This is a genomic window from Cellulosimicrobium sp. XJ-DQ-B-000, from assembly GCF_031119065.1.
Lineage (GTDB): Bacteria > Actinomycetota > Actinomycetes > Actinomycetales > Cellulomonadaceae > Cellulosimicrobium > Cellulosimicrobium funkei.
In genome coordinates, this window is the sequence record NZ_JAVHYN010000004.1 from 1 (window position 1) to 56,518 (window position 56,518).

The 56,518-nt window shown below is 75.0% G+C and carries 49 protein-coding genes (1 of these 49 cut by a window edge); 23 read left to right on the forward strand and 26 right to left on the reverse strand.

Annotated elements, in window-relative coordinates; genetic code table 11:
• The first annotated feature begins 133 nt into the window (after window positions 1-133).
• Complete coding sequence (gene hrpA / locus RDI86_RS07810) at window positions 134-4,978, forward strand: ATP-dependent RNA helicase HrpA (RefSeq protein WP_374990525.1); 4,845 nt, start codon at window positions 134-136, stop codon at window positions 4,976-4,978.
• Between the two features lie 58 nt (window positions 4,979-5,036).
• Here hrpA and RDI86_RS07815 read toward each other — a convergent pair whose 3' ends face one another.
• Window positions 5,037-5,942, reverse strand: coding sequence for an endo alpha-1,4 polygalactosaminidase (locus RDI86_RS07815; protein WP_308821085.1), 906 nt, complete (start codon window positions 5,940-5,942; stop codon window positions 5,037-5,039).
• Between the two features lie 225 nt (window positions 5,943-6,167).
• Between RDI86_RS07815 and RDI86_RS07820 the strand changes: the two genes are divergently transcribed.
• From RDI86_RS07820 to RDI86_RS07830, 3 genes are all read left to right on the forward strand, one after another.
• Window positions 6,168-7,373 (forward strand): beta-ketoacyl synthase, encoded by a 1,206-nt coding sequence (locus tag RDI86_RS07820; protein WP_076404278.1) that lies wholly within the window; start codon window positions 6,168-6,170, stop codon window positions 7,371-7,373.
• Between the two features lie 101 nt (window positions 7,374-7,474).
• The gene (locus RDI86_RS07825; RefSeq protein ID WP_308821086.1) at window positions 7,475-8,053 is read left to right on the forward strand and encodes an O-acetyl-ADP-ribose deacetylase; all 579 of its coding nucleotides are present in this window, start codon (window positions 7,475-7,477) and stop codon (window positions 8,051-8,053) included.
• A 94-nt stretch (window positions 8,054-8,147) separates the two neighbouring features.
• Complete coding sequence (locus RDI86_RS07830) at window positions 8,148-8,366, forward strand: PspC domain-containing protein (RefSeq protein WP_308821087.1); 219 nt, start codon at window positions 8,148-8,150, stop codon at window positions 8,364-8,366.
• A 75-nt stretch (window positions 8,367-8,441) separates the two neighbouring features.
• On the opposite strand, the gene RDI86_RS07835 is transcribed toward RDI86_RS07830, so the two are convergent.
• A complete protein-coding gene (locus RDI86_RS07835) occupies window positions 8,442-9,422 on the reverse strand; it encodes a hypothetical protein (RefSeq protein ID WP_308821088.1) in 981 nt (326 codons plus the stop codon).
• A 581-nt stretch (window positions 9,423-10,003) separates the two neighbouring features.
• On the opposite strand from RDI86_RS07835, the gene RDI86_RS07840 reads away from it, so the two are divergent.
• Complete coding sequence (locus tag RDI86_RS07840) at window positions 10,004-12,028, forward strand: hypothetical protein (RefSeq protein WP_308821089.1); 2,025 nt, start codon at window positions 10,004-10,006, stop codon at window positions 12,026-12,028.
• 134 nt (window positions 12,029-12,162) lie between these two features.
• On the opposite strand, the gene RDI86_RS07845 is transcribed toward RDI86_RS07840, so the two are convergent.
• From RDI86_RS07845 to RDI86_RS07855, 3 genes are all read right to left on the reverse strand, one after another.
• Window positions 12,163-12,843: a hypothetical protein gene (locus tag RDI86_RS07845; RefSeq protein ID WP_168946244.1), complete on the reverse strand. Its 681-nt coding sequence runs from the start codon at window positions 12,841-12,843 to the stop codon at window positions 12,163-12,165.
• 70 nt (window positions 12,844-12,913) lie between these two features.
• Window positions 12,914-14,611 carry a tetratricopeptide repeat protein gene (locus tag RDI86_RS07850; protein WP_308821090.1) on the reverse strand — a complete coding sequence of 566 codons (1,698 nt, stop codon included), beginning with the start codon at window positions 14,609-14,611 and terminating at the stop codon, window positions 12,914-12,916.
• Between the two features lie 19 nt (window positions 14,612-14,630).
• Complete coding sequence (locus tag RDI86_RS07855) at window positions 14,631-16,103, reverse strand: AAA family ATPase (protein WP_308821091.1); 1,473 nt, start codon at window positions 16,101-16,103, stop codon at window positions 14,631-14,633.
• A 160-nt stretch (window positions 16,104-16,263) separates the two neighbouring features.
• On the opposite strand from RDI86_RS07855, the gene RDI86_RS07860 reads away from it, so the two are divergent.
• The 4 genes from RDI86_RS07860 (at window position 16,264) to RDI86_RS07875 (ending at window position 19,294) form a co-directional block, all read left to right on the forward strand.
• Entirely contained in the window at window positions 16,264-16,716 is a 453-nt protein-coding gene (locus tag RDI86_RS07860; protein WP_061269373.1) for a hypothetical protein, read from the forward strand.
• Window positions 16,713-17,069, forward strand: a complete 357-nt coding sequence (locus RDI86_RS07865) for a transcriptional regulator (protein ID WP_061269378.1) — start codon at window positions 16,713-16,715, stop codon at window positions 17,067-17,069. The genes RDI86_RS07860 and RDI86_RS07865 overlap by 4 nt, the downstream gene beginning before the upstream one ends.
• Window positions 17,070-17,155: 86 nt before the next feature.
• Window positions 17,156-17,794, forward strand: a complete 639-nt coding sequence (locus tag RDI86_RS07870; protein WP_308821092.1) for a DNA-3-methyladenine glycosylase I — start codon at window positions 17,156-17,158, stop codon at window positions 17,792-17,794.
• A 57-nt stretch (window positions 17,795-17,851) separates the two neighbouring features.
• The gene (locus RDI86_RS07875; protein WP_308821093.1) at window positions 17,852-19,294 is read left to right on the forward strand and encodes an L-serine ammonia-lyase; all 1,443 of its coding nucleotides are present in this window, start codon (window positions 17,852-17,854) and stop codon (window positions 19,292-19,294) included.
• 126 nt (window positions 19,295-19,420) lie between these two features.
• Here the strand turns inward: RDI86_RS07875 and RDI86_RS07880 are convergent, their stop codons facing one another.
• Both RDI86_RS07880 and RDI86_RS07885 read right to left on the reverse strand, forming a co-directional pair.
• The gene (locus RDI86_RS07880) at window positions 19,421-19,903 is read right to left on the reverse strand and encodes a DapH/DapD/GlmU-related protein (protein ID WP_308821094.1); all 483 of its coding nucleotides are present in this window, start codon (window positions 19,901-19,903) and stop codon (window positions 19,421-19,423) included.
• Between the two features lie 79 nt (window positions 19,904-19,982).
• Window positions 19,983-21,287 (reverse strand): glycosyltransferase, encoded by a 1,305-nt coding sequence (locus tag RDI86_RS07885; protein ID WP_308821095.1) that lies wholly within the window; start codon window positions 21,285-21,287, stop codon window positions 19,983-19,985.
• Window positions 21,288-21,439: 152 nt separating this feature from the next.
• On the opposite strand from RDI86_RS07885, the gene RDI86_RS07890 reads away from it, so the two are divergent.
• From RDI86_RS07890 to RDI86_RS07900, 3 genes are read left to right on the forward strand one after another with little or no spacing between them, the layout of a single operon-like run.
• Window positions 21,440-22,126 carry a TetR/AcrR family transcriptional regulator gene (locus RDI86_RS07890; RefSeq protein ID WP_244550393.1) on the forward strand — a complete coding sequence of 229 codons (687 nt, stop codon included), beginning with the start codon at window positions 21,440-21,442 and terminating at the stop codon, window positions 22,124-22,126.
• Between the two features lie 3 nt (window positions 22,127-22,129).
• Window positions 22,130-22,729: a sulfite oxidase-like oxidoreductase gene (locus tag RDI86_RS07895; protein WP_163185129.1), complete on the forward strand. Its 600-nt coding sequence runs from the start codon at window positions 22,130-22,132 to the stop codon at window positions 22,727-22,729.
• Entirely contained in the window at window positions 22,722-23,582 is an 861-nt protein-coding gene (locus RDI86_RS07900) for a ferredoxin reductase (RefSeq protein ID WP_308821096.1), read from the forward strand. Before RDI86_RS07895 ends, RDI86_RS07900 begins: the two co-directional genes overlap by 8 nt.
• Before the next feature lie 15 nt (window positions 23,583-23,597).
• Here RDI86_RS07900 and RDI86_RS07905 read toward each other — a convergent pair whose 3' ends face one another.
• Complete coding sequence (locus RDI86_RS07905) at window positions 23,598-23,765, reverse strand: hypothetical protein (RefSeq protein ID WP_163185135.1); 168 nt, start codon at window positions 23,763-23,765, stop codon at window positions 23,598-23,600.
• 650 nt (window positions 23,766-24,415) lie between these two features.
• Here RDI86_RS07905 and RDI86_RS07910 point away from each other — a divergent pair.
• A complete protein-coding gene (locus tag RDI86_RS07910) occupies window positions 24,416-27,793 on the forward strand; it encodes a discoidin domain-containing protein (RefSeq protein WP_308821097.1) in 3,378 nt (1,125 codons plus the stop codon).
• 24 nt (window positions 27,794-27,817) lie between these two features.
• Here the strand turns inward: RDI86_RS07910 and RDI86_RS07915 are convergent, their stop codons facing one another.
• Both RDI86_RS07915 and RDI86_RS07920 read right to left on the reverse strand, forming a co-directional pair.
• Complete coding sequence (locus tag RDI86_RS07915; protein WP_076404265.1) at window positions 27,818-28,417, reverse strand: pyridoxamine 5'-phosphate oxidase family protein; 600 nt, start codon at window positions 28,415-28,417, stop codon at window positions 27,818-27,820.
• Between the two features lie 94 nt (window positions 28,418-28,511).
• A complete protein-coding gene (locus tag RDI86_RS07920) occupies window positions 28,512-28,970 on the reverse strand; it encodes a hypothetical protein (protein WP_076404264.1) in 459 nt (152 codons plus the stop codon).
• A 158-nt stretch (window positions 28,971-29,128) separates the two neighbouring features.
• On the opposite strand from RDI86_RS07920, the gene RDI86_RS07925 reads away from it, so the two are divergent.
• Window positions 29,129-30,199: an App1 family protein gene (locus tag RDI86_RS07925; RefSeq protein WP_163185144.1), complete on the forward strand. Its 1,071-nt coding sequence runs from the start codon at window positions 29,129-29,131 to the stop codon at window positions 30,197-30,199.
• An 88-nt stretch (window positions 30,200-30,287) separates the two neighbouring features.
• Here RDI86_RS07925 and RDI86_RS07930 read toward each other — a convergent pair whose 3' ends face one another.
• Together RDI86_RS07930 and RDI86_RS07935 are read right to left on the reverse strand one after the other, a co-directional pair.
• Window positions 30,288-31,493 carry a putative sulfate exporter family transporter gene (locus RDI86_RS07930; protein WP_308821098.1) on the reverse strand — a complete coding sequence of 402 codons (1,206 nt, stop codon included), beginning with the start codon at window positions 31,491-31,493 and terminating at the stop codon, window positions 30,288-30,290.
• On the reverse strand, window positions 31,493-31,657 hold the full coding sequence (locus RDI86_RS07935) for a hypothetical protein (protein ID WP_021483057.1): 165 nt from the start codon (window positions 31,655-31,657) through the stop codon (window positions 31,493-31,495). The genes RDI86_RS07930 and RDI86_RS07935 overlap by 1 nt, the downstream gene beginning before the upstream one ends.
• A gap of 293 nt (window positions 31,658-31,950) precedes the next feature.
• Between RDI86_RS07935 and RDI86_RS07940 the strand changes: the two genes are divergently transcribed.
• Window positions 31,951-32,808 (forward strand): hypothetical protein, encoded by an 858-nt coding sequence (locus RDI86_RS07940; protein WP_308821099.1) that lies wholly within the window; start codon window positions 31,951-31,953, stop codon window positions 32,806-32,808.
• A 13-nt stretch (window positions 32,809-32,821) separates the two neighbouring features.
• Here RDI86_RS07940 and RDI86_RS07945 read toward each other — a convergent pair whose 3' ends face one another.
• From RDI86_RS07945 to RDI86_RS07970, 6 genes are all read right to left on the reverse strand, one after another.
• A complete protein-coding gene (locus RDI86_RS07945; RefSeq protein ID WP_076404262.1) occupies window positions 32,822-33,766 on the reverse strand; it encodes an aldo/keto reductase in 945 nt (314 codons plus the stop codon).
• A 33-nt stretch (window positions 33,767-33,799) separates the two neighbouring features.
• A complete protein-coding gene (locus RDI86_RS07950) occupies window positions 33,800-34,216 on the reverse strand; it encodes a MerR family transcriptional regulator (protein ID WP_168944948.1) in 417 nt (138 codons plus the stop codon).
• A 79-nt stretch (window positions 34,217-34,295) separates the two neighbouring features.
• Window positions 34,296-35,465 (reverse strand): hypothetical protein, encoded by a 1,170-nt coding sequence (locus RDI86_RS07955; protein WP_308821100.1) that lies wholly within the window; start codon window positions 35,463-35,465, stop codon window positions 34,296-34,298.
• Between the two features lie 123 nt (window positions 35,466-35,588).
• Window positions 35,589-36,035, reverse strand: coding sequence for a MauE/DoxX family redox-associated membrane protein (locus RDI86_RS07960; RefSeq protein WP_009864071.1), 447 nt, complete (start codon window positions 36,033-36,035; stop codon window positions 35,589-35,591).
• 36 nt (window positions 36,036-36,071) lie between these two features.
• Window positions 36,072-36,719, reverse strand: a complete 648-nt coding sequence (locus RDI86_RS07965; protein ID WP_240696558.1) for a response regulator transcription factor — start codon at window positions 36,717-36,719, stop codon at window positions 36,072-36,074.
• 26 nt (window positions 36,720-36,745) lie between these two features.
• Window positions 36,746-38,041 (reverse strand): sensor histidine kinase, encoded by a 1,296-nt coding sequence (locus RDI86_RS07970; protein ID WP_168944949.1) that lies wholly within the window; start codon window positions 38,039-38,041, stop codon window positions 36,746-36,748.
• Window positions 38,042-38,147: 106 nt separating this feature from the next.
• Here RDI86_RS07970 and RDI86_RS07975 point away from each other — a divergent pair, with 106 nt between their 5' ends.
• On the forward strand, window positions 38,148-38,897 hold the full coding sequence (locus RDI86_RS07975; protein WP_034654794.1) for a ZIP family metal transporter: 750 nt from the start codon (window positions 38,148-38,150) through the stop codon (window positions 38,895-38,897).
• A gap of 6 nt (window positions 38,898-38,903) precedes the next feature.
• On the opposite strand, the gene RDI86_RS07980 is transcribed toward RDI86_RS07975, so the two are convergent.
• The 3 genes from RDI86_RS07980 to RDI86_RS07990 all read right to left on the reverse strand — a co-directional run bounded on the left by RDI86_RS07980 (window position 38,904) and on the right by RDI86_RS07990 (window position 42,901).
• A complete protein-coding gene (locus RDI86_RS07980; protein ID WP_061268954.1) occupies window positions 38,904-39,548 on the reverse strand; it encodes a 1-acyl-sn-glycerol-3-phosphate acyltransferase in 645 nt (214 codons plus the stop codon).
• Window positions 39,549-39,602: 54 nt separating this feature from the next.
• Window positions 39,603-41,123 carry an amino acid permease gene (locus RDI86_RS07985; RefSeq protein ID WP_308821102.1) on the reverse strand — a complete coding sequence of 507 codons (1,521 nt, stop codon included), beginning with the start codon at window positions 41,121-41,123 and terminating at the stop codon, window positions 39,603-39,605.
• Between the two features lie 143 nt (window positions 41,124-41,266).
• Entirely contained in the window at window positions 41,267-42,901 is a 1,635-nt protein-coding gene (locus RDI86_RS07990) for a nucleobase:cation symporter-2 family protein (RefSeq protein ID WP_308821103.1), read from the reverse strand.
• Window positions 42,902-43,123: 222 nt separating this feature from the next.
• On the opposite strand from RDI86_RS07990, the gene RDI86_RS07995 reads away from it, so the two are divergent.
• Window positions 43,124-43,618: a GNAT family N-acetyltransferase gene (locus tag RDI86_RS07995; RefSeq protein WP_308821104.1), complete on the forward strand. Its 495-nt coding sequence runs from the start codon at window positions 43,124-43,126 to the stop codon at window positions 43,616-43,618.
• Between the two features lie 51 nt (window positions 43,619-43,669).
• Here the strand turns inward: RDI86_RS07995 and RDI86_RS08000 are convergent, their stop codons facing one another.
• The gene (locus tag RDI86_RS08000) at window positions 43,670-45,046 is read right to left on the reverse strand and encodes an 8-oxoguanine deaminase (protein ID WP_171468567.1); all 1,377 of its coding nucleotides are present in this window, start codon (window positions 45,044-45,046) and stop codon (window positions 43,670-43,672) included.
• A 141-nt stretch (window positions 45,047-45,187) separates the two neighbouring features.
• Here RDI86_RS08000 and RDI86_RS08005 point away from each other — a divergent pair, with 141 nt between their 5' ends.
• Entirely contained in the window at window positions 45,188-46,510 is a 1,323-nt protein-coding gene (locus RDI86_RS08005; RefSeq protein WP_308821105.1) for a cation:proton antiporter, read from the forward strand.
• A 60-nt stretch (window positions 46,511-46,570) separates the two neighbouring features.
• Here RDI86_RS08005 and RDI86_RS08010 read toward each other — a convergent pair whose 3' ends face one another.
• Both RDI86_RS08010 and RDI86_RS08015 read right to left on the reverse strand, forming a co-directional pair.
• Window positions 46,571-47,878, reverse strand: coding sequence for a glycoside hydrolase family 16 protein (locus tag RDI86_RS08010; protein WP_163185182.1), 1,308 nt, complete (start codon window positions 47,876-47,878; stop codon window positions 46,571-46,573).
• A gap of 237 nt (window positions 47,879-48,115) precedes the next feature.
• Window positions 48,116-48,685: a TetR/AcrR family transcriptional regulator gene (locus RDI86_RS08015; protein ID WP_076404254.1), complete on the reverse strand. Its 570-nt coding sequence runs from the start codon at window positions 48,683-48,685 to the stop codon at window positions 48,116-48,118.
• Between the two features lie 110 nt (window positions 48,686-48,795).
• Here RDI86_RS08015 and RDI86_RS08020 point away from each other — a divergent pair, with 110 nt between their 5' ends.
• The gene (locus RDI86_RS08020; protein WP_308821106.1) at window positions 48,796-49,638 is read left to right on the forward strand and encodes an alpha/beta hydrolase; all 843 of its coding nucleotides are present in this window, start codon (window positions 48,796-48,798) and stop codon (window positions 49,636-49,638) included.
• A 97-nt stretch (window positions 49,639-49,735) separates the two neighbouring features.
• On the opposite strand, the gene RDI86_RS08025 is transcribed toward RDI86_RS08020, so the two are convergent.
• Window positions 49,736-51,007, reverse strand: a complete 1,272-nt coding sequence (locus RDI86_RS08025) for an NYN domain-containing protein (protein ID WP_137281288.1) — start codon at window positions 51,005-51,007, stop codon at window positions 49,736-49,738.
• Window positions 51,008-51,089: 82 nt separating this feature from the next.
• Here RDI86_RS08025 and RDI86_RS08030 point away from each other — a divergent pair, with 82 nt between their 5' ends.
• From RDI86_RS08030 to RDI86_RS08040, 3 genes are read left to right on the forward strand one after another with little or no spacing between them, the layout of a single operon-like run.
• Window positions 51,090-52,400, forward strand: a complete 1,311-nt coding sequence (locus RDI86_RS08030; protein WP_308821107.1) for an MFS transporter — start codon at window positions 51,090-51,092, stop codon at window positions 52,398-52,400.
• Window positions 52,397-52,984 carry a sugar O-acetyltransferase gene (locus tag RDI86_RS08035; RefSeq protein WP_308821108.1) on the forward strand — a complete coding sequence of 196 codons (588 nt, stop codon included), beginning with the start codon at window positions 52,397-52,399 and terminating at the stop codon, window positions 52,982-52,984. The genes RDI86_RS08030 and RDI86_RS08035 overlap by 4 nt, the downstream gene beginning before the upstream one ends.
• A gap of 3 nt (window positions 52,985-52,987) precedes the next feature.
• Window positions 52,988-53,590: a TetR/AcrR family transcriptional regulator gene (locus RDI86_RS08040; RefSeq protein ID WP_085387039.1), complete on the forward strand. Its 603-nt coding sequence runs from the start codon at window positions 52,988-52,990 to the stop codon at window positions 53,588-53,590.
• Here the strand turns inward: RDI86_RS08040 and RDI86_RS08045 are convergent.
• On the reverse strand, window positions 53,550-54,131 hold the full coding sequence (locus RDI86_RS08045; RefSeq protein ID WP_009863291.1) for a GNAT family N-acetyltransferase: 582 nt from the start codon (window positions 54,129-54,131) through the stop codon (window positions 53,550-53,552). The genes RDI86_RS08040 and RDI86_RS08045 overlap by 41 nt on opposite strands.
• Window positions 54,132-54,300: 169 nt before the next feature.
• Here RDI86_RS08045 and RDI86_RS08050 point away from each other — a divergent pair, with 169 nt between their 5' ends.
• On the forward strand, window positions 54,301-56,518 hold the 5' portion of the coding sequence (locus RDI86_RS08050) for a carbon starvation CstA family protein (RefSeq protein ID WP_308821109.1). The gene runs 80 nt beyond the window's last position; only the first 2,218 of its 2,298 coding nucleotides appear in the window; the start codon lies at window positions 54,301-54,303; its stop codon lies off the right edge, out of view.

Here is a 56,518-nt window from a genome sequence, read left to right on the forward strand (position 1 = left end):
CGGCATCGAACACGGGGTTGGAGACCTGTTCTCGACGAGAACGGTCGCTGATCCCGTGCTCGGCGCCAGTGGGCACCGTTCGGTCAGCACCCCGGAGCAATGAAGTTGCGACGGGTTGAGAGAATGGACCGTCGTGAGTACCGAGCCCGCAGCGAACCAGCCTGACGCGCGCCCTCCCCAGCGGGACGGCGCCGCCGAGGGCACCCCGCGCGAGGGCCGCCGACGCCGCGGGAACCGCCGCGGGCGCGGTCGGGGCGAGCGGGCGGCGTCGGGCACCTCGACGACCACGGAGCCGACGCGGCGCGGTCGGGGCGAGCGGACGACGTCGGGCCCGCGGCAGGTGAGCCGGGCGCAGCTCGACCGGGCCGCGCAGGCGCGCGAGAACGTGACGGTCCCGCCCATCACGTACCCCGAGCAGCTCCCGGTCAGCGCCCGACGCGCGGACATCGCCGCCGCGATCCGCGACCATCAGGTCGTCATCGTGGCGGGCGAGACGGGCTCCGGGAAGACGACGCAGCTCCCCAAGATCGCGCTCGAGCTCGGCCGAGGCCGCTCGGGTCAGGTCGGGCACACGCAGCCCCGCCGCATCGCCGCGCGCACGGTCGCCGAGCGCATCGCGGAGGAGCTCGGTACGGAGCTGGGCGGCGTCGTCGGGTACCAGGTGCGGTTCACCGACACCTCCAGCGAGGACACGCTCGTCAAGGTCATGACGGACGGCATCCTGCTCGCGCAGATCCAGCGCGACCCGGAGCTGCTCGCCTACGACACGATCATCGTCGACGAGGCGCACGAGCGGTCGCTCAACATCGACTTCCTGCTCGGCTACCTCGCACGGCTCCTGCCGCGCCGCCCCGACCTCAAGCTGATCATCACGTCGGCGACGATCGACTCCGAGCGCTTCGCGCAGCACTTCTCCCCCGCGCACCTCGCCCAGCTCGGCGGCGCGCCGGACTACGTGGTCGACGCCCTGCCCGACGCCGCGCCCGTCGTCGAGGTGTCCGGCCGCACCTACCCGGTCGAGATCCGGTACCGGCCGCTGTCCCCCGACGTCGACCCCGGCGCCTCCACCGGCAGCGGCACGAAGGCGAAGGGACGCGCGGGCGCCGAGGAGAAGGACCTCGTGACCGGCATCGTCGACGCGTGCGACGAGCTCATGCGCGAGGGACCGGGCGACATCCTCGTGTTCCTCTCCGGCGAGCGCGAGATCCACGACGCCGCCGACGCGCTCACCGGCCACCTCAAGGACCGCGTCACCGACCCGAAGCACCCGCAGCGCGTCGAGATCCTGCCGCTGTACGCGCGGCTGTCGTCGGCCGAGCAGCACCGCGTGTTCCAGGCGCACTCCTCGCGGCGCATCGTGCTCGCGACGAACGTCGCCGAGACGTCGCTCACCGTGCCCGGGATCCACTACGTCGTCGACCCCGGCACGGCCCGCATCTCGCGCTACTCCAAGGCGACCAAGGTCCAGCGCCTGCCCATCGAGCCCGTCTCGCAGGCGAGCGCGAACCAGCGCTCCGGCCGCTCCGGGCGCGTCGCCGACGGCATCGCGGTGCGCCTCTACTCCGAGGACGACTTCCTCTCCCGGCCCGAGTTCACCGAGCCGGAGATCCTGCGCACCTCCCTCGCGTCGGTGCTGCTCCAGATGATCTCCGTCGGCGTCGTCGAGACCCCCGACGAGGTCGCGCGCTTCCCGTTCGTCGAGCCCCCGGACACGCGCGCCGTGCGCGACGGCGTCCAGCTCCTCACCGAGCTCGGCGCCCTCGCCACGTCCGACGGCGTCACGCGCCTCACCGAGGTCGGGCGCGTCCTCGCGCAGCTCCCCATGGACCCGCGCCTCGCCCGCATGATCTGGGAGGGCTCGAGGCTCGGCGTCGCGCGCGAGGTCGCGATCATCGCCGCCGTCATGTCGATCCAGGACCCGCGCGAGCGCCCCGCCGAGGTCCGCGCCCAGGCCGACCAGGCGCACGCGCGCTTCACCGACCCGCACTCCGACTTCCTCACCTACCTCAACGTCTGGGAGTACGTCCGCGAGCAGCAGCACGAGCTCTCGTCGTCGGCCTTCCGCCGCCTGTGCAAGGCCGAGTACCTCAACTTCCTGCGCATCCGCGAGTGGCAGGACGTCGTCGCCCAGCTCCGCGAGATGTCCAAGCCCCTGGGCATCGACATGTCGTACCGCCCCCGCGCGCGTCACGGGTCGGGCGCCGCGGGGGACGCGGCGTCGACGCCCGGGCGACGTGCAGGACGAGCGGTGGGGGCGGCGTCGGATGCGAGAGAGCGTCAAGCCGCGCTCGTGAACTCCCGGCCGGACGACCAGGGCGACGGCGCGGCAGCTCCGAGCACCGACGCCGCCCCCACCGCGGACGCCACCCCCGAAAACCAGACCTACAAGCGCGCCTGGGACGGCGACACGATCCACAAGGCGCTCCTGTCCGGCCTGCTGTCGCAGATCGGGATGCAGGACACGGGCGAGGTGAAGGCGTCGTCGGTCGCGCACCTCAAGGGCGAGGCTCGCGCCAAGGCGCTGCGGCGCGCGCAGAAGCAGGCCCGCAACGAGTACACCGGCGCGCGCGGCGCGCGGTTCGCGATCTTCCCCGGCTCGCCGCTGAGCAAGAAACCGCCGGCGTGGATCATGGCGGGCGAGCTCGTCGAGACGTCGCGGCTGTGGGCGCGCGACGTCGCCCGGATCCAGCCCGAGTGGGCCGAGGACCTCGCGGGCGACCTCGCGCGGCGCACGTACTCCGAGCCGCACTGGTCGACCAAGCGCGGCGCGGCGATCGCGACCGAGAAGGTGCTGCTGTACGGCGTGCCGATCGTCGCGGACCGCAAGGTCCTCTACGCGAAGGTCGACCCCGAGGCCGCGCGCGAGATGTTCGTGCGGCACGCGCTCGTGCAGGGCGAGTGGACGACGCACCACCGGTTCTTCCACGACAACCGCGAGCTCCTGGCCGAGGCAGAGGAGCTCGAGGCGCGCTCGCGCCAGCGCGGGCTCGTCGTCGACGACGACGTGCTGTTCGACTTCTACGACGAGCGCGTGCCCGACGACGTCGTGTCCGCCGCGCACTTCGACCGCTGGTGGAAGACGGCGCAGCGCCGCGACCCCGACCTGCTCACCTTCACGCTCGAACAGCTCGTGCCCGACGCCGAGCAGGTCGACACGTCGCAGTTCCCCGAGACCTGGCCGCAGGGCGAGCTCACGCTCCCGCTCACGTACCAGTTCCAGCCCGGGACCGAGGCCGACGGCGTGACCGTGCACGTCCCGATCTCCGTGCTCAACCGCGTCGTCCCCGACGGGTTCGACTGGATGGTGCCGGGCCTGCTCGACGAGCTCGCCACGGCGACGATCCGCTCGCTGCCCAAGCCGGTCCGCGTCCAGCTCGTGCCGGCACCGGACGTCGCCCGCGACGTCGTCGCCTGGCTCCGCGAGCACACGCCCGCCTGGGAGGACATGGCCCGCGCGGGCGACATGGCCGAGCCGTTCCACGTCGCGTTCACGCGCGCCGTCCGGGCGCTGCGCGACGTCGTCATCCCCGACGACGCATGGGGCCCCGAGCAGGAGGCGCGCCTGCCCGCGCACCTGCGCATGACGTTCCGGGTCGAGGACACCCGCGGGCGCGGCTCCGTCGTGCTCGACGAGTCGAAGGACCTCCTCGCGCTCCAGCGCCGTCTCGCGGCACAGAACCAGGCGGCGGTGCGGGCGGCGGTCAAGGGCGCGGTGGGTGCGGCGCTGCGCGAGGCTGCCGCGGGGTCCGGATCGGAGCTCGCGGGGTCGAGTTCGGCGGCGGAGGGGGCGTCGGTGCTCGGGCTACCAGCCGCGCCGCTCGTTCCTCACGGCGCTCCCGCCAGGCCCGCCACGCCCTTCGCATCCGACGCCCCCTCCCCCGCCTCTGCGTCCGGCTCACCCGGGCGAGGTGCAGGACGAGCGGGCGGCGCGTCGTCGGGCGCGACGGGCGTCGAGGCCGCGCGCGGCCACGGACGGCCGACCGCACCAGGTGACGGCGCGGCCGGCCCGAGCACCGACGGCGCACCGCCCACGGGCTCGACCACGAGCCTGGTGAGCGAGCGCACCGACCTGACCACCTGGCCCGACGACCTCACCGACGGGCGGCTGCCCGCGACGGTGTCGACCGACCTCGGGGGTGGGGTCGTGGTGCGCGGGTACCCGGCGGTCGTCGAGGAGCAGGACGCGAAGGGGAAGCCGGTCGTCGCGCTGCGTGTGCTGGCCGACGCGACCGCGCAGGCGCGGGAGCACGCGCGGGGTGTGCGGCGTCTGCTGCTGACGGAGACGGCGCTCCAGACCGGGCGCATCACGAGCCGGTGGAACGGCACGCAGTCGCTCACGTTGGCGGCCAGCCCGTACCGGAACACGGACGCGCTCGTCGCGGACCTGCAGCTCGCCGCGGTGATCGCGCTGACGAGCGGCGGCAGCGGGCAGCCGGACGCGGCGACGGTCCGCGACGCCGAGGCCTACGCGGCCGCGCGCACGTTCGTCCGCACGCACCTGGAGGAGCACGTGCACCAGGTGGTCGGGCACGTGGTCGCCGCGCTCACCGCGTCGCGCAACCTCGACGCGGAGATCCGCGCGTCGAACAGCCTCGCGCTGCTCAACACGCTCACCGACCTCCGCGACCAGGCGGCGGGCCTGATCCACGACGGCTTCGTCTCGCAGACCCCGCCCCGACGACTGCCGCACCTGACTCGCTACCTGCGGGCGGCGTCGTACCGGCTGGAGAAGGCGCAGTCGAACCCGAACCGCGACGCCGAGCTCGCGTGGCGCGTGCACGACGTCGAGGACGCCTACCAGCGCGCCCGTGCCGCGTACGCCCAGGGCCCGGCCGACCCGGTCCGCGCCGCCGACCTGGCCGAGGTGCGGTGGCTGATCGAGGAGCTGCGCGTGTCGCTGTTCGCGCAGCAGCTCGGCACCGACGGCCCGGTGAGCGAGAAGCGCATCCGCAAGCTCCTCACGCCCGACGGCTGGTGACGCGCGGCACGGGAACCCACGGTCACGCTCGTGAAGAACGGGCGCTCGTGCCGCGCCGTCAGCAGACGTCGTAGGCGTAGCCCGGCTCGTCCGGGCCGACGAGGTCGCGGTCGCGCAGGACGGTGAGCGGGGCGCGGTCGTCGCGGGCGCAGACGTCGTCGAAGGTCAGGCCCGCGTCGGCGAGCGCGTCGGGGTACTCGACCTGGAGCACGTGGTCGCCGTAGACGTCGGTGTACGCGGCGCACTCGTCGAAGACGGCGCACTCCTCGGTGACGGCGAGGTCGAAGCCGAGGTCGTCGTGCGCGACGGACGCGATCTCCGCCGCGTTCTTCTGCGCGACGGCGAGCCCGGCGTCGTGCGCGAGGTCGACGTACGCGCGGGCGAGGGCGTGCGCGCCGTCCTCGTCGATGGCGTCGAACCGCGTCCAGGTGTCGAGGTTGTCGAGCTCGACGGCGTCGAAGCCCTCGTCGGCGCAGCCCGTGACGACCGGCCCGAGGATCGCGAGGATGCCGTCGCGCTGCTCGGGCGTGGAGGGGTCGAGGACGTGCTCGTCCGGCCAGTCGGGGTCGACGACGAGCGTCCCGTCGGCGTCGTGCAGGAGCAGGTCCTCGTGACCGTCGAGCCACCGGTCGGCCTCTCCCGGCTGGGTCTGGAAGCCGTTGACGTAGCAGACCGAGTACGCGCCCGGCAGCGGTGCGGCGGTCGCGTCCCGCACGACGACGTCCGGCCGCACGGGCCCGTCCCCCGCGTCGACCTCGTCGTACGCGGCGCCGAGCTGGTAGTCGAGCACACCGTCGGTGGGCGGCAGGGCGGGCGTCTTCGCCCGGGCAGAGGCCGCGGGCGCCGGCGGCGCGGGGGCGGCGCACGACCCGGTCCCGAGCACGACGACGCCCGCCGCGACCGCCACCACGGCGCGGTGCGCGCGCCGTCGGGCAGCAGGCCCTCGCGCTCTCGCTCGTCGCACCGCGACTCCCCCGCCCTCGTCCCGCGGCCTCCCCGACGGCGGCCGCTGTGCCGACCGTACGCGGCCGGCGGGCGCTCGCGGCAGTCGTCCGCCGCTCCCGCCGGGATGTGGGCGTGCGCACCGTCACACCTGCGAGGGCGACAAAGGCCGCCGCGATGACTTGGAATAAGACCCATCGACCACACCCGTCGCCGTTCTCGGCGGCTCGGCTGCAAGGGGCACACCATGACACGAGTCGTCGTCAGCGGGTACGGGGCGGTGACCCCGGTCGGGCGCACCGCCCCCGACACGTGGGAGGCGCTGCTGCGCGGGGAGCCGGGCGTGCGGGCGATCGACGACGACTGGGCGGCCGAGCTGCCCGTGCGCATCGCCGCGCGCGTCGACGACGCCTTCGCCGAGGCGCTGTCCGTCCGGGAGCGGCGCCGCACCGACCGGGCGGAGCAGCTCACGCTCGTCGCGGGCCGGGAGGCGTGGGCGTCCGCCGGGTCGCCCGACGTCGACCCGACGCGTCTCGCCGTCGTCGTCGGCTCCGCGAACGGCGGGATCGCGACGACGCTCGACCAGTCGCGCGTCCTGCACGAGCAGGGCCACCGCCGCGTCTCCCCGCACACCGTGACCATGCTCATGGCCAACGGCCCGGCCGCGTGGCTGTCGATCGACCTCGGCGCCAAGGCCGGAGCGCGCGCCCCGATCAGCGCGTGCGCGGCGGGCTCGGAGGCGATCACGATGGGCCGCGAGATGATCCTCGCCGGCTCGGCGGACGTCGTCGTGTGCGGGGGCGTCGAGGCGGGCGTCCAGCCGTTCTCGCTCGCGGCCTTCGCCGCGGCCCGCGCGATGTCGACCCGCAACGACGAGCCGGAGCGCGCGTCCCGGCCGTTCGACGTGGACCGGGACGGGTTCGTCATGGGCGAGGGCTCGACGCTCCTCGTGCTCGAGCGCGAGGACCACGCCCGGGCCCGCGGGGCGGTCGTGCACGGCGTCGTCTCGGGTGCGGCGCTGACGTCGGACGCGTTCGACATCGTCGGCGGCGACCCCGAGAACCAGGCCCGCACCATCACGATGGCGCTGCGCTCGGCGGGCCTCTCCCCCGAGGACGTCGGGCTCGTCCACGCGCACGCGACGGCGACCCCCGTCGGGGACGTCAACGAGGCGGACGCGCTGCGCGCCGCCCTCGGGATGCCGCCGCCCGTCACGAGCACGAAGGGCGCGACGGGCCACCTCCTCGGCGCGTCGGGCGCGCTGGGCGTCCTCGTCGCGCTCCTCGCCCTGCGCGACGGCCGCGTGCCGCCCACGCTCAACGTCGACACGCTCGATCCCGCGATCGACCTCGACGTCGTGCGGGAGGCGGCCACGACGTCGGCCCGGCACGCGCTCGTCGACGCGTTCGGGTTCGGCGGGCACAGCTCGAGCGTCGTGGTCTCGCGCGACTGACCGGGGTCGCCGAGCACGAGGTTGCCGTCGGGAAGGCGGCCAGAACGCCACGGACCCCGTGGTCGACGGCGAGCAACCCCGTCCCCGGGCACGATGGAGCGATGGACCTCGACGCACGCCTCGCCGACATCACGACGCTCGACGTCGACGCGATCGTCAACGCCGCGAACTCGTCGCTGCTGGGCGGCGGCGGGGTGGACGGCGCGATCCACGCCGCGGCCGGGCCGCGGCTCCTGGAGGAGTGCCGTCGGCTCCGGCGCACGACCCTCCCCGACGGCCTGCCCGTGGGCGACGCCGTCGCCACCAACGCCTACGACCTCCCCGCCCGCTGGGTCGTGCACACCGTCGGGCCGAACCGCTACCGCGGCGAGACGGACCCCGCGCTCCTCGCGTCGTGCTTCGCCCGCTCGCTGGACGTCGCGGACGACCTCGGGGCCACGACCGTAGCCTTCCCCGCGATCAGCGCGGGCGCGTACGGCTGGGACGTCGAGGAGGTCGCCCGCGTGGCGGCGGACGCGGTGCGCGGCTGGTCCGCACCCGACCTCTTCGACGAGCCCGCCGGCCCGACGGCGGCCCAGGACCGGGACGGGTCGCGCCCCGGGCCGGGCGTCGCGGCCGTGACGTTCGCCCTCGCGACGCCGCGGGCGCTCGCGGCGTTCCAGGCCGCCCTCGCCCGCTGAGCCCCGACCCGCGGTGTCGCCGGCCCCGAGGATCAGGGTCGGGTCGGGGGACCTCCGGATACCGGGGCGCCCGGGACGCTCGTACCGTCGAGGCATGAGCACCTCAGACGCCTCCACCGCCGCGTACCGCCCGACGCTGTCCCGCCCGCGCCACGGCCGGATGATCGCCGGCGTGTGCGCCGGGATCGCCCGCCGGTTCGGCTGGGACCCGACCGTCGTCCGCATCGCCGCCGCGGTCTCGATCCTGCTCCCCGGCCCCCAGGTCATCGCGTACCTGGTCCTGTGGGCCCTCATGCCGAACGACCGCGACTGACCACGGTCCACACGCCGGTCGGGCAAAGCCCCCTGGCGGTCGTTCGACCGACTCGTCCCGGCGGGCCGGGACGCCTCAGTCGAGCTCGACGACGACGGCGCCGGACGGGTCACGCAGCACGGTGCCCTCAACCCTCACGGTGACTTCCAGCGGGCCCTGCGGCCATCGAGCACTCACCGTGTACGGGGCGGACGCGCGCACCTCCTCCCCGGCCACGAGGGAGAGCGGCTCCGCCTGGGCCCAGACGGCGGACGCCACGTCCACCCCTGCGTACCCGCGGAAGATGCCGTCCGGGACGCTCTGCGGGCAGTCGTCGCCCGTGAGCCCGGCGGCGGTGCACGAGGCGAGCAGCTCGTCGATGCGCGCCTCGGCCTCGGTGGCCACCTCGGCGCGCAGGACCGGGTCGACGTGCAGCATCTGCGAGCGCAGCTCCGCTCCCGGAGGAGGCTGGATCGCGTCCGGGTCTACGGGGAACTCCACCGTGAACGGCTCGCTGTCGCCGCCGTCGGGATCGATCGTCGTGAGGTCCTGCGGCCCGGCGAGCTCGAGGTCGTAGATCCCGGGAAGCAACCGCAGGGGCCCCGACGTCGCGAGGTCGAACGCGCCCGACCCCTCGACCACGATCTCCCCCGGGACGCCCGGATGGACGACCGGGAGCCCGTGGTCGGACCAGAGCGCGACCCTCGGCTCCCCTCCGACGGTCTCCGTGCTGACCACGAGGGTGCGCGTCTCCTCCTCGCCGTCGAGCCGGTACTCGACGTCCACCGAGGACTCCGGGCCGGATCCGGTCACGGAGGTGACACGGGCCTCGACGGGGCGCACCGCCTCGGCGTAGACCGCGTCGTCGAGCGCGACCGGGCTGACCACCGACGGATCGCTCAGCAGCTCGCCCGCGCCCGTGGCGTCGCCGTCGACGAGGCGGTCGAAGAAGGTCGTGACCACCTGCTCCGCGGCCCTCTCCTCGGAGCTCTGGAACGAGCACCCCGCCACCGTCAGCGGGACGACCACGGTCGTGAGGCCGGCGGCCCACCGTGCCGCGCGTGACGACGCCCTCACCGGATCACCGCCCCTGCTCGCGGACGGGCCCCGGAGCCGTCGACCGTGGTCCCAGGCTCGGCGTCGGTCTTCCACGCCCTGCCCCGGAAGGACGACACGCCGGTCGGCGCACTGCACTCCATGCTGTTCCTCTTCCCCTTCTGCCCGGTCCTCGCTCCGCCCCGGTCCCGGCAGCCGTCCGGAGCGTCACCGTCGAGCCCCGCTGGTCGGGCGCGTCGTCGAGCACCGCCCTACCTTCGCCGATGAGCGCCGAGATCGCCTCATGAGCGGCGCGCCTTCGCCTCGTGTCCGGCGCCCCGGACGGGCGGCCGTTGCTCCGAGCGACGGACTCGCGCACGGAGTACTTGATACTTCGGGCCCGTGACCGAATCGTGACGGCGAAAGTACCTAGTACTCGCTGTCCGTGGTGTCCGGGGCGTTGCTAGCGTCGCTGGGGATCTACCTGCTACTCCACGTCCCGCCAACGGTGGCGGGCGCACCGGCGCACTCCCGCGCCGAGCAGACCGGTACCCGCCTCTCCCGCAGCTCTCCCCTCGTGCCGACCGCCCCGCGACGACGCCGGGCGTGAGGAAGGACGACAGATGACGCAGCACGCTCTCCGACCGTCACGCACGCACACGGTCCTCACCTCCGTCGCGCTCGCCGTGCTCGCCCTCGCGGTCGCCGGCCTGATCGCGTTCCTCCTCGTGTACAACGGCAAGGTCGCCGACGGCGCGACCCGCCTCGACGACGGCGCGGCCGAGCTCGACGCGGGCGCCGCGACCCTCGCCGACGGCACGACCGAGGCCCAGGCCGGCGCCCGCCGCCTCGCCGACGGCGCGGACGACCTCGAGGCCGGCGCGGGCGACCTCTCCGCGGGGGCGCGGAAGGCGTCCGACGGCGCCACCCAGCTCGCCACGGGCGGCGCCGCCGCGCTGGACGGCGCGACCGAGCTCGCCGCCGGGGCGGACGAGCTCAACGCCGGGGCGGCACGCCTCGCCGCCGGGGCGGGCGACGCCGCGAGCGGCGCTGCCCGGCTCGCCGCGGGCAGCAAGGACCTCGACTCCGGGGCGGCACGCCTCGCCGCGGGCAACGCTCGGGCGGCCGACGGCGCGTCCCAGATCGCGGCGGGCGCGGGTGACCTCGACGCGGGCGCCGGCGACCTGAGCGCGGGTGCCGTCCGCGCCGCGAACGGCTCCGCCGATCTCGCATCGGGCGCGGGTCGGCTCGCGACGGGAGCCGACACGCTCGCCGCCGGGACCACCGCGCTCCGGGCCGGCGTGCGAGACAGCCTCGGCGGCGGCGTCCAGTCGCTCGACCAGGGTCAGGCCCAGCTCTCCGCCGGTGCGGCGCGTCTGGCCGACGGGGTGGCCGCAGCCGGGGCGGGGGTCGACGCGCTCCAGGCAGGGGTCGACGAGCTCCGGGGAGGAGCGACCCAGGTCCGCGGTGGCGTGGTCGCCCTCGGTGGAGGTGCCGACCAGCTGCGGGTCTCTGCCGACGAGCTCCAGCGCTCGGCCACGACCGTCGGGACCAACCTGGACGGCCTCGCGGCACAGCTGGACATGATCGCGCGCGGAGAGGTCGCGGCGTCGCCGGAGACTCTGGGGACGATCGCCGCGAACCTCCGCGCGCTGGGCAACGGCACCGAGTCGGCACCCGGCGCCTCCGCGCAGATCGCGGGCGGCGCCGGGAGGCTCGCGGCGGGCGCAGGCCAGCTCTCCCTGCGGGCGGGCGACGTCACCGTGGGTGTCGATCGGGTCTCGGCCGGCCTCGGGGCGGGCACTCCGCAGCAGCCCGGGGTCTCCACGGGGCTCGCGCAGCTTCGCGCGGGCCTCGGCGAGGGCACCCCCGCACAGCCGGGCCTCGCCGCCGGGGTGCAGCAGCTCCGCACGGGCATCGACGTCCAGCTCGCGGGCGGCATCGACGCGCTGGCCGCCGGCGCTACGACGCTCGACGGCAAGATCGGTGAGCTCGAGGCGGGCGCCACGACGCTCCACGGGAAGGTCGGCGAGCTCAGCGCCGGGGCGACACGGATCGCTGAGGGCAGTGCCGACCTCGCGGCGGGCGCCGCTCGCGTGAGCGGCGGCACCGCGCTCCTGGCGACGAAGACCTCCGAGCTGGCGACGGGCGCGTCGGAGCTCGCGTCCGGCGCCGCCGACCTCAAGGCCGGGACGGCGAAGGCCGCGACCGGCGCGAGCGATCTCTCCGCCGGCACGGTGCGGCTGCGCACGGGCGCGGGCGACCTGTTCGGCGGGACCACGCGGCTGGAGGACGGGACGCTGCGCCTGCAGAACGGGCTCACGACCCTCTCGACGGGCGCGACGACCCTCGCGGCGGGCAACGCGGCGCTGGCCGAGGGCTCCGCCGCGCTGCACGCCGGCACGACGACCCTCGCCGACGGCGCGTCCGACCTGCACGACGGCAGCACCCGCATCGCCGACGGTGCGGCCACGCTCGCGGACGGCACGGGCACCCTCTCCGACGGCACGGCGGAGCTCAAGGACAGCGTCGAGAACAGCCCCGTCGGACGGGTTTCGCTCGGCATGTCGGCGCTGGTCGGCGGGTCCGTGCTCGCGGGCGTCGCGGGCGTCGGGCTCGGGCTGCGCCGTCGGCTCGCGGCGGTCTGACGGACCGGCGCGCACGGCCGGGCGGCGTCCTCGCCGCCCGGCCCCCGGCTCGGGGGCGGCCTCACGTCGACGGTGCCGCCCTCGCGGGCGGCGGTCCCGGTGGACAGGACTCCGGGGTCGCCGCCCTTCTCTCGCTACCGGGCTGCCGGCCCGCCGGCGCGGCGCGCGGCCCGGTAGCCGCGAGCGCGCAGCGCGTCCTCCCAGCCGTACGTGCCGAGGTGGCGCGGCGCGTGACCGGTGGGGTCAAAACGGACCTCGGGGTCGTCGCCGTCGTGCGCGGACCCCGCTTCGGGGCCGTGCAGCTCGACCGCGCCGAACCGGTGCCAGGCGCCGAGCGGGGTTGCCTCGAGCACTTCGAGCACCGGCGTCCCGGCGCCCCGCGCCGCGTCGTGGTCCGGCCGCAGGGCGAGCACGCGGGGACCGTGCGGCGACCGCAGCGGCATGAGCGTCGACAGCCAGCCGCCCAGCAGCGCGCGGCGCGGCACGAGGAGGAAGCGCGTGAGCCGCCCCCTCCCCGAGGAGGCGAACAGGACGTCCTGGGGCGCGCCGTCGTCGGTCCAGCGCACGGCGATCCCGACGACGTCCGGGAGCCCGCGCGGGAGGCCTGCCCCGAGGGACACGCGCACCGTGACGGGCGTGCGGCCCTGCGGGACGCTCGCCGCGCCCGCCTCGTCCTCCGCGACGACGAGCGTGCCGCGGAGCAGCACGCCGCGCGCGTGCATCGGGCGGCCGTCGCGCACGCGCGCGACCGTGCCGGTCACGGCCGCGAGCGCCGCGCCGACAGGTCGAGAGAGCGTCTCCACGAGTCCTGCCACGCGGCCACGGTCGCACCGCCCCGGGTCACCCGCACGGCCGCGGGCATGTCACCCGCCGGGGTACCGGGGATCAGGGGGTGTGCTGCTCCGTGGAGCCCGGCGCCTGGAGATCCGGGAGGTCCGGCACGTCGAACGTGGGGACGTCGATCGTCGGGACGTCCAGCTCTCCCAGCCGCTCCTGGAGCTCCTCCTGGCGGGCGCGGTTGTTCTCCTGGAGGCACGCGAGGCGCGTGGCGGGCCGCCCGGTGCACTCCTGCACGGCCGAGCCCGGGTCGCGCGGCGCGCGCTCCTCCTGGACGTAGCGGCCGTCGGCGTCGTGCTCGTCGGGGGCGACGGGCAGCGCGGCGAGCGCGGCCGCCTCGGCGAGCAGCAGCAGGACCGTGGCGAGGACGAGGACGGCGCCGCCCAGCCCCGCGCGGACCGCGGCGGCCGTGCTCACGGGCGGGCGCTCGTCGGACACCGCGCGCTGCCGGGCCGCGACGCGCCACGCGGCCCACATCCCGACGACGAGCGGCAGCACGTACGCCACCGCGGCGAGCGCCGCCACGGGGCGCGCGTCCTCGCGCGCGACCGCGCCCGGACCGATGCTCCCGACGACGACCGCGACGATCCCGAGGACGACGGCGCGGCGCACGACGGCGCCCCGCAGGCTCGCGCGCAGGGCCGCGATCCGCACGGCTCCCGCCGTCCCGGCCGGCAGGTACCCGAGCTCGCGCGCCTGCGTGAACATCGCCGCGTGCAGCACGGCCGAGGTCACGGTCGTCAGGGCGAGCACGACCCCGAGCCCGACGAGGAACCAGCGGACGGCGACGGCGTCGCGCACGACGTAGAGCAGGGCGAGGCCCGCGAGGACGCCCGCCCACCCGACGGCGATCGCCACGACGGTGCCGCCGCGGAACGGCGTGCGGCGCAGCAGCCCGCGCGGGACCTGGAGGAGCACGGGCAGGACGCGCAGCGCGGTCACGCCCGTCCACAGCAGCACGACGACCCCCCAGACCGGCACGCTGCCCACGTGGGCGTCGCTCATCGCGAAGGCGACGACGAGCGCGACCGCCCCGACGAGCAGGACCGGCATCTCGACGAGCCGCAGCACCTGCTGCCACACGCTGAGGTGCAGCAGGTACCCGGCCTCGGCGTGCTCGGGGTTCATGGCGAGGACGCCGCTGTACCCCTGGGCGCTGCGGCTCGCGTCGAGCGCGAGGGCCGCGTCGAGGTAGAGGAGGTCCTCGTGCTCCGGCGCGACGGCGAGCCCCTGCCGCACCAGGGCGCGCGCCCGGTCGTCGTCCCCGAGGCGCGACCAGAGCCGGGCCGCCTGCGCGAGCCGGTCCGGGGCCTCGGGGGCGAGCTCGAGCGCCGAGGCGATGCGCTCGCGCGCGAGCCGTCGGTCGGCGCCGCGCACGCGCCCCGAGAGGAGGGCGTCGGCGAGCTGGAGGTGGTAGCGCGCGTCGTCGGGGTCGAGCTCGAGCGCGCGGCGTGCGGCGTCGCGCGCGCCGGGGACGTCACCGGTGTTCTGGCGCGCGACCGACAGCAGGTAGAGCGCGCCGTCGGCCGCGGGCTGGGCGGCGACCACCTGCTCCAGGAGGGGCAGCGCGTCGGCGGAGCGCTGGAGGTGCAGCCGCACCCACGCGGCGGCGAGGAGGAGCCGCGGGTCGTCGGGGACGGCCGCGAGCGCCTCGTCGACCTCGTCGAGCGCGCGCTCGGGCCGCCCCATCTGGACGAGCATCTCGACGCGCGCGCCGACGGCGCGCGGGTCGACGGTCGTGGTCACCGTGGGCTGCCTCGCCGTCTCAGAGCATGCGTCGCGCGCGCAGGTACGCGGCGAGCTCGTCGTAGCGGCCGTCGGCGTTCGCGAACGTCACGACGTTGCGCGCGGACTGGAGCCACGCCGTCGTGGACGGCCGCACGTCCGCGAGCGCCGACTCCATGTCGGCCATGGTGACGGGCCGCACCTGGCCGGACGCGATCGAGTCCATCATCGCCTTCTCGGCCGCCGTGGCCGCCAGGTGCTCCAGGTCAGCGCCGGAGAACCCCTCGGTCCGCTGCACGACAGCGCCCAGGTCGATCCCGGCGACGGGCCGCCCCGCGAGGTGGTGGCGCAGGATGGCCTCGCGCGCGGGCTCGTCGGGCGGCAGGACGAGCACGACGCGGTCGAACCGGCCCGGGCGCAGGAGCGCGGTGTCGACGTCCCACGGGTGGTTGGTCGCGCCGAGCACGAACAGACCGTCGTTGTCGGAGCCGATGCCGTCCATCTCCTGGAGGAGCTGGTTGACGACCGTCCGCATGCCCGACGAGCCGGAGTACTGCGCGCGCCTGCCGCCGATCGCGTCGACCTCGTCGAGGAACAGGACGGCCGGCGCGAGCTGCCGCGCCCGCTGGAACAGGGCGTGGAGGTTCTGCTCGCTCTCCCCGATGTACTTGTCGAGGATGTCCGCGAGCGTCACCGTGAGGAACCGCGCGCCGAGCTCGCCCGCGACCGCGCGCGCCATGTACGTCTTGCCGGTGCCGGGCGGCCCGTAGAGCAGCAGTCCGCCGCGCAGCGACTTGCCGAACGCCTGCGCGATGGCCTGGTGGCGCATCGGCTCCAGGAACGCCTCGCGGATGCGCTTCTTCACCGGCTCCAGGCCGCCGACGTCCGTGAGCGTCACCGTCTCGCGCGAGACCTCGAGCAGGCCCGACCCGTCGTCGGGGGCGTCGTCGCGCGCGGGCACGAGGAACGGCTGCCCGCCCCCGGGTGCCGGGTCGGCGCCCTCCTGCGCCGGCGCGGGGCCGGCGTCGACGGGAGCGGGGCCCGCGGGGACGGCGTCGACGGCCGGTTCCTCGACGAAGGGCGGCGGGACGCGCACGTCGAGCTCGTCCTCCAGCCGGTCCCAGTCGATGCCCGACGCCGGGCTCCCCGGCCCGGCGGGAGCGCCCTGCCCGGGGTGGTCGGACGGCGCGGGCTCGCCGGACAGCGCGGAGTCGCCGGACGGCGCGGGGTCGCCGGGCGGCGTGAGGTCGCCGGACGGCGCGGGGTCGCCCGGCGCCTGCTCGGGCGCGGCGTCTCCCGGCCGCGACGCCGCCGCGGCGGACGCGGCCGCCTCCTGCACGAGCCGCAGCGCCTCGCCGTCGGCGGGGTCGATCCGGAGCCCGGCGCTGGCCTGCTCGAGCGCCTCGACGGGACGCCCCGCGGCGAGCAGGAGGCTCGCGTAGTGCACGCGCAGCGGCGCGCTCGCGGGCGCTGCCGCGACGGCGGCGGCGAGCGCGGCCAGGGCGTCGGACATGGGTGCTCCTCGGGGACGGAGGTCGGGACGACGGCGTCGTGCGGCCCGGGGCGGGGCACGGCCGGGACCAGTGTGCACGGGACCGCCGACGCGCACGATAGGGAGAGGTCCCCATGGAAACCACTTGCCATGATGGAAAGTAGATGCTTCGATGGCATCCATGAGCACCGACGACACGACCTCCTTGGCGCCCCTCGACGCGGCAGCCGCTCTCGACCGTGCCGACCGCCTCGCCGGCGCCACCCGGGCGCGCGGGTGGCGGTGGGTCCGGCTCTACCTGACGGGGTGGGCCGTCGCGAGCGTCGGGCTGGTGCTCGCGATCGGGCTCGGCGGCCGCGTCGGCTTCGTCGTCGGCATGGCGGCCTGGGTCGCGATCGTCACCGTCGGCGCCACGTGGGCGGGGCGGCAGGGCGCCCTGGCCGTCGGCACGCGACGCCGGATCGCCGTCGGCGCCGTGTCCTGGGCCGTGGTCTACGGGGCCGTGCTCGTCGCCGGGCTGGTGGTGTGGCCCGGCTCCGTCGCGTACTGGGTGCCCGCGGCGCTCGTGAGCGCCGTCCCGCTGCTCGTCGCGGCGTGGCGGCCCGCCCCGCGGGACGCGGCGGTGACGGCGTGACGACGCACCGTCCCACCACGGGCGACGGCTCCGCCGTCGACCACCACCCGCGCCACACGCTCGACGAGGTGATCCACTCCCCCGTGCGCCTCTCCGTCGTCGCCGCGCTCTCGGGCGTCGAGAAGGCGGACTTCCGGACCCTGCGCGACACCATCGAGCTGTCCGACTCGACCCTGTCGAAGCAGCTCACGGTGCTCGAGGACGCCGGGTACGTCGAGATCAGCAAGGAGCGTGCCGGACGGCGCACGCGCACCTGGGTGCGCCTCACGCCCGCCGGCGCCGCCGCCCTGCGCGCGCACCTCGACGCGCTGCGCGCGATCGCGGAGGTCGCGCTGCCCCCGGCCGACGCCTGACCACAGGCGCCTCGGCGCACGCGTCCGGGCGCGCGTCATCCACAGGGACCTCGTGGGTGTCGGCGGGAGGCGGCAGAGTGGGGCGCATGACGACCGAGACCGACGCGTCCACCCCGCTCGCCGTGCCCGACGACGCGCCGCCCGCGCCGCGCCCCGGCGCCCGCTGCTTCGGCGACGGCGACCCGCTCTACGAGGAGTACCACGACACCGAGTGGGGGGTGCCGGTGCACGGGGACACCGCGCTGCTCGAGCGCCTGGTCCTCGAGGGCTTCCAGTCCGGCCTGTCCTGGATCACGGTGCTGCGCAAGCGACCGGCGTTCCGCGAGGTGTTCGCCGGGTTCGACCCCGCGGCCGTCGCGGCGTTCGACGAGCCCGACGTCGAGCGGCTCCTGGCGGACGCCCGCATCATCCGCAACCGCCAGAAGATCACGGCGACGATCGACAACGCGCGGGCGCTCCTCGCGCTGCAGGCCGGCGGCGGCTCGCTCGACGAGCTGGTGTGGTCGTTCGCGCCGCCCGCGCGCTCCGGCCGGCCCGCCACGTGGGGCGACGTCCCGAGCACGAGCCCGGAGTCGGTCGCCCTGTCGAAGGCGCTCAAGAAGCACGGCTTCCGGTTCGTCGGGCCCACGACGGCGTACGCGGCCATGCAGGCGTGCGGCCTGGTGGACGACCACCTCGCGACCTGCCCGGTCGCCATGAGCCGTCCCGCGCCCACGCGCTCGTGACCGATTCGCTATAGCAAAATCCGCCCGCATCGTGGACGAGGTGCGACCATGGTGGGCATGAGCGCCTACGTCTCGGTCCTCGACCTGTTCTCCGTCGGCGTCGGCCCGTCGAGCTCGCACACCGTCGGGCCGATGCGCGCGGCGAAGGCGTTCGTCACGACCCTGGCCGCGGACGACACGCTCGGCAGTGTCGCCGGCCTGCGGGTCGTGCTGTGCGGCTCGCTCGGCGCGACGGGCGTCGGCCACGGGACGCCGGACGCCGTCGTCGCGGGCCTGCTCGGCCTCGACCCCGAGACGTGCGACCCGGCGCGCGTGCCCGGGTCGTGGGAGAAGCTCGGCGACGGCGCGCCCGTCACGCTCCTGGGCCGCCACCGCATCACCATGACGAGCGACGACGTGCGCCTCGCGCCGCTGACGCGCATGCCCGGTCACCCCAACGGGATGCGCTTCACCGCGCTCGACGCCGACGGCGCGACGGTCGCCGAGGAGGCGTACTACTCCGTCGGCGGCGGGTTCGTCCTCACCGCGGCCGAGCTCGAGGCAGCCGCCGCGAACGAGGCCGCCCAGGTCGGGGCCGAGCTCGCGGGCGAGGCGATCGACCCGCGGACCGAGCCGGCCGGTGTGCCGTTCCCGTTCGCCAACGCGGCCGAGCTCCTCGCGGTGTGCGAGCGCGAGCGGACGTCCATCGCCGCGGTCGCCTGGGCCAACGAGACCGCGCTGCGCCCGGTGGCCGACGTCGAGGCGGGCGTCGACCGCATCTGGGACACGATGAGCGCGTGCGTCGACGCCGGGCTGGAGCGCGACGGTGTCCTGCCCGGGCGGCTCAAGGTCCGGCGTCGGGCCCGCGCGCAGCGCGAGCGCCTCGAGCTGGCCGACGAGCGTGGCGCCGACACGACGATCGAGTGGCTCCAGGCCTTCGCGATGGCCGTCAACGAGGAGAACGCCGACGGGCGGCGCGTCGTGACCGCCCCGACGAACGGCGCGGCCGGGATCATCCCCGCCGTCGGCCGGCACTTCCTGCGCACGCACCCGGACGTCGCCGCCGACCCGGCCCGCCGTCGTCGGGCGATGCGCACGTACCTGCTCACCGCCGCCGCCATCGGCGCGCTGTACAAGCGCAACGCGTCCATCTCCGGTGCGGAGGCCGGGTGCCAGGGCGAGGTCGGGTCGGCCTGCTCCATGGCCGCCGGTGCCGTCTGCGCGGTGCTCGGCGGCACGCCCGCCCAGGTCGAGAACGCAGCCGAGATCGCGATGGAGCACAACCTCGGCCTCACGTGCGACCCGGTCGGGGGGCTCGTCCAGGTCCCGTGCATCGAGCGCAACGCCATCGCCGCGTGCACCGCCGTCTCCGCCGCGCGCCTCGCGCTCCAGGGCGACGGCTCACACGTCGTCTCGCTGGACACCGTCATCGAGACCATGCGCCAGACGGGCGTCGACATGTCGACCAAGTACAAGGAGACCTCGACGGGTGGCCTTGCGGTCAACGTCGTCGAGTGCTGAGCCGGAGCGCAGCGGAGCAAGCACAGGCTCCAGCACGACCGAGGGCACGAGTGCTGAGCCGGAGCGCAGCGGAGCAAGCGCAGGCTCCAGCACGACCGGCACGGCGAGTGCTGAGCCGGTGCTACCTCACCAGGTGCGGCGGACGTCCGCCCGCGGCCCGGTCACGAGGCTGCGCGGCGGGACGTCGTCGGTGACGACGGCGCCCGCGGCGACGACGGCGTCGCGACCGATGGTCACGCCGGGCAGGATGGTCGCGCCCGCGCCGATCCACACGTTCTCGTGGACGTCGATCGGGCCGCCGGTGAGCCAGACCTTGCGGTCGTCGGTGTCGACGGGGTGCCCGACGGTGATGAACGTGACCCGCGGTGCGACCAGCACGCGGTCGGCGAGCCGGATGCCGGCGTAGTCGAGGAACGTGCAGTTCTGGTTGACGAAGACCCGCTCACCGAGGTCGAGGTGCAGACCGTGGTCGGTGAAGAACGGCGGGTAGATCGTCGTGCGCGGGGGCAGCGGTCGCCCGAGGATCTGCTCGAGGAGCCGGGCCTTGCCGTCCTCGTCGTCGAACGGGAGCACGTTGAGCCGCGAGGTGAGCGCGGTCGCCTCCAGCACGGCTCGGACATGGCGCGGAACTCGGGGCCGTGGATGCGCATGAGCAGGTCGCTGGGCATCCCCCGATCCTCCTCCTCCGTCAGCGTGCGGCACGGGGCGCGGCGCGCCGGGCGACGACCTCCTCCACGACCGCGACGACGCCGTCCTCCCCCGGCGCGGCGGCGATGCGCTCGCCGAGGCGCGCGGCGGCCCGGGTGTACGCGGGGTCGTCGAGCAGGCGGCGCACCGCGCGTCGCACCTGGGCGGGTCGCGGTGTGCTGGTCCGCAGCCGCACGCCCGTCCCGGTCCACGCGACGCGGGCCGCGACCTCCGCCTTGTCCTCCGTCTTCCCGGCGACGACGACGGGCACGCCGTGCCGCAGCGCGTGGTGCACGCCGCCGTAGCCGCCGTTCGTCACGAGGACCGACGTGCGCGGCAGCAGCGCGTCGTACGGGAGGTACTCGGCGGCGCGCGCGTTCGCGGGCAGCGCGCCGAGCGTCTCGACGGGCCGCCCGCCGGTGGCGGCGACGACGAGCACGTCCTCGTCCGCGAGCGCGCGCAGGGTCGGGACGAGGAGCTGGCGCGGGTCCTCGTTCGCGACGGTGCCCTGCGTGACGTGGACGACGGGGCGGCGCGTGCCGAGGTCGTCCCACCAGGCAGGGAGGTCGCCGTGCGCGGCGACGGGTCGCGGCGGGCCGACGAACCGGACGGGCGTGACGACGTCGGGCCGCCGGTACTCGAGCTCGGGGACGGTGAGCTGCACGACGGCGTCCGCGTCGGCGGGCCAGCCTAGGAAGAACGTGTCGCTCGGGGTGGCGCCGGTCGCGCGCACCATGTCCTGCGCGGCGCGCTGCGGCGCGGCGAACGCGACGCCCTCGACGAACCGGTGCAGCGCCCGGTTGCGCAGCACCCCGAGCGGCCCGCGCGCGGGAAGCACGCCGAGGCCGAACGGTGCGGTGAGGTCGCTCTTCAGCCCGAGCGGGAAGATGCCCAGCGCGAGCACGGGTGGGCGTCGGTCGGCCGGGGTGGCGACGAGCGACATCGCACCGAGGAACAGGGGCTCGACGAGCACGACGTCGGCCGGGCGCACGGCGAGGGCGTCGAGGACGGCGCGGTGCTGCGCGGCGCCCGGCCGGACGAAGATCTCGAGCATGTCGTGCCGGATCGCGTCGAGACCGGTGCGGCCCGCACGGCCCGGGAAGGCGGCCGCGAGGTCGCGGTCGTCGAAGTCGGCGGCGGCGGGCAGCGGCACGTGCTCGGCGCCGACTGCCTCCACGGCCGCGGCGAAGCGCGCCCCGGTGAGGAACCGGACCTCGTGGCCGTGGGCGACGAGCGCGCGCGTGACCGCGAGCAGCGGGGTGACATGAGCGTGCACGGGGGTGGAGCAGAGCAGGACGGTGGCCATCGGTGTGCCTCTCTCGGGCGGCGCGGGACGCGCCGGTCGGACGGGAAGGCGCGGGACCGGGCCGTCCGCGCGAGGACGCCGAGGGGGGAGGCGGCGTGTGAGAAGATCGGTAACCGTCAGGAGTATTCATCACCCTGAAGGGGTAGTCAATAGTGGTCCCCCGCGCCTACACGTCCGACCTCCGCGCCGAGCAGGCCGCGCGCACCCGCGAGCGCGTCGTGCGCGCGGCGGCGGAGGAGCTCGCCGAGCGCGGCTACGAGCGCACGACCCTCGCGCGCGTCGCCGAGCGGGCGGGTGTGTCCCTCGAGACCGTCAAGGCGCACGGGCCCAAGCGCGCCCTGCTCCTCGCGGCCTTCGAGGTGACGTTCGCAGGGTCCGAGGGCCAGGAGTCGCTCGCCGCCCGGCCCGAGGGTCGCGCCGTCGCCGGGACCACCGACCCCGAGGCCTTCCTCGACGGGCTCGTCGCGCTCGTGGCGGCGGCGAACGAACGCGTCGCGGCCCTGTGGTCGGCGTTCACGTCGGCGGCCCGGTCCGACGAGGCCGTCGCCGCCGAGCTCGCGGCGCTCCTCGACCGCCGTCGCGCGGACCTGCGCGCGAGCGTCGACGTGCTCGCGGACCACGGGTTCCGGCTGCGCGCGCCGCGGGACGAGGCCGCCGAGACCCTGTCCTACCTCCTCGCGCCGGAGGGCTGGACGCACTTCGCGGCCGGTGCGGGCTGGTCGCGCGAGCGGTACCGCGCGTGGCTGCGCGACGCCGTCGTGCGGCTCGTCGCCGCACCGCCGCCGGGCGACGCGGACGCCTCACCCCTGGCGCGGCCTGGCGGGCCGCGCCTACCGTGAGCCATGAGCACCCTCACCCCCGGCTTCCAGGGCCGGCCACGCCCGCAGGGTGTGGCGCTCCCGCCGGGCCAGTACGTCGAGACCGGTTTCCCCGTGCTCTCGGCAGGGCCCACACCGCGCGTCGACACCGCGACCTGGCGCTTCGACGTCACCACCGAGACCGGCGCGACCCGCTCCTGGTCGTGGGCCGAGCTCCTGGCGCTCCCCCAGGACGAGCCGACCGTCGACATCCACTGCGTCACCCGCTGGTCGAAGTTCGGCACGTCCTGGCGCGGCGTCTCGCTCGACACGCTCCTCGGCGAGGTCGAGTCCACGGCCGACTTCGCGATGATCGGCTGCTACGGCGGCTACACGACCAACCTCCCGGTCGCCGAGCTGCTCGGCGGCAAGGCGTGGGTCGTGCACACGTTCGACGGCGCTCCGCTGCACCCCGTGCACGGCGGCCCCGCGCGGCTCCTCGTGCCGCACCTGTACTTCTGGAAGTCGGCGAAGTGGGTCAACAGCATCACCCTCATGCCCATGGACCGGCAGGGCTTCTGGGAGCGGCTCGGCTACCACGACCTCGGCGACCCGTGGCGCGAGCAGAGGTACCAGGGTGACTGAGGCGCCCGTCCGCCTCGGCGCACGGTACGCGACGCCGTCGCGCTGGCAGGTCGCGACGCTCGTCGACGCGTGGGCGGAGAGCCCGTCCGCGCGGACCCTCGTCCTCGAGGTCCCCGCGTGGCCCGGCCACCTCGCCGGCCAGCACGTCGACCTGCGCCTCACCGCGCCCGACGGCTACACCGCCGAGCGCAGCTACTCGATCGGCAGCGCCGCGACGCGCACCCCTCTGCCCGACGACGACCCCTCCCCGGGCGGTCCGCCCGCCGTCCCGCAGGACGGCACGGTGCCCGACGGCGGCGCCCCCGCGCGCGTCGAGGTCACCGTCCAGCGGGTCCCCGGTGGCGAGGTCTCGACGTACCTCACCGACGTGTTCGCGGTGGGCGACGCGATCGAGCTGCGCGGGCCGGTCGGCGGGTGGTTCGTCTGGTCGCCGGAGCGCGACGCCGGGACGCCCGTGCTGCTCGCGGCCGGTGGGTCGGGCCTCGTCCCGCTCATGGCGATGCTCCGCACCCGGCGCGACGCCGGCGACCGCACGCCGTTCCGGCTCGTGTACTCGGTGCGCCGTCCTGAAGACATGCTGTACGTGGACGACCTGGACCGCCTCGCCGCCGCGCACGACGGGCTCGACGTCCACGTGGTCCACACCCGTTCGACCCCGCTCGGCTCGACGCGCGGGCCGGGCCGCGTCGAGCGGCGCGAGCTCGCCGCGTGGGGCTGGCCGCCCGAGATCGAGCCCGCGTGCTTCGTGTGCGGGCCGACGGGCTTCGTCGAGGCCGTCGCGCGGCAGCTCGTGGCGCTCGGCCACGACCCGGCGCGGATCAAGACCGAGCGCTTCGGGCCAGCGGTCGACTGACCGCGACGGAGCACGTCAGAGCGGCGGCGGCCCGCCCGCGGGTCCGCGCGCGGCGCGCTCCGCGAGCACGCTGCGGAGCAGCATGATCGTCAGCACCAGCGCCCAGATGACCAGCACCGCGATCGTCACGAGCACGAGGACGTAGAGCAGGCTGAGGAACCCCAGGCCTGTGGACAGCATCATGCGCGGACCCTACCGGTGCGCAAGGGTCGCACCCCGCCGACACAGGTCGGAGAGAAGGCGGCGAGGCCGAGGTCCACGAGCCCTGCCTCGAGCCGCTCGCGGCCGGGTACGGCGCCGGGGCGCTCGAGGCCGACCTCGGGTCGTACGCCGGCCTCGAGCCGCTGGACCGGCGGGTCGCGCACCACACGGGCGTGCTGATCGAGGAGGCCGCCGTCGAGCGCGGAGGAGGACGGCACCGTCACGGCGGCCGCGACCCGCGCCACCGACCCCTGCCCCCGGGCGCCCGGGCCCCGTTCGTCGCGGTGAACCCTGCACGCGCGAGGGGCACCGTGTTTCGCCGAGGGAAAAGCGGGGCCCTCGCGACGGCGGCTGCTCCTGCGACGAACCAGGCGCATCGGGTGCTTGCGACATCTCTTGACGCGCCCTTCACCCGGCAGTAGCGTTCTTGCGTGTTGACGCAAGAAATCAACACTCCGTTGTGCGGTGCAGCACAGCGCGTCCGCAATTCTCGAAGGTACTGACCCGAGCCATCCGGCCACGGCCGGACGTGCGCCGTGGCCCGTCCTCCGACCCGGCCGTCCGGTCCGGTGCGGGGTCGCGCTCGGCGCGGCCTGACGCCCGTCGACGACGACGGGAGATCGAGGACACCGATGAGACATCGACCCAGCACGTCGAACCGCACACCTGTCCGCGCACCGCAGCGCCGGCTCCGGCTCGTCGCCGCGACGGCGGCGGCGACCGCCCTGCTCGTCCCGCTCGGCCTGACGACCACCGCGACGGCGGCGCCCACGGTGCTGTCCACCGGCAAGGCGACGGCCGCGAGCAGCAACACCTCGCCGTACCTGTCCGGCAACCTCACCGACGGCAACCAGAGCACGTACTGGGAGTCGACCAACAACGCGTTCCCGCAGTGGGCGCAGGTCGACCTCGGCGCGACCGCCACGGTCGAGGACCTCGTGCTCAAGCTGCCCACGGGCTGGGGGGCGCGCAGCCAGACCCTCAGCGTGCAGTCGAGCACGGACGGCTCGAGCTTCACGACCCTCACGGCGAGCCAGGCGTACACGTTCGCCCCGGGGTCCGGGAACACCGTGACGATCGACGTGCCGGACACGCCTGCCCGCTACGTGCGCGTGCAGATCACGGCGAACACCGGCTGGCCTGCCGGGCAGCTCTCGGAGCTCGAGGTGCGCGGCACCGCCGGCGGCACGGACCCGGGGCCGGGGAACCCCCAGCCGCCCGCCGGCACCAACCTCGCCCTGAACAAGCCGATCGAGGCGTCGTCGACGGAGTGGCAGTTCGTGGCGAAGAACGCGAACGACGACAGCACGTCGACCTACTGGGAAGGCGCGGGCGGCCAGTACCCGAGCACGCTCAGCGTGTCCCTCGACTCCGCGACGCAGCTCACGAACGTCGTCGTCAAGCTGCCGCCGGCGTCCGCCTGGGGCCCGCGCACCCAGACCTTCGAGGTCCAGGGTCGCGCGACCGCGACCGGCGCGTGGCAGACGCTCAAGCCGTCGGCGGGCTACGCGTTCTCCCCCACGTCGGGGAACACGGTGACGGTGCCCGTCACCGGCACGGCCAAGGACGTGCGCCTCCGGTTCACCGGGAACACCGGCTCCGGCAACGGCCAGGTCGCCGAGCTGCAGGTGTTCGGCACCCCCGCGCCCAACCCCGACCTCGTCGTCACGAGCGTCACCGCGACCCCCGCGTCACCGCTCGAGTCGCAGGCGATCACGCTGTCGGCCGTCGTCAAGAACATCGGCACCCAGGCATCCGCCGCGACCGACGTCGCGTTCACGCTCAACGGCCAGACGGTCGCCACGAAGCCGGTCGGCGGCCTCGCCGCCGGCGCCCAGGCGACCGTCACCGCCGACGTCGGCGCGCGCCCCGCAGGCAGCTACACGATCGGCGCGGTCGCCGACGCGGGCGGCACGGTCCCGGAGCAGGACGAGAGCAACAACGCCTACGCGAACCCCACCCCGCTCGTCGTCACGGCCGTCCCGAGCTCTGACCTCGTCCCGACGCTCACGTGGGCGCCGACCAACCCGTCGGCGGGCAGCACGGTGACGTTCTCCGCGACGATCGCCAACCAGGGCAACGTCGCGACCTCCGCGGCGGCGCACGGCCTCACCGTGACCGTGACGAACAAGGCCACGGGCGCCGTCGTGCGCACCCTCACCGGTTCCGCGAGCGGCGCGATCGCCGCGGGCGCGAGCAGCGCGAGCGTCAACCTCGGCACGTGGACCGCCGCGAACGGCAGCTACGACGTCAAGGTCGTCGCCGCGCCGGACTCGACCGAGGTCTCCGCGAAGCAGGCCAACAACACCGCCACCCGACCGCTCTTCGTCGGGCGCGGCGCCAACCTGCCGTTCGACACGTACGAGGCGGAGGACGGCGTCACGGGCGGCGGCGCGACCGTGCTCGCTCCCAACCGCGTCGTCGGCGACCTCGCAGGCGAGGCGTCCGGCCGTCGCGCGGTGACGCTCAACCAGACCGGCGCCTACGTCGAGTGGACCACCAAGGCTCCGACGAACACGCTCCTCACCCGCTTCTCCATCCCGGACTCGGCGGGCGGCGGCGGCACGAACGCGACGCTGGCGATCTACGTGGACGGCCAGTTCCTCAAGAACATCGACCTGACGTCGCGCTACGCGTGGCTCTACGGCAACGAGACCAACCCGGGCAACCAGCCCAGCCAGGGCGCGCCGCGCCATATCTACGACGAGGCGAGCACCCTGCTCGGCACCACGGTCCCCGCGGGCTCGAAGATCCGCCTGCAGAAGACCGCGCAGAACACGTCGCAGTACGCGATCGACTTCGTCGACCTCGAGCTCGCGACGCCGCGAGCCAACCCGAACCCCGCGCAGTACACGCAGCCCGCGGGCTTCACGCACCAGGACGTCCAGGCCGCGCTCGACAAGGTCCGCATGGACACGACGGGCACGCTCAAGGGCGTCTACCTGCCCGCGGGCGACTACCAGACGGCGAGCAAGTTCCAGGTGTACGGCAAGGGGGTCGACGTCGTCGGCGCCGGGCCGTGGTTCACGCGGTTCTTCGCGCCGCAGGGCCAGGAGAACACGGACGTCGGCTTCCGTGCCGAGGCGAGCGCCAACGGCTCGTCTTTCCGCGACTTCGCCTACTTCGGCAACTACACGTCGCGCATCGACGGGCCGGGCAAGGTGTTCGACTTCGCCAACGTGAAGAACATGACGATCGACAACATCTGGGTCGAGCACATGATCTGCATGTTCTGGGCCTCGAACATGGACGACTCGGAGGTCAAGAACTCCCGCATCCGGAACACGTTCGCCGACGCGATCAACATGACCAACGGCAGCGCGAACAACCACGTGCACAACAACCAGGCGCGCGGCACGGGCGACGACTCGTTCGCGCTCTTCGCGGCCACCGACAACGGCGGCAGCGGGCAGCGCGGCAACGTGTTCGAGAACCTCACCTCGACCAACACGTGGCGCGCCGCCGGGCTCGCGGTCTACGGCGGCCAGGACAACACGTTCCGCAACATCTACATCGCGGACACCCTGGTCTACTCGGGCGTCACGATCAGCTCGCTCGACTTCGGGTACCCGATGGAGGGCTTCGGCCCGGCGCCCACCGTGTTCGACGGGATCACCGTCGTCCGCTCCGGCGGGCACTTCTGGGGCAACCAGGTGTTCGGGGCCGTCTGGATGTTCTCGGCGTCCAAGGCGTTCGGGAACATCCAGGTGAACAACCTCGACGTCGTCGACCCGACGTACTCCGGGATCATGTTCCAGACGAACTACGTCGGCGGGCAGCCGCAGAACACCTTCCAGAACCCGACGTTCACCAACGTCACGATCACCGGGGCGAAGAAGAGCGGCGACGCCTACGACGCCAAGTCCGGCTACGGCATCTGGGCCAACCCGATGCCGGAGGCGGGCCAGGGGCCGGCCGTCGGCACCGCGACGTTCACCAACCTCACGTTCTCGGGCAACTACCGGGACATCGAGAACACGACGTCGACCTTCACCATCACGCGCAACTGACCCCGCCCGACGCCGCAGCCCGCCTCACGGGGCGGGCTGCGGCGCGCGCGGCGACCCCGGGCCCGGCTCCGGACCGTCCTGGCCGAACCGCCACCGCATCGCCGCGTGCTCGGACGTGCGCTCGTACGCGAACACGACCTCGGGCCGCACGGCGAAGACGAGCGCCGGGTCGCCGTCGTGGAGGAACACGCCGTCCCCGACGTCGAACGTCCAGTCGTCGCCGTACTTGCAGCGCCACCGCTCGGCGAGGCGGCGCAGCGCGGCGTCGTCGGTGACGCGCGCGGCGGTGCCCTCGACGACGACGTCGAGCGCGTCCTCGTAGGCGTTCGTCCCGGTCGTGAGGACGACGCGCGCGTTCTCGGCCAGGTTGCGGGCCTTGCGCTCGTCGGGCCCGGTGGTCACGTGGAGGCTGCCGTCGGCGACGACCGTCATGAGCGGCGTGACGTGCGGGCGCCCGTCCGGGCGCACGGTCGAGATCCACGAGATCTCGGCCCGTTCGAGCGCGCCGCGCACCGTCTCCCACGGGACGGGGCGCGCGCCGGGAGAGCTGAAACCGGGGACGAGCGTGCCCTCGGGTGCGTCGGGGGCGTCGGGTCGCGCGGCCGGCTGGTCGGTGGTGGTCATGGCGGTCCTCTCGTCGGTCCTGCCCCTGGGACCGACGAGCGCGCCCGGACTCATCGGTCGCACGGACCGCGGTCCTGCGCCGACCGGCGGGACGTCACCGCACGTCGTCGGGGCCGGCCTCGTGCCCGGGGCGGCCCGCCGTGCGCCGGTCCTGCTTCATCCGGGCCTCGAACAGGTGCCGTGCGCCGCCCGCGAGCCCGTCGCGCGCGGCGCGCTCGTGCTCGCGGAACGCCGACCAGTAGCCGTCGTCGTACTCCTCGACGAGCTGGAACGTCCAGCGGCCGGGGACGACGTTGCGGCCCACGAGGTCCGTCTCGATGCGGTCCGCGACCTCGGCGTGCCCTGCGGCGCGCAGCTTCTCGACCGCGTCGCCGAGGGCGAGGTCCGCCTCGCCGGTGAGCTGGTGGAACGTGTAGAGGTGCCCGCGCGCGCGTTCCGTCGTCTCGAGCGCCTCGCTCAGGGCCCCGAGCGCCTCGACGGTCGCGTCGCTCACGCCGTCGGGCACGGGACGGCCGGGCAGGTCGGCAGGGTTCCGGGAGGTCTCGTCGCTCACGCGGCCACGCTAGGCACGACCCGCCGGGCCCGCACGCGCTCGTCGGCGACCGCCGCCGTCCCGAGCGACGACCGCCGCCCCGAGCAACACCCCGCGCTCGTGGGCAGGCTGTGACAGGGTTGACCCGCCACCCCCGACCGAGGACAGCGCCGCGAGCCATGCCACAGACCGCACCCGTACCGACCGTCCCGAGCGAGCCCACCCCGAGCCAGCGCCCCCACCGGGCCGCGCGGCTCGAGGACCGGTGGCGCGCCGTCGTCTCCCGCTTCCAGAAGGCCCGCGGGTGGCGCCCGCGCGTCGAGCCGTTCGCCGGCTACGGGAGCCCGCGCCGCGTGCGCGTGCTGGGCCGGGTGCTGCTCGCGAGCCCGGCGTTCGACCCGGCGATGCACGAGCGCGAGTCCGCGGACCGCCGCGGCTGGCGCTACTTCTTCACCGCCCCGGCCCCGCGCGAGGAGGTCCGCGTGCGGGTGGGCAGCACGACGGTCGACCTCGTGTCCGACCGCGGCGGCTACCTCGACCGGGTGATCGACGTCGACCTCGCGCCGGGCTGGCACGACGTCTCGTTCCGGACGTCGGCGGGCGCGACGGCGACCGGCCGGGTGTTCGTCGTGGCCGACGGGCGCCGGCTCGGCGTCGTCTCGGACATCGACGACACCGCGATGGTGACCGCCGTCCCGCGCCCGTTCATCGCGGCGTGGAACACGTTCGTGCGGCACTCGAGCGCCCGCGTGCCGGTGCCCGGCATGGCGGCGCTGTACCGCGGGATCGCGACGTCGCGGCCCGGCACCCCGTTCGTCTACGTGTCGACGGGCGCGTGGAACACCGCCGCCAACCTGCGGCGCTTCCTCCAGCGCCACGGCTTCCCGCCCGGCCCGCTGCTGCTCACCGACTGGGGCCCCACCAACACGGGCTGGTTCCGCAGCGGCCCGGAGCACAAGGACACGTCGCTCGACCGGCTGTTCCGCGAGCTGCCCGACGTCGACTGGCTGCTGATCGGCGACGACGGCCAGCACGACCCCGACATCTACGCGCGCGCCGCGCGGCGCCACCCGGGCCACGTCGCGGCCGTCGCGATCCGCGAGCTGACGCCCGCGCAGCAGGTCCTCGCGCACGGCTCGCCGCTGCCCGCGCCCGGCAGCCTGCCGGGCGACGTCGGGGGCGTCCCGACGGCGCACGGGCCCGACGGGGACGCGCTCACCCGCTCGCTCGCCCGGGTCCTGCGCCGCTGACCGTCCGGCGCCGCTCGGGGCCCCGCACCACGAGGTAGAGGCGCGGTCCGAGGACCACGCCTCTACCTCGCGCGCCGGGGCTGGCGCCTCAGACCTCCAGGTTCGCGAACAGCACGCTCGCGAGAGCGAGCCCGACCACGAGGTTGAACACCGTCGCGGACCCGAACACGACGAGCGGCTTCCAGCCCGCCTCGCGCACGGCCGTGACCTTGAACTCCAGGCCGATCGAGACGAACGCGACGATGAAGAACACGGTGCTCAGCGACTTGAGGACCGCGATCTGGTCCGCCGACGCGTCGGCGCCCACGGCGCCGACGTACACCGTGGCGGCGACGGACGCGGCGAGGAAGCCGAGCACGAACTTCGGGAACCGCGTCCACAGCTCGCGCACGCGCGGGGCCGAGGCTCCCGGCGTCCGCTCGACCTTGAACGCGAAGTACGCGGTGAGGGCGACGGCGACCACGCCGATGAGCGCGTTCTGGGTCGCCTTGACGATGGCCGCGACCTGGAGCGCCTCGTCCCCCGCGAGGGCGCCCGCCGCGGTGACGGCCGCCGTCGTGTCGATGTTGCCCCCGATCCAGGCGCCCGCGACGGCCGGGCTGAGGCCGAGCGACTCGGCCAGCGCCGGCAGGACGAAGATCGACGGGAGCGCGAAGAGGATGACGACGCTCGCCGTGTACGCGAGCTGCTCCTTCTTCGCCTGCACCGCACCGGCCGCGCTGATCGCGGCGCTCACCCCGCAGATCGACACCGCGGACGCGAGCAGCGCCCGGAGCCGGTCCTCGATACCGAGCCGCCCGCCGAGCCACCACGTGAACCCGAACACGAGCGTGATGAGCAGGAACGCCTGGGCGATCGCCGGGCCCGCCGCGGACACGATGAGCGCCAGGTTCACCGTCGCGCCGAGCAGGACGAGCCCGGTCTTGATGAAGAGCTCGGTGCGGAACGCGGCGGCGAGCCGGTCGCGGAGCCCGAGCGCGGTGAGCACGAGGTTGCCGAGCAGGCCGAGCGCGATCGCGTACACCGGGTACTCGACCGCCTTGGCGATGCCCGCCAGCGGCGTGCCCGCGAGCCAGTCGGGCACGTGCTGCTCCAGGTAGCGGACCGACCACGCGAGGCCGAGGAGGACGACGACCCCGGCGACGACGTAGCCCGCCCCGGGGTTGCGCCCGTCCTGGACGACGGACTCCTCCAGGCTCGTGCCCGACGTCGGGCCGCGCCCCTCGGGGTCCGTCGCCGGGTCGGTGGTCGGCGTGGTGCTCGTCGCCGCGGAGGGCGGGGTGGAGGCGCTCATCACGGCACCAGCCCTTCGGGGATCAGGCCGAGGAGGCCGAGGGCCACGATCAGGAGGCCGACGCCGGTCGCGAGCCAGTCCTCGGAGAGGTGGACGCGGCGGACGGTCTCGACGGTGACGGGTGGTTCGACGCGCGCGGCGCCGGGGGTCTCGTGCTCGCTCATGGTGGTCCTGTCGCAGGGAGTCGGGAGGTCGGCGGTCCGGGCAGGGGCGACGGACGGCCGCGCGACGACCGCGAGAGCGCGGCCTACCTCGCGACGTGTCGGGGTCCGTCGCCCCGTCGACACAGCACGCCGGGGCGCGGGGCGCGCTCGGCGGGAGGTCGGGTGCCGGTCATGGCGACATGGTCCTCGGGCCGGGCGGTCGACCGGAAGCGGGTTCTCGCATCTCGGGCGGACGTGACCCAACGTGACGCGTCCGGGGTGCCGTCCCCCGCGCGTGGTGGTTGCCTGGGGACATGACCACGCCGAACGACCCGTTCCCCACGCCCGACCCCGAGCCCGCGCCGACGCGCCGCACCTGGCCGTGGATCGTCGTCACGGTCGTCGCGGTGCTCGTGATCGCGCTCGTCGTGTGGCTGGTCAACCGCCCGACGGACGACGGCCCCGCCGTCGAGACGCCCGCGCCGTCGACCAGCGCTCCCGCGAGCCCGTCCCCCACCGACGCGGCGTCGCCCACCGACGGCGCCTCGACCCCCGTCGGCGAGGGGTGCCCCGCCACCGGCGACGGCGTCCCCGCCGGAGCGGGCACGCACGAGATCGTCGACGTCGACGGCGACGGCCGCCCGGACACCGCGTGGCTGACCGGCGGCGCGGACCGCACGTTCGGCATCACGACGGCGTCGGGCGCCACGTTCTCCGCACCCGTCGAGTCGGCGAGCCCGCAGCCGGCGAGCGCGATCGTCCAGCTCGTCGCGGCGGGCGACGGGACCGCGCCGATCGCGCTCGTCGACACCGGGCGCGAGGTCCTTCTGCTCTCGGCCGCCGACTGCGCCCTGACGCCGACGCAGAACGCGCAGGACGCGCCCTACACGTTCGACAAGGGCTTCACGGGCTTCGGCACGGGCGTCGGCTGCACCGACGTCGACGGCACGCTGCGCCTCGCGGGCCTCAATGCCGTGCCCGACGACGGCTCCACCTTCACGGTGTCGCGCACCTTCGTCGACCTCGACACGGGCGCGAAGGTCGCGACGAACGGCGAGGAGGAGACGGTCGCGCAGGGCGCCGCCGCCGACGACCCGGTCGTCACGACAGCCCAGGAGACGAGCTGCGGCGACCTCGTGGCCGGCCAGGACGGCCCGGTCGAGCCGCAGTAACCCCGCCGAGGGGTCAGCGGGCGTCGGCGAAGCGGTCGAGCTGGCTCGGCGACAGCGTGACGTCGCGCGCGGCCATCGCCTCGTCGACCTGCTCGATCCTGCTCGCCCCGACGATGGGCGAGATCCCCTGGCTCATGAGCCAGGCCAGGACGACCTGGTTCGGCGTCGCGCCGGTCTCCCGGGCGACCTCGTCGAGCACGCGGAGCACGCGCTCGGTCCCGGGGTGGGCGTAGCCCGCGGAGAACGGACGGTCCGCGCGGGTGTACCCGCCCATCATCAGGGGCGTGTAGCACCACAGGTCGAGCCCTTCCGTGCGGGCGTGGTCGAGGTCGTCCGGGGACAGGAGCTTGTGGCCCGCCTCCGGGACCGTCGTGCCCGGGCGGGGCTGCACGAGGGAGTGTCGGAGCTGCAGCGCCGACCACGCGGCCACGCCCTGCCGACGCGCGAGGTCACGCGCCTGCTGCACCCGCCACGACGCGTGGTTGGCCGCGCCGATCCGGGTGGCACGCCCCTCGGCCACCGCCTCCCCGAACGCGGCGACGGTCTCGCCGAGGTCGACCGTGCGGTCCTCCGCGTGCGCCCACAGCAGGTCGACGTGGTCGACGCCGAGGCGCTCGAGGCTCCCGTCGAGCCCGGCCCGGACGGCGGACGCGGAGAGCCCCTCCGCGCTCTCGGGCCACGCGTGCGCGACCAGCGGGTCCTGACGGACCTTGGTCGCGAGCCCGACGGCCGAGCGCGCCCCCGGGTTCGCCCGCAGCCACGCACCGAGCACGCGCTCGCTGGCGCCGCCCAGCCCGCTCGGGTCGGTCCAGAAGGCGTAGCAGTTGGCGGTGTCGAGCCAGTGGCCACCGGCCTCGACGAAGCGGTCGAGCAGCCGGAACGCGGTGGTCTGCTCCACGCGCGTGCCGTGGTCCATGGTCCCGAGGACGATCTGGGGGGCGTTCTGCTGTGCGGTCATGCCCCGATGCTCGATGCTGGAGCGCGCTCCAGGTCAAGCGGTGCTCGACGACGGAGCCGGCTCCCCCTCGACGCCCGTGCCCGGGCCCTCTCCCGCCTGCTCGCGGTAGTACGCGATCTTGTCGTCGAGCACGCCGAGCGCGAGGTCGATCCGAGCCCTGCGCTCGTGCAGCTCCCGCCGATGGCCCTGGAGGAACGCGACGCGGTCCGCAGGGCTCCCCTCGCGGCGGAGGAGCGACGTGAACTCGCGCAGCTCGGAGATCCCCAGCCCGGCGTCGCGGAGGCACGTCACCAGCCCGATCCAGAACAGGTCGTCCCCGTCGTAGGCCCGGTGCCCGCCGGCGGTCCGGGCGATCGGCCCGATGAGCCCCTCCCGCTCGTAGTAGCGGAGCGTGTCGAGGCTGACGCCTGCTCGGGCGGCAGCGGCCTGCGGCGTGAGCGTGTCGGACATGAGGAGCCTCTCTCTGCGCTGTCGGTACCCGCTCCCGATTCTGGGTCCTGGTGCGGGCTCCAGGCCAACGCCGCCCGGCTCAGCCGCGCCCGCAGACCCGGCACGCGCCACGGCGTCGGAGCCAGTAGGCGTAGGTCGCGGCGCCGAGCGCGAGCGACCAGACCGGCCACAGGAGCGTCGGCCCGACGGCGCCCCACGAGTCCGCGGTCAGGGCCAGCAGGCTCTCGCCGAACCCGAGGACGATGAGCGAGAGCCCCGCGGGGAGCACCGCGATCGCGACGACCGTCGCGGGGACCACCGCGAGCCCGACCGGCACGCGGCGGCCCGCGAGCCCGACCGCCCAGCGCGGGAAGACCTCGCCCCAGCGCTGGAACAGGCCGAGCGTGAGCACCGCGCCGACGAGCGCGAAGCCGCCCAGGCCGAGCGCCGCGACCCAGCCGTCGTCCCCGGCGAGCTGCGCGACGTCGTCGGGCGAGAAGCCGAGCGGGATGCCGAGCACCCAGGCGATGCGCGTGACCGCGTAGAAGGTGGGGATCGCGGCGGCGACGAGCGCGGCCGTCCGGCCCCAGCGCGCCGCGGCGGCGGGCGTGGTCCACGCCGGGTCGCGGCCGTCGTGGCGGCGCCCGCAGGACGCGCACGCCCCGGCCCCGCGGCGCACGAACCGCCACGTCGAGGCGACGAGCAGGGCGCCGCCGCCGAGGAGCGCGAGCTGCGTGAGCGGGCCGGCGCCGAGGAAGTCCTCGAACGCGGCGCGGATCACGGGGTCGAACGGCGCCATGACGAGCGTGACCGGCAGGTACCCGAGCCGGGCGAGGATCGACGCGTCGGTGAGGGCGAGCACCCCGGCCGAGACGACCGCGGTCGCCGCGACGGTCAGCGCGCGGTCCGCCCGGGCGACGGGACCGCGCCGTCCGCCGAGCCACGCGCGCAGCGCGGTGGCCGCACCGACGAGCGCGAGGACCGCGACCCACGGCGTGAGGGTCGCGCCCGGGACCCTGCTCAGGGCGCCGAACGACAGGTCGTTCGCGGCACCGACCGCGAGCGTGCCGCCGGTCAGGGTGACGACGAGCGCGGCGACGCCGCCGAGCGTCCACCACGCGGCTGCGGCGTGGGCGACCCAGCGACCTCGGGACGCCCGCCCGGGACGGGCGGGTGGCCCGCCGCGGGTCGACGGTCCACCGCCGCGACCCGACGACGCGGGTGCGGGCGTGCGGTCGGACAGGGGCGCGTGCGGTGTCGAGGTGCTCATGCCTCGACGCTCCCGGACCCCGCCCGGCGGCGGATCCCCCGGCACGGCGAGCCCGCTCCCCCGCGCGGGTGACCGCGCTCCGGCGCGACCGGTCCGGCAGCGACCGGCCGGCGCGTCAGGGGGTCAGTCGCGCGGGCGCGCCCGACGCAGCGCCCGGAGGGCCCCCGTGGACCACAACGCCCACGCCACGAGCACGGGCTGGAAGAACAGGCGCCCGAACCGCTTGGCGTCGGTGTCGAGGCCGAACCCGTCCTGGTGCTCGAGCCACTGCCCGACGTTGCCCGGGAAGATCACCACGAAGAACGCGGCGGCGACGAGCCCGACGGCGACGCGCCACCGGGACAGCACGACGAGCGACCCGCCGAGCGCGATCTCGACGGCGCCCGACGCGAGCACCGTCACGTCGTCGTCCACGGGGAACCAGGACGGGACCTGCGCCTGGAACTCCTCGCGCGCGACCGTGAGGTGGCTGATCCCGGCCCCGACGAGGGCGAGCCCCAGCGCGACGCGCGCGACCGTCGCGACGGGCGGCACGGGCGGGGCGGGGCGGGTGAGCACGGAGAGGTCCATGGCGCGATCGTCGCACCGGGGCGGTCGGCGCGCGCGTCAGCCCGCCCGCACGAACCCCGACTCGTAGGCGCGCACCACGGCCTGCGTGCGGTCGCGCACGCCGAGCTTGGCGAGGACGTTGCCCACGTGCGTGCGCACGGTCTCGACGCCGAGGTAGAGCTCGGCCGCGATCTCCGCGTTCGACAGCCCCTGCGCGACGAGCCGCAGCACCTCCCCCTCCCGCTCGGTCAGGCGCGCGCCGCGCAGCGCGTCGCCCGTGGGCGGGTGCGCCGTCGCGAGGCGTCGCACGGCGTCGGGGAAGAGCAGCGACTCGCCGCGCGCGACGACGCGCACCGCCTGCGCGACCTCCTCCGGGCGAGCGCGCTTGAGCAGGAACCCGTGCGCCCCGGCCCGGAGCGCGTCGAGCACGTGGTCGTCGTTCTCGAAGGTCGTGAGCACGAGGACGCGCGGAGCGCCGTCGCGCGCGAGCAGCGCCCGCGTCGCCGCGATCCCGTCGACGCGCGGCATCCGCACGTCCATGAGCACGACGTCGGGCCGCGACCGCGCGACGACGCCCGGCACCTCCGCGCCGTCCCCCGCCTCGCCGACGACCTCCAGGTCAGGCTCCGCGTCGAGGATGACGCGCAGCCCCGCGCGCACGAGCGGCTCGTCGTCGACGAGCACCACGCGGACCGTCCCCGTCACGGGACCGCTCCTGCCGGGGCCCGCGCTCATCGCGACGACCCCGCGCGCGGGAACGTCGCGCGCACGACCCAGGCGCCGCCGTCGGGCGCGGGACCGGCCGCGACCTCCCCGCGCAGCAGGTGGGCCCGTTCGCGCATGCCCGCGAGGCCGCGGTGCTCGCGCGCGCCGCCGTCGGGTGCCCGACGCCGTGTCCCCGCCCCGAGCGGGTTGCGCACCTCGACGACCAGCGCGTCGCCGGGGCCGGGAGCCACCTCGACGGCGACCGGCTCGCCGGGCGCGTGGCGCAGCGCGTTGGTGAGCGCCTCCTGCACGACGCGGTACGCCTCCTGCGAGACGGCGCGCGGGACGTCGGGCAGCGCGGCGCCGTCCCGCGCGAGCCGCACGTCGGCGCCCGTGCCGCGCGCGTCGTCGAGCAGGGCGTCGAGGTCGGCGAGCGTGCGGGCCGGGGCGCGGGGCGGCGCCCCCGGGACGTCCGCGCGCAGGAGGCCGAGCACGTGGTCGAGGTCCGCCATCGCGCTGCGGCCCGTCTCCTCGATCGCGGCGAGCGCACGGCGCGCCGCGGGCGGGTCGGAGTCCAGCAGGCGTGCCGCCGCGGCCGCCTGGAGCGTCGTGACGGTCAGCGCGTGGCCGACCGAGTCGTGCAGCTCGCGCGCGAGCCGGCCCCGCTCGGCCGCACGGTCCGCGGCCGCCTCGAGCTCCGCGATCTGCTCCGTCTGGTCCGGGCCGAGCAGCGGGAGGGCCGCCTGGCGCAGCACGGCGCGCGCGAGCGCCACGACGTACGGGACGGCGAGCAGCACGAGCACCGCGGTGAGCAGCCACGTCCACGCGGGCAGCGCCTCCCACGGTCGCCAGTCGGCGAGCAGCACCGGCTCGACGCCCGTCGCGGACAGCACGAGCTGCGTCGCGACCGGGACCCCGAACAGCACCACGACCACGACCGCCGCCCCGAGGGCCAGGTGCAGCGCGTACCAGGCCGCGGCCCGCCAGCGCGTCGCCGCCCCCGGCGGGGCGGCGCCGGCTGCGGGGAGCGGCACGTCGACGTCGAGGAACGTCCGCGCCGCCGCGATCTCGAGCGTCCGCACGGGCGCGAGGAACGGGGGCGCGCTCGCGAGGACCGCCGTCACGAGCGCCAGGACGACCGTCGCGACGCGCGGCGTCTGGAGGGACGCGAACATCTGCGCGAATCCCGCGACGAGTGCCGCGTACGCCCCGGCGACGACGCCGCCGACCACGAGGAGCACCCCGGCGCGCACGGTGGCCGTGCTGCGCAGCGGGGCGAGCACCCGTCCCCACCCTCGCGGCGGGCGCGCGTCGGTCGTCATGGCCCCCAGTCTCACCGCGCCGCCCGCGCGGCACATCCCCTCGACGGGGGAACCGCGGCGTGCGCGACGCCGCGCGCCCCGGCACGCCCGCTGGTCCAATGGGAGCGTGATCGGGTTCTGGTGGGGCCTCGTCGGGGCGTCGTCGCTGCTCCTCGGGGCCGCGCTCGTCTTCTGGCGCCCGCCGGGCCAGCGGCTCGTCGGGCTCGTCATGGCGTTCGGCTCGGGCGTGCTCATCAGCGCGGTCGCCTACGACCTCGTGGAGGACGCGTCGACCCGCGCGAGCGGGCTCGTCCTGCTCGCGGGCCTCGCGGGCGGGGCGCTGACGTTCTTCGTCGGCGACCGGATCATCGACCGGATGGGCGGCGAGGGCCGCAAGCGCTCCACGGGCGTGCAGAAGGAGTCGGTCCAGGCCGCGGGCGGGACCGGCGGCGCGGCGATCGCGCTCGGCACCGTGCTCGACGGCATCCCCGAGTCCGTGGTGCTCGGCGCGACGCTCATCGGGGGCGGCGGGGTGAGCGTCGCGATGCTCGCCGCCGTCTTCGTGTCCAACCTGCCCGAGGCGATGTCGGCGACGGCGGGGCTGCTCAAGGCCGGCACGAAGCCGTCGCGGCTGTGGGTGCTGTGGGGGTCGACGACGCTCGTCTCGGCGCTCGCGGCCGGGATCGGCTACCTCGCGCTCGACGGCGCGTCGCCCGCCGTCGTGGCGGTCACCCAGGCGTTCGCCGCGGGGGCGCTGCTCACCATGCTCGTCGACACGATGATCCCCGAGGCGACGGAGTTCGGCGGCCCGGTCACCGGCCTCGTCACCGTGCTCGGGTTCGCGACGGCGTTCGGCCTGAGCTCGATCGGCGGCTGACCGCCGTCAGGCCGCGAGGTCCTGGCCGCTCATGCGGTGGATCGACGCCATGACCTCGTCCGTGAGCTCGCGGCGCGCCTGCGCCGGCTTGGTCCCGGCGGTGATCTGGCGCTGCGGGTCGATGGGCTTGCCGAAGTGCACCTCGACGCGGTGCAGGCGCGGGATCCGCTTGCCGACCGGCTGGACCTTGTCCGTGCCGCGCACGGCGACGGGGACGACGGGCGCGTGCCCGGCGAGCGCGAGCCACGCGACGCCCGTGCGGCCCGGGTGCAGCTTGCCGTCGCGCGAGCGCGTGCCCTCGGGGTAGATCCCGAACGCGCCGCCGCGCTGGAGCACCTCGAGCGCGTCCTCGAGCGAGCGCTGCCCGGCGCGCGGGTCGTCGCGCTGGACGGGGATCATGCCGATCGTCGTGAAGAACCACCGCGACAGGCGGCCCTTGATCCCGCGGCCCGTGAAGTACTCGGCCTTGGCGAGGAACGTCACGTGCCGCGGCGCGACGATCGGGATGAGCAGCGAGTCGATGAACGACAGGTGGTTGCTCGCGAGGATCACCGCACCGTGGCGCGGGATGTTGTTGCGACCTGTCACCTGGGGCCGCAGCAGCACGTAGGCGAGCAGCGACAGGATGAGCCTCAGGACGCGATAGGTCATCCGTTCATTGTGCACCGTCCGGGGCGCACGTCCGTGCACGCCGTGGGCGACGGCTCACCCGTCGGCACGCGCCCCCGCCGCCGCACCGCGCCGCGCCCGGCCCCGCCGGGTGACGAGGTACACCGCGAGGATCACGACCACGAGCCCCGCGGTGGACACGAGCTGGGCGCGCGCGGCGGCGTCGGTCAGCATGAGGACGGCGAGCGCCGCGAGACCCACGAGCACCGCCCACGTGAGCCACGGGAAGCCCCACATACGCAGGGTCATCGGCTCGCCCGACGCGCGGGCCTGCGCCTCGATCCGCCGACGGAGCCGCAGCTGCGAGACGGCGACGAGGACCCACACGACGAGCAGCGCGGCGCCCACGGCGTTGAGCAGGATGCCCAGCAGCGCCTCCGGCAGGAGCCAGTTCAGCCCGACCGCGACGAGCGCGAAGAACACGGAGACCAGCACCGACACCCAGGGGACGTCGCGCCGCGACACGCGCCGCAGCGCGCGCGGGCCGTCGCCGCGCCCGGCCAGCGAGTAGGCCATGCGCGACGTGCCGTACACGTTCGCGTTGAACGCCGAGAGCAGCGCGACCACGACGACGACCTCCATGACGCGCGCCGCGCCCGGCAGCCCGGCGAGGTCGAGCACCGCGACGAACGGGCTCTCGGCGAGCAGCGGCGAGTCCCACGGGAGCACGAGCACCATGATCGCGACCGAGCCCAGGTAGAACACGAGGATCCGCCACACGATGCTGCGCGTCGCGCGCGCGACGGCGGTGCGCGGCTCGCGCGCCTCGGCCGCGGCGATCGTGACGATCTCGATGCCGCCGAACGCGAAGACGACGACGAGCAGCCCCGCCGCGATGCCGCCCCACCCCTCCGGGGCGAAGCCGCCCTGGCCGAGCAGGTTCGACGTGCCGACGGGCTCCGTCCCGGGCAGCAGTCCGAGCACGAGCAGCACGCCGACGACGAGGAACCCGACGATCGCCGCGACCTTGACGAACGCGAACCAGAACTCGAGCTCGCCGAACTGCCGCACGCCCCACAGGTTGATCACCGCGAACACGACGACCACGGCGAGCGCGACGCCCCACTGCGGCACGTCGGGGTACCAGCCGGTGACGATGCGCGCGGCGCCGGTGATCTCGGCGCCGAGCACCATGACGAGCATGAACCAGTACAGCCAGCCGAGCAGGAACCCGGCCCACGGCCCGAGCGCCTCCTCCGCGTAGACGGAGAACGACCCGCTCGCGGGGCGCGCGCTCGCCATCTCGGCGAGCATCCGCATGACGAGGATGACGACGACGCCCGCGATCGCGTACGACACGAGCACGGCCGGGCCGGCGGTGGCGATCCCGACGCCGGAGCCGAGGAACAGCCCGGCGCCGATCGCGGAGCCGAGGCCCATCATCGTCAGGTGCCGCGTGCGCAGCCCGCTGCCCAGGTGGTCGGCTCCGGGGTCGACGCTCGGGTCGGCGCTGCTGTCGACCGTGAGGTCGACGGTCGGGTCGGTCGTCGACGGCCGGGTCTCGGCCGGGGCCCCGCTCGCAGACGGTGCCGGGCGTTCGGGCGTGGGGGTGCTCATGGTGCGGTCCTGCGGTCGGGGTCGGGACGCCGTGCTCGACGCCGACCCACGACGCTACACGGCCCGGGCGCGACGACGCCCCGCACCCGGCGTGAGGGACGCGTGGAGTGCGGGGCGGCGTCGGGCACGACGCTGTGCCGTCGCTACGGGGTCGCGGTCCGCGGGAGCGGGGCGACGGCGTGCTGGCGCGGCGCGGCGGTGCCGTCGCCGGGCGCGGCCGGGTCGTCGGCGCGGTCGCCCGCTCCGGCGGCGGTGCCGGCCTGTCGTCCGTCGCCGTCCGGCGCCGGGGCGTCGGGGGTCGGCGCCGCGGCGTCGACGGCGACCGGTCGGCGCGTCGAGCCGTTGAGGACGCCGTCGTCCTGGAGGTCCTCCAGGTCCTCGTCGTCCACGGCGTTCGCCCCGTGCTCCGCCCCGGCGGCGAACACCGACGGGTCGGGCGGCGTGCCGAACTTCAGGTGGTTGAAGAGCAGGTTGAGCAGGATCGCCATGACCGCGGCCGAGCTGATGCCCGAGTGGAAGATGATCCCGAACCACGTGGGGAACTGGTCGTAGAAGTCGGGCTTGGCGATGGGGATCATGCCGAACGAGATCGACGCCGCCACGATGATGAGGTTCATCGGGCGCGAGTAGTCGACCTTGGCGAGCGTGCGGATGCCCGACGCCGCGACCGAGCCGAACAGGACGACGCCCGCACCGCCGAGGACCGGCGTCGGCACCGCGGCGACGACGCGGCCGAGGACCGGCAGCAGGCCGAGGATCACGAGGATCGCGCCGCCCGCCCCCACGACGAACCGCGACTTCACGCCCGTGATGGCCACGAGGCCGACGTTCTGCGCGAACGCCGACTGCGTGAAGGACCCGAAGAACGGCGACACGATGGACGACGCCATGTCGGCCCGGAGGCCGTCCGCGATGCGCTTGCGGTTCACCTTGGTGCCGACGATCTCGCCGACGGCGATGATGTCGGCCGTCGTCTCGGTGAGAGTCACGAGGATGACGATGAGCATGGAGATGATCGCGGCGATCTCGAACGTCGGCGCCCCGAAGCCGAGGAACGACGGGAACGCGGCGACGGGGCCGTCGCCCACGCCGGAGAAGTCGGCCTTGCCGAGCGCGAGGGCGATGAGCGTCCCGACGACGATCGCGATGAGGATCGACAGGCGCGAGATCGTGCCGCTGCCGACCTTGGACAGCAGGATGACGATCGCGAACGTCAGCGCGGCGAGGCCGATGTTGCTCACCGAGCCGTAGTCGGGCGCGCTCGCGTTGCCGCCCATCGCCCAGTTGGCCGCGACGGGCATGAGCGTGAGCCCGATCGTCGTGATGACGACGCCCGTCACCACCGGTGGGAAGAACCGGATGATCTGCGCGAAGAAAGGCGTGATGAGCAGGCCGATCACGGAGGCGACGAGCACCGCGCCCAGGACGCCCGGGATCCCTCCCCCGCCGTTGACGATCGCGACCATCGTGGACACGCCCGCGAAGGACACGCCCTGGACCAGCGGCAGCTGGGACCCGAAGAAGGGGATGCCCACCGTCTGCAGGATCGTCGCGAGGCCGCCGATGAAGAGGGACGCCGCGACGAGCATCCCGATCTCGGCGCCGGTCAGGCCCGCGGCGCTCCCCACGATGAGCGGCGGGGCGATGATGCCGCCGTACATCGTGAGCACGTGCTGGAACCCGTACCCGAACGTCGACCCGATGGGCAGCCGCTCGTCCTCGGGGCGTGCCGGACGCCGTTCGGCGCCGTCCGTGGCCCTCGTGGCTCGCGCATTCATAGCGGACCTCCTCGTCAGCTATCGTTCCGCTTGGCGGAAAACTACTTCCACTATTCGAACGCCTAGTGTGACCTGTGTCAAGTCCCGCCCTCCAACTCGTGCGTGGCCAGCGGGGACGGTCGCGACCGTCCGACATCGCCCGCCCGACGTCACCCGTGACGCCGCCCGCGCGACGCGGCAAAGCGCTGGCACCACGCCGCGCGCCCTCCCTACGCTCCAGCGGTGACCACCACCCTGCGGCCCTACCGCCCCGCCGATCTCGACGCGGTCGTCGCGCTGTCGCTGCGCGCGTGGGAGAGCGCGTTCGCCTCCTGGCGCGAGATCCTCGGGGAGCGCCTCTACGACCTCGCCTACCCCGACTGGCGCCGCAGGCAGGCGGCGGAGGTGCGGGGCGCGTGCGAGAAGCACCCCGCGACGACGGTCGTCGCGGAGCGCGACGGCCGGGTCGTCGGGTTCGCCACGACGGTGCTCGGCGAGCCCGCGCCGGAGGGCGCGCGCACCGCCGACCTGGAGATCATCGCCGTCGACCCCGACGTGCAGGGCGACGGCATCGGCCGCCGGCTCGTGGACGCTGCCCTCGCGCTCATGCGCGACGCCGGATGCGCCTACGCCAACGTCTGGACCGGCGGCGACCCGGGCCACGGGGCAGCGCGCGCCCTGTACGAGTCGAGCGGCTTCACCGCGCTGCCCGTCGTCCACTACTACCGCGAGCTCTGAGCCGGCGGGGGCGCCCGGGCGTCGGCCCGGCCCGTCCCCGCCGGCCGCGGCTCACCCCGCGACGAGGCGCCGGGCCGCCGCCGAGTGCTCGGCCGCGAGGGCGCCGAGGTCGAGCCCGGGGATCGCGCCGTCGACGACGCGCCACGCGCCGCCCACCATGACGCGGTCCGCGCGGTCGGCGCCGCACAGCAGGAGCGCGGCGACCGGGTCGTGCGCGCCGGAGAAGCGCAGCTCGTCGAGCCGCCACAGCGCGAGGTCGGCCTGCTTGCCGACCGCGAGCACGCCGACGTCGTCCCGGCCCAGCACGCGCGCCGACCCGCGCGTGCCCCAGCCGAGCGCGCGGGTCACGGGGATGTCCGCGCCGTACCGGAGGCGCTGGAGGTAGAGCGCCTGGCGCGCCTCGAGGATCATCGTCGAGGCGTCGTTCGACGCCGAGCCGTCGACCCCGAGCCCGACGGGCGCGCCCGCGTCCTCCAGCTCCACGGCCCGGGCGATGCCCGACGCGAGGCGCATGTTCGACGTCGGGCAGTGCGCGACGCCGGTCCCCGCCGCCCCGAGGCGGCGCACCTCGTCGTCGTCGAGGTGGATGCCGTGGCCGAGCCAGGCGCGGTCCGTGAGCCAGCCGACGGACTCCAGGTAGTCGACCGTGCGCATCCCGAAGCGCTCGCGGCAGAAGTCCTCCTCGTCGACCGTCTCGGCGAGGTGCGTGTGCAGGCGGACGTCGAGCTCCTCCGCGAGCGCCGCGCTCTCCCGCATCGCGTCGGTCGTCACGGAGAACGGCGAGCAGGGCGCGAACGCGATCTGGACCTGCGCCCCGGCACCCCGCTCGTGGTACGTGTCCACGAGCCGCTGCGAGTCCGCGAGGATCGTGTCGAGGTCCTGGACGACCGACTGCGGCGGCAGGCCGCCGTCGTCCTGGCCGAGAGTCATGGAGCCGCGCGTGAGGGTCGCGCGCATCCCGAGCCGCCGGACGGCGGCGACCTGGAGGTCGATCGCGTCGTCGAGACCGGCGGGGAAGACGTAGTGGTGGTCGGCCGCCGTCGTGCAGCCGGAGAGCAGGAGCTCGGCGAGGGCGACGGTCGTCGCGAGCTCGTGGTCGCGCGGCGTGAGGCGCGCCCAGACCGGGTAGAGGCGCTGCAGCCAGGGGAAGAGCGGGGCGTCGGCGACCGGCCCCCAGGCCCGCGTGAGCGTCTGGTAGAAGTGGTGGTGCGTGTTGATCAGGCCCGGCGTGAGCACGTGCTGCGACGCGTCGAACGTCTCGTCGACGGGAGCGGACGGCTGCGCGCCGGCCGCGACGAGCTCGACGACCACCCCGCCCTCGACGACGAGGCCGCCGCGCGCGTCCGGGGCGCCCGGGGAGTCGTCGGCGGTGAACACGCCGAGCGGGTCGCGGACCCACGTCCTGGTCGCTGCGTCGGTGCTGGTCATGGTGCCTCCTGGTGGCTCGTCGCTCACCGGGGCGCGGATCCGGCGCCACGGTGCGCCGGCTCAGTGGTCCTGTCTGCCGATCCAGGTGCCGCGCGTCACGCGGCCCGGCCGACGCTAGGCCGGGCCGCGACCGCCGTCAAGATGGGCCCGCCGCTTCCCGCGCGCGACCTCGGCCGCTGCGCCATCCTGGTGCTCGCCGCCGCCGACCACCGGGAGCCGTCCGTGAACGTCTACGCCCCGCTCGTGCCGGTGTTCGTCGTCGCCCTGCTGGCGCCGCTGCTCACGGGCCTCATGCCCGTGCGGTCGCGCGTCCCGCAGGTCGTCGTGCTGCTGCTGGGCGGCATCCTCGTCGGGCCGTCCGCGCTCGACCTCGCCACGCCCGACGACGTCACGCTCCTCTCGGACCTCGGCATGGGCTTCCTCTTCCTCCTGGCCGGGTACGAGCTCGAGCCGAGCCTCCTGCGCGAGCGCGTCGGACGGCGGGCCGGAGCGGCGTGGCTGACGTCGCTCGTCGTCGGCGCCGTGCTCGTCCTCGCGATCGTCGGTCACGACTCGCCGCACGCCGTCGCGGCGGGGGCGATCGCGCTGACGACGACGGCGCTCGGCGTGGTGCTCCCCATCCTGCGCGACGGCGGTCAGCTCGGCTCGCGGCTCGGCCGCGCGGTGCTCGTGGTCGGGGCGGTGGGCGAGCTCGGCCCGATCGTCGCCATGGCCGTGCTGCTCGGGACGCGCGAGAGCGGGGTCGCGGCGATCCTGCTCGTCCTGTTCGCGGTCGTCGCGGTCGCGCTGTCCGCGCTGCCGGGCCGGCTGGGGCGCCTCAAGGCCCTCGGCGGCGACCGCCTCTTCAGCGCGGCGGAGCACGGGACCGGCCAGAGCACGCTGCGCCTCACGGTGCTGCTGCTCGTCGTGCTGCTCGCGCTCGCCGCGGGGCTCGGGTTCGACGCGGTGCTGGGCGCGTTCGTCGGCGGCATGGTGCTGCGACGCTGGGCGCCCGGCGACGTCGAGGCGCTGGAGAAGAAGCTCGACGCGGTCGCGTGGGGCGTGTTCGTGCCGGTGTTCTTCGTCAGTTCCGGCATGGGCCTGGACATCGACTCCATCGTCGCGTCCCCGCTGCTGCCGCTGACGTTCTTCGCGCTCATGGTGGTCGTGCGGGGCGGCCCGGTGCTCCTGTGGTTCCGGCGCGAGCTGCCGTCGGTCGAGCGCGTCCAGACCGCGCTCTACGCGGCGACCGCGCTGCCGCTGCTCGTCGCGCTCACGGAGATCGCCGTCGAGCAGGGCGCCATGACGTCGCAGGTCGGGGCGGCGCTCGTCGGCGCGGGCGTGCTGTCGGTGATCGTGCTGCCGATGGTCGCGAGCCGGCTCGGCCCGCGCGAGCCGGGCGGCCGCCCGCCCGGACCGGGCGAGCAGGGCGAGCCGGGCCCGCGCGTCGACCCGCCCGACGACGCAGCGACCGCGCGCGGGTGACGCACCCCGGGGTGCCCCTCCCGCGCGGCCGGTCGCCGCGGTCGCCAGGTCAGCCGGCCGTCACACCGTCCACTGCTGCGCGGTCGTGCCGTTGCACGTCCAGGTCTGCAGCCGCTGGCCGTCGTGCAGGGGCGCGCCGCCCGTGGCGTCGAGGCAGAGCCCGGACTGCGGGTTGCGCAGCGCCTTGCTCCCCGCGTCGTACGCCCACTTCTGCGCGCCGGTCCCGTTGCACGTCCACACCTGCACGGCGGCGCCGCGCGTCGTCGCGCCGTCGCGCACGTCGAGGCACTTGCCGAGCGCACGGACGGTCCCGTCGGAGCCGCGCGTCCAGGTCTGCGCGGCGTTGCCGCTGCACGTGACGATCTGCACCTGGTTGCCGTCGGTCGGGTCCGCCCACGGGACGTCGACGCACATGCCGTTCGCGGCGCGCACCGCGCCGGTCCCCGTGGGCAGGCCGGTGCCGGGGTTCCCCGGGTTCGACGAGCCCGAGCCGTTGTCGTAGACGCGCACGTAGTCGACCTTCATCTGCTGCGGGAGCTGGGTCGTGCCGTCGGGGTAGCCGGGCCACTGCCCGCCGACCGCGACGTTGAGGATGAGGAAGAACGGCTGGTCGAACACCCAGGCGTTCGCGCCGACGCTCGCGCGCGTGACGCGGTGGAACTGCTGGCCGTCGACGAACCACGTGATCTCCCCCGGCTTCCAGTCGACCGCGAACGTGTGGAACGTGTCCGCGAACGACCAGCCCTGCGGGTGCTGGTACATGCCCGTGATGCCGGAGCCGCCGGAGTACCCCGGGCCGTGCACCGTGCCGTGCACGCGGTGCGGCTCGAACCCGACGTTCTCCATGATGTCGATCTCGCCCGACGACGGCCACGGCGTCCCGGGGAAGCTCCCGCCGAGCATCCAGAACGCCGGCCAGATCCCCTGGCCGCGCGGGATCTGGATGCGCGCCTCGATGCGCCCGTACTGCGGCTGGTACTTGCCCTGGGTCGTCATGCGGGCCGACGTGTACGACCCGTCGCCCTCGCGACGCGCGGTGATGACGAGGTTGCCCTGGCCGTCGAGCGCGGAGTTGGCGCGCGAGGCCGTGTAGTTCTGGAGCTCGGCGTTGCCCCACCCGTGCGCGCCGGTCTCGTGGTTCCAGACGGCCGGGTTCGGCGCCGAGCCCGCCGCGCCGTCGAACTCGTCGGACCACAGGAGGTCGCCGGGTGCGGCGGCGGCCGACGTCGCGGGCACGGTGACGGCGAGCGCCGCGGCGGCCGCCGTGAGCGCGGCGACGAGCGCGCCCGCGAGGCGCCGCCGGGTGCGGGGTCGGGGCCCGGCCGGGGTGCGGGGCGGGGTCAGGGAGCGGTGACGTGCGAGGTCCATCGTTCCTCCAGGTCCGGCGGCGGTGCCGCCTGCGTCTCGCCACGGTGCGCGACGTGCTCTCGGCGCGACTCTGCACCGGGGCGGGGGCCGTTCCTCGGCCCTCCGTCGCGAACCTACGGCGGCGGGATCATGCCGAGCAAGCGCTCTCTCGGCGTGTCGTGGGATCGCTCCCATATCGCTTCTCCGACACCACGGGCGAACGAGCGACCCGAACGCCCCCGGAAACGCCTCGGGACGTCACACCCTCGCAGGGACCGCCGCGTCGAGGATCGCCTCGGCCGCCCGGCGCGCCTGGCGCGCGACGTCGAGGTCCTGCGTGATGGCCGCCGTCGTCTGCGCGCCCTCGGCGAGCAGCACGACCTGGAGCGCGACGTCGTCGGGCAGGCCCGCCTCGCGCACGACGTCGCGCGCGTACCGCTGGAACGACTCCTTGTGCTCGCGCACCGCGGCGGCGACCCCGGGCGACGTCGCGCCGAGCTCGCCGAACGAGTTGATGAACGCGCACCCGCGGAAGCCGTCCTCGCGGAACCACGCGTCGAGGAAGTCGAACACCGCGAGGAGGCGGTCGCGGGGCGTGGCCGCTCCCGCGGCGGCCTGCGCGATCCCCTCGTCCCACCGGCGCGTGCGCTGGCGCAGCACGGCCACGACGAGGTCGTCCTTGGACGGGAAGAGCGAGTAGATGCGCTTGAGCGACACCCCGGCCTCGGCGCGGACGGCGTCCATCCCGACGGACTGCACGCCCTGGGCGTAGAACAGCCGGTCGGCCGCGGCCACCACGGCCGCGCGGGCGCTCACGTCGTCGAGCATCGCTCATCTCCTGTTCACGTCGTACCGCTTGCGCGGAGAACCATCGTTCTCTAGTGTAGCGACTCACGGGAGAACGACCGTTCTCCCGACGCCGCGAAGGGAGCACGACCATGGGGTACATCACCGTCGGGCAGGAGAACTCCACCGACATCGAGCTCTACTACGAGGACCAGGGCACCGGGCAGCCGGTCGTCCTCATCCACGGCTACCCGCTCGACGGCCACAGCTGGGAGCTGCAGAAGCGCGAGCTGCTCGACGCCGGCCACCGCGTCATCACCTACGACCGCCGCGGGTTCGGCGCGTCGAGCAAGGTCGGCAGCGGCTACGACTACGACACGTTCGCAGCCGACCTCGACACCGTCCTCGAGACGCTCGACCTGCGCGACGTGATCCTCGTCGGCTTCTCCATGGGCACCGGCGAGCTCGCCCGCTACGTGAAGAGCCACGGCCACGAGCGCGTCGCCAAGCTCGCGTTCCTCGCCTCGCTCGAGCCCTTCCTCGTCCAGCGCGACGACAACCCGGAGGGCGTCCCGCAGTCCGTGTTCGACGGCATCGTCGAGGCCGCGCGCTCCGACCGCTACGCCTGGTACACGCAGTTCTACAAGGACTTCTACAACCTCGACGAGAACCTCGGGACGCGCATCAGCGAGGACGCCGTGCACGCGAGCTGGATCACCGCGATCGGGTCCGCGCCCGTCGCCGCGTACGCGGTCGTGCCGACCTGGATCGAGGACTTCCGGGCCGACGTCGAGGCCGTCCGCGCGGCCGGCAAGCCGACGCTGATCCTGCACGGCACGAAGGACAACATCCTGCCGATCGACGCGACCGGGCGCCGCTTCCGCCAGCTCGTGCCGGACGCCGAGTACGTCGAGGTCGAGGGTGCTCCCCACGGCCTGCTCGTCACGCACGCGGCCGAGGTCAACGAGGCGCTGCTCGCCTTCGTCGGTCGCTGACCGCGACGCGCCACGCGGGAGCGGACGCCCGTCCGGGCGCCGTGGCGCCGGGTGCCGGGGTGATTCCCGGCGCCCGGCGCCACGGCCCGCGGAAGCGTCAGGCGACCGTCACGCGGTAGTCGTCGGCGTCGTCGTCCCAGGCGAGGTCGACGGCGCCGGCGGCCTGCGCCGCCTTGCAGAACTGCAGGAACCCGCGGTACCCGAGCGCCTTCTCGCTGAAGTCGGGGCGCTTCTTGCGGATCGCGTTCTTCAGCCCGGACAGGACCGTCGAGCCGCCCTCCTCACGGACCACGTCGCGCACGAGCGCGAACGCCTGGTCCGTGTCGCCCTGCGCGGGCAGCGACACCTCGGGGTCGCCCGTCGCGGGGCCGGGCGCGAGCTCCACGAAGCTCCGGTCGGCGAGGAACCGCAGGAACTCGCCGAAGTTGCGGAACCCGTAGTCCGCCTCGCTGAACGTCGGGTCCTTGCGCAGCAGCGTGCGCTTGAGCACCGACGCGGTGACCGGGCCGCTCGTGGACGCCTCGAGGTCGGCCAGGGTCTGCGCGACGCGCACCTCCATGGGGACGTCCTCGCCCGACGGCGCGTCGTCGTCGGCCTCGGAGGTCGTCGCGACGAGCGCGGGCTCGTCGGCCGGCTGCTCGACGGGCGTCGTCTCGCCGTCGACCTCGGCGTTCTCGGTCACGACGGGCTCGCCCCGGCGCGACGAGCGCCCGACGGCCTCGCCGAGCTCCGCGAGCGCCGCGGCGGCCGGGGTCTCGACCTCCGGCTCGGCGATCTCGGTCGCCTTGCGGCGCCCGGACGTGCGGCCGCCGGTGCGCTTCGCCTTCGCGCCACCGGACGTCGTCCCGGCGCGCCCACCGCGGACTGAGCGAGGCTCCGGCTCGTCGGGGACGTCGACACCCTCGAGCCGGTCGTAGAACAGGAACTCGTCGCACGCGGGCGGCAGGAGGCGGGACGTCGACTTCTCGACGCCGACGCCGATGACGCGCTTGTTCAGCTCGCGCAGCTTGTGGACGAGCGGGGAGAAGTCGCTGTCCCCCGTGCACATGACGAACGTCGAGATGTAGTCGCGCTCGAACGCCATCTCGATCGCGTCGACGACCATCTTGATGTCGGCGGCGTTCTTGCGGGACGCCCCCATGCGCTGGGGCATCTCGATGAGCTCGACCTGGTGGCGCGTGAGCGAGCGGCGGTCCTCGTCGAAGTACGACCAGTCCGCGTACGCCCGCCGCACGACGACGCGCCCGCGCACGGCGAGCGCGTCGGCGATCGGGCCGAAGTCGAACGTCATGCCGCCCAGGTGCTCGCGCGCCCCGAGCGCGAGGTTCTCGTAGTCGATGAAGACGGCCAGTCGCTCCTCGGTGTCCATGCCCGCCAGCCTAGGCGCAGACCACGGCCCCGACCCCGCGGGGATGTGTACGGGCGTACACATCGTGTGTACGATCGTCCGCATGCCGCCCCCCATCCTCGCGGGCCCGGCGCCGGACGTCCGGCGTGCGCGGGTCGCCGTCGCCGCGCTGTTCCTCACCAACGGCGCGCTGTTCGCGAACCTCGTGCCGCGGTACCCCGAGATCAAGGCCGGGCTCGACCTGGGCAACGCCACGTACGGGCTCGCCGTCGCGGCGTTCCCCGCGGGGGCCATCACCGCCGGGCTCGCCGCCGCGGCGCTCGTCCGCCGGTTCGGGTCGGCGCGCGTCGCCGTCGCCGGCACCGTGCTCACCGCGGCCGGGCTGCTGCTCGCGGGCCTGGCGCCCGCCCTGCCGCTGCTCGTCGTCGCGCTGTTCGCGGCGGGGGCGATGGACGCGTTCACCGACGTCGCGCAGAACGCGCACGGCTTGCGCGTGCAGCGCCGGTACGGCCGCTCGATCATCAACGGCTTCCATGCGCTGTGGTCGGTCGGCGCCGTCGTGGGCGGCGGGATGGCGGCCGCCGCCATCGCGCTCGGCCTGCCCCTCGGCGTCCACCTCGCGATCACGGGCGCCCTCTTCGCGGTGGTCGCGCTCGCCGCGCTGCGCTGGTGCCTGCCCGGGCTCGACGGCGAGACGCCCGACGCCGTCGCGGCGGAGGCCGTCGCGACCCCGGCCGGTGCCCCGGCAGGCGCGGAACCCGCAGGGGCCGGCGCAGCACTCGCACGCGCGTCCCGCGCCCGCACGGCCGCCGTCCTCGCCGCGCTCGTGCTCGTCGCCGTCGCAGGCACCCTCGTCGAGGACGCGGGCAGCACGTGGGCCGCGGTCTACCTGTCCGGGTCGCTCGGCGCCCCCGCGACGCTCGCCGCCGCCGGCTTCGTCGCGCTCGTCGGCGCCCAGTTCGTCGGGCGCCTCGTCGGGGACCGCCTCGTGGACCGCTTCGGTCAGCGCGCCGTCGCCCGGACCGGGGGTGCGCTCGTCGCGCTCGGCACGGGCCTCGCGCTCGCGTTCCCCTCCGTGCCCGGCACCATCGCCGGGTTCGCCGCCGCCGGGTTCGGTGTCGCAACCCTCGTCCCGGCCGCGATGCAGCAGGCGGACGAGCTCCCCGGGCTGCGCGCGGGCACGGGTCTCACGCTCGTCTCGTGGCTCATGCGGCTCGGGTTCCTCCTGTCGCCGCCGATCGTCGGGCTCGTCGCCGACGCCACGAGCCTGCGGACCGGCCTGCTCGTGCTCCCGCTCGCGGGCGTCGTCGTCGTGCTGCTCACCGGCGTCCTCGCACCGCGCCGCGCCACCAGCTCGCCGCACCACCCCTCCCCCCACGACCGCACCCTTGAGTCCCAGGAGACCAGCGCATGACCACCGACTACTTCGCCGGCGACGACCGCACCAGCTACGAGCGCATGGCCGCGGGCGACCTGTACGTCGCCGACGACCCGGAGATCGCGCGCGGCGTCCAGCGCGGCCTGCGCCTCGTCGACGCCTACCACCGGGCGGTGCTCGACGGCGACGACGACGGCGCCCGCGCGATCCTCACCGACCTGCTCGGCTCGCTCGGCGAGGGCGCGTCGGTGAAGCCCCCGCTCGCGGTGGACTTCGGCAGCAACGTGCACCTCGGCGACCGGACGTTCGTCAACTCCGGGCTCACCGCGCTCGACGTCGCGGCGATCACCATCGGCGACGACTGCCTCCTCGGGCCGAACGTCCAGCTCCTCACCCCCACGCACCCCGTCGACCCCCAGCCGCGGCGCGACAAGCTCGAGGCCGCCGAGCCCATCACGCTCGGCGACAACGTGTGGCTCGGCGGCGGCGTCATCGTGTGCCCGGGCGTGACGATCGGCGACAACACCGTCGTGGGCGCGGGGTCCGTCGTCACGCGCGACCTGCCCGCGAACGTCGTGGCCGCCGGCAACCCGGCGCGCGTGATCCGCGAGAACATCTGACCCGTGACCGAGACCCCCGCGCCTCCCGGCCCGACGGGCCGCGCGCGCCGCCACGACCCGGAGCGCCGCGACCGCATCATCGACGCGTGCCTCGACGTCATCGCGGAGCACGGGGTCGAAGGGACCTCGCACCGGCGCGTCGCGGCGGCGGCCGACGTCCCGCTCGGCTCCATGACGTACCACTTCGCCGGGATGGACGACCTGCTGCGCGAGGCGTTCGGCCGGTTCACGCGCGAGGCCGCCGCGCAGTTCGAGCGCCGCATGGGCGACGCGCGCACGCCCGAGGAGGCCGTCCAGGCCGTCACGACGCTCATCACGCACGACGTCTTCGCGACGCAGCGCGACCTCGTGCTGTCGCACGAGCTCTACACGCTCGCGGCGCGGGACCCGGCCTACCGGACGCTCACCAACGACTGGATGCGTCGCAGCCGCGCCGCGCTGGGCCGCCACTTCGACCCCGCGACGTGCCGCGTGCTCGACGCGTTCATCGAAGGCATGACGATCCACCGCGCGCTCGACACCGAGCCGCACGACGACGTCGACGTCCTCGGTGCGGTCCGCCGCCTCACGCGGGTCGGGCCGCCCGTGCCCCCTCCGCCGCGGTGACGTCGAACAGCTCGCACGTCACGCCGTAGTACGCGTCGGTCCTGCCGCGGGGGGTCATGCCGATCCGTCGGCACACCGCCTGGGACGCCGCGTTGTCGGGGTGCGTCACGGCGACGACCCGGTCGAGGCCCCGCGCGAACGCGTGCGCGAGGACGGCCGAGGCCGCCTCCGACGCGTACCCGCGGCCCCACGCGGCGGGGTGGAAGTGCCATCCGATCTCCGTGTCGCCGGACGGCTGCAGCGGGTCGCCCGTGCCCGACGCCGGGATCGACTTGAGCAGGATGGTCCCGACGGGCGCGCCGTCGGGCAGACCGGCGCCGTCGTCCTCGCGCGGGACGACCGCCCAGACGCCGTGCGTGCCGTCGTCGACCTCGGCCCACGCGGCGACGCGCGCGAGCGCCTCGTCCCGGTGCTCCAGGACGCGCGGCGTCGTCCCGACGTACCGCATCACGTCCCAGCGGGAGTAGATGTCGAGGACGGCGTCGGCGTCGTCGGGCTGCCAGGGGCGGAGGGTCAGTCGGGGCGTCGTCAGCGTCTGCACCGCCCCAGGCTACGAGGCGCGCGCAACCTTCTTCCCGCGCCGTTCGTCGCACACCGACCACCGTTCGTCGCACACCTCGACCGCCCGCCGCCGTGACGTGGATCACGGTCCGCCGCGGTTCCTAGCCTTCCGTGGTCGGACCGCAACGACGCGACCCTGGAGAGGCTCGATGACGACAGACACCCGCGCGGCGCGGAACGCCGCGGACGACGACCCGGAGATCGTGCCGGACCCGTCCCTGCCCCCCACCGCGGTGCCCGAGGAGCTTCCCGGGGCACAGGCGCGCACCCGCTGGACGCCCCAGAAGATCGCCCTGTGGGCCGCGATCTCCCTGCTCGGCGGCATCGCGTGGGTCATGCTCGCGGTCGTCCGCGGCGAGACCGTGAACGCGATCTGGTTCGTGTTCGCCGCCGTGTGCACGTACCTCATCGGGTACCGCTTCTACTCCAAGGTCATCGAGCGCTACATCACGCGCCCCGACGACCGCCGCGCCACGCCCGCCGAGGCCCGCGAGGACGGCAAGGACTACGTCCCGACCGACCGGCACGTGCTGTTCGGCCACCACTTCGCCGCGATCGCCGGGGCGGGCCCGCTCGTCGGCCCGGTGCTCGCCGCCCAGATGGGCTACCTGCCCGGCACGATCTGGATCATCGTCGGCGTCGTGCTCGCCGGCGCGGTGCAGGACTACCTCGTCCTGTTCTTCTCCATGCGCCGCGGCGGGCGGACCATCGGCCAGATGGCGCGCCAGGAGCTCGGCCGCGTGGGCGGCACCGCCGCGATCGTCGCGTCGCTGCTCATCATGATCATCATCGTCGCGATCCTCGCGCTCGTCGTCGTCAACGCGCTCGGCGAGAGCCCGTGGGGCGTGTTCTCCGTGTCGATGACGATCCCCATCGCGCTGTTCATGGGCGTGTACCTGCGGTACATCCGGCCCGGGAAGATCACCGAGGTCTCGGTCATCGGCTTCGTGCTGCTGCTCGCCGCGATCGTCGGCGGCGGCTGGATCGCGGACACCGCCTGGGGCGCCGAGCTCTTCCACCTCGACCGCACGACGATCGCGGTCGGCGTCATCGTGTACGGCTTCGTCGCCGCCGTCCTGCCCGTGTGGCTCCTGCTCGCGCCCCGCGACTACCTCTCGACGTTCATGAAGGTCGGCGTCATCGTCGTCCTCGCGGTCGCGGTGATCGTCGTGCGGCCCGAGATCACGGTGCCCGCGATCAGCGAGTTCGCGAGCGGCGAGACGGGCCCGGTCGTGTCCGGGGCGTTGTTCCCGTTCCTCTTCGTCACCATCGCGTGCGGCGCGCTGTCCGGCTTCCACGCGCTCATCGCGTCGGGCACGACGCCGAAGCTCGTCGAGAAGGAGCGCCAGACGCGCTTCATCGGCTACGGCGGCATGCTCATGGAGTCGTTCGTCGCGATCATGGCGCTCGTCGCCGCGATCTCCATCGACCGCGGCATCTACTTCGCGATGAACTCGTCCGCCGCCGCCACGGGCGGCACGGTCGAGGGCGCGGTCGCGTTCGTCAACGGGCTCGGCCTCATGGGCGTCGACCTCACGCCGGACATGCTCACGTCGACCGCGGAGGCCGTCGGGGAGCCGTCGATCGTGTCCCGCACGGGCGGTGCCCCGACGCTCGCGCTCGGCCTCGCGCACATCATGCAGCAGCTCGTGGGCGGCACCGCGATGATGGGCTTCTGGTACCACTTCGCCATCATGTTCGAGGCGCTGTTCATCCTCACCGCCGTCGACGCCGGCACGCGCGTCGCGCGGTTCATGCTCCAGGACACCCTCGGCAACGTGTCGCCGAAGTTCCGCGACGTCACGTGGCGGCCGGGCGTGTGGTTGTGCACCGCGATCATGGTCGCCGGGTGGGGCAGCATCCTCTACCTCGGCGTCACCGACCCGCTCGGCGGGATCAACACGTTCTTCCCGCTGTTCGGCATCGCGAACCAGCTCCTCGCGGCCATCGCGCTCGCCGTCGTGCTGGCGATCGTCGCCAAGCGCGGGCGCAGCTACCAGCGCTGGCTGTGGATCGTCGCGGCGCCGCTCGCGTTCACCGCGGTCATCACCATCTGGGCGTCGATCGAGAAGATCTTCTCCCCCGTCCCCGCGGTCGGGTACTGGGCCAACCACAACGCGTTCAAGGACGCGCTCGCCGCCGGCGAGACGTCGTTCGGAACCGCCGGCTCGGTCGAGGCGATGGAGGCGGTCGTCCGCAACACGTTCGTCCAGGGCACGCTCTCGATCGTGTTCGTCGTCCTCGCGATCGTCGTCATCGTCGCGTCGGTCCTCGTGACCGCGAAGGCGCTGCGCGACGGCGGCGGCGCCAACCACGAGGACCCGCCCGTCGCGTCGCGCCGGTTCGCCCCGGCCGACCTGTTCGCGA

Coding starts and splice junctions, on each gene's coding strand:
- RDI86_RS07820 (WP_076404278.1), top strand. CDS start 6,168: ATGACACGAGTCGTCGTCAGCGGGTACGGGGCGGTGACCCCGGTCGGG.
- RDI86_RS07825 (WP_308821086.1), top strand. CDS start 7,475: ATGGACCTCGACGCACGCCTCGCCGACATCACGACGCTCGACGTCGAC.
- RDI86_RS07830 (WP_308821087.1), top strand. CDS start 8,148: ATGAGCACCTCAGACGCCTCCACCGCCGCGTACCGCCCGACGCTGTCC.
- RDI86_RS07840 (WP_308821089.1), top strand. CDS start 10,004: ATGACGCAGCACGCTCTCCGACCGTCACGCACGCACACGGTCCTCACC.
- RDI86_RS07855 (WP_308821091.1), bottom strand. CDS start 16,103: ATGTCCGACGCCCTGGCCGCGCTCGCCGCCGCCGTCGCGGCAGCGCCC.
- RDI86_RS07860 (WP_061269373.1), top strand. CDS start 16,264: ATGAGCACCGACGACACGACCTCCTTGGCGCCCCTCGACGCGGCAGCC.
- RDI86_RS07870 (WP_308821092.1), top strand. CDS start 17,156: ATGACGACCGAGACCGACGCGTCCACCCCGCTCGCCGTGCCCGACGAC.
- RDI86_RS07875 (WP_308821093.1), top strand. CDS start 17,852: ATGAGCGCCTACGTCTCGGTCCTCGACCTGTTCTCCGTCGGCGTCGGC.
- RDI86_RS07885 (WP_308821095.1), bottom strand. CDS start 21,287: ATGGCCACCGTCCTGCTCTGCTCCACCCCCGTGCACGCTCATGTCACC.
- RDI86_RS07895 (WP_163185129.1), top strand. CDS start 22,130: ATGAGCACCCTCACCCCCGGCTTCCAGGGCCGGCCACGCCCGCAGGGT.
- RDI86_RS07905 (WP_163185135.1), bottom strand. CDS start 23,765: ATGATGCTGTCCACAGGCCTGGGGTTCCTCAGCCTGCTCTACGTCCTC.
- RDI86_RS07910 (WP_308821097.1), top strand. CDS start 24,416: ATGAGACATCGACCCAGCACGTCGAACCGCACACCTGTCCGCGCACCG.
- RDI86_RS07915 (WP_076404265.1), bottom strand. CDS start 28,417: ATGACCACCACCGACCAGCCGGCCGCGCGACCCGACGCCCCCGACGCA.
- RDI86_RS07925 (WP_163185144.1), top strand. CDS start 29,129: ATGCCACAGACCGCACCCGTACCGACCGTCCCGAGCGAGCCCACCCCG.
- RDI86_RS07930 (WP_308821098.1), bottom strand. CDS start 31,493: ATGAGCGCCTCCACCCCGCCCTCCGCGGCGACGAGCACCACGCCGACC.
- RDI86_RS07935 (WP_021483057.1), bottom strand. CDS start 31,657: ATGAGCGAGCACGAGACCCCCGGCGCCGCGCGCGTCGAACCACCCGTC.
- RDI86_RS07940 (WP_308821099.1), top strand. CDS start 31,951: ATGACCACGCCGAACGACCCGTTCCCCACGCCCGACCCCGAGCCCGCG.
- RDI86_RS07945 (WP_076404262.1), bottom strand. CDS start 33,766: ATGACCGCACAGCAGAACGCCCCCCAGATCGTCCTCGGGACCATGGAC.
- RDI86_RS07950 (WP_168944948.1), bottom strand. CDS start 34,216: ATGTCCGACACGCTCACGCCGCAGGCCGCTGCCGCCCGAGCAGGCGTC.
- RDI86_RS07955 (WP_308821100.1), bottom strand. CDS start 35,465: ATGAGCACCTCGACACCGCACGCGCCCCTGTCCGACCGCACGCCCGCA.
- RDI86_RS07960 (WP_009864071.1), bottom strand. CDS start 36,035: ATGGACCTCTCCGTGCTCACCCGCCCCGCCCCGCCCGTGCCGCCCGTC.
- RDI86_RS07970 (WP_168944949.1), bottom strand. CDS start 38,041: ATGACGACCGACGCGCGCCCGCCGCGAGGGTGGGGACGGGTGCTCGCC.
- RDI86_RS07980 (WP_061268954.1), bottom strand. CDS start 39,548: ATGACCTATCGCGTCCTGAGGCTCATCCTGTCGCTGCTCGCCTACGTG.
- RDI86_RS07985 (WP_308821102.1), bottom strand. CDS start 41,123: ATGAGCACCCCCACGCCCGAACGCCCGGCACCGTCTGCGAGCGGGGCC.
- RDI86_RS07990 (WP_308821103.1), bottom strand. CDS start 42,901: ATGAATGCGCGAGCCACGAGGGCCACGGACGGCGCCGAACGGCGTCCG.
- RDI86_RS08000 (WP_171468567.1), bottom strand. CDS start 45,046: ATGACCAGCACCGACGCAGCGACCAGGACGTGGGTCCGCGACCCGCTC.
- RDI86_RS08005 (WP_308821105.1), top strand. CDS start 45,188: ATGGGCCCGCCGCTTCCCGCGCGCGACCTCGGCCGCTGCGCCATCCTG.
- RDI86_RS08010 (WP_163185182.1), bottom strand. CDS start 47,878: ATGGACCTCGCACGTCACCGCTCCCTGACCCCGCCCCGCACCCCGGCC.
- RDI86_RS08015 (WP_076404254.1), bottom strand. CDS start 48,685: ATGCTCGACGACGTGAGCGCCCGCGCGGCCGTGGTGGCCGCGGCCGAC.
- RDI86_RS08020 (WP_308821106.1), top strand. CDS start 48,796: ATGGGGTACATCACCGTCGGGCAGGAGAACTCCACCGACATCGAGCTC.
- RDI86_RS08025 (WP_137281288.1), bottom strand. CDS start 51,007: ATGGACACCGAGGAGCGACTGGCCGTCTTCATCGACTACGAGAACCTC.
- RDI86_RS08030 (WP_308821107.1), top strand. CDS start 51,090: ATGCCGCCCCCCATCCTCGCGGGCCCGGCGCCGGACGTCCGGCGTGCG.
- RDI86_RS08035 (WP_308821108.1), top strand. CDS start 52,397: ATGACCACCGACTACTTCGCCGGCGACGACCGCACCAGCTACGAGCGC.